46 protein-coding genes and 1 pseudogene are annotated in these 46916 nt (G+C 63.7%); 14 read left to right on the top strand and 33 right to left on the bottom strand.

Annotation, left to right across the window (positions count from 1 at the left end; translation table 11 throughout):
* Positions 1 to 332 precede the first annotated feature (332 nt).
* From ACOXXX_RS19785 to ACOXXX_RS19735, 11 genes are all read right to left on the bottom strand, one after another.
* Positions 333 to 1325: an NADPH:quinone reductase gene (locus tag ACOXXX_RS19785; protein WP_422828352.1), complete on the bottom strand. Its 993-nt coding sequence runs from the start codon at positions 1323 to 1325 to the stop codon at positions 333 to 335.
* Between the two features lie 48 nt (positions 1326 to 1373).
* Complete coding sequence (locus ACOXXX_RS19780; protein WP_422828351.1) at positions 1374 to 2720, bottom strand: aldehyde dehydrogenase family protein; 1347 nt, start codon at positions 2718 to 2720, stop codon at positions 1374 to 1376.
* Positions 2717 to 3802: a hypothetical protein gene (locus ACOXXX_RS19775; RefSeq protein WP_422828350.1), complete on the bottom strand. Its 1086-nt coding sequence runs from the start codon at positions 3800 to 3802 to the stop codon at positions 2717 to 2719. The genes ACOXXX_RS19780 and ACOXXX_RS19775 overlap by 4 nt, the downstream gene beginning before the upstream one ends.
* Positions 3799 to 5034, bottom strand: coding sequence for an SDR family oxidoreductase (locus ACOXXX_RS19770; protein WP_422828349.1), 1236 nt, complete (start codon positions 5032 to 5034; stop codon positions 3799 to 3801). Before ACOXXX_RS19770 ends, ACOXXX_RS19775 begins: the two co-directional genes overlap by 4 nt.
* A 37-nt stretch (positions 5035 to 5071) precedes the next feature.
* Positions 5072 to 6535, bottom strand: a complete 1464-nt coding sequence (locus tag ACOXXX_RS19765) for a class I adenylate-forming enzyme family protein (RefSeq protein ID WP_422828348.1) — start codon at positions 6533 to 6535, stop codon at positions 5072 to 5074.
* 43 nt (positions 6536 to 6578) lie between these two features.
* The gene (locus ACOXXX_RS19760) at positions 6579 to 6833 is read right to left on the bottom strand and encodes an acyl carrier protein (protein WP_422828347.1); all 255 of its coding nucleotides are present in this window, start codon (positions 6831 to 6833) and stop codon (positions 6579 to 6581) included.
* A 291-nt stretch (positions 6834 to 7124) separates the two neighbouring features.
* Positions 7125 to 7775 (bottom strand): anthranilate synthase component II, encoded by a 651-nt coding sequence (locus tag ACOXXX_RS19755; RefSeq protein WP_422828345.1) that lies wholly within the window; start codon positions 7773 to 7775, stop codon positions 7125 to 7127.
* Positions 7776 to 7777: 2 nt separating this feature from the next.
* Positions 7778 to 9202: an anthranilate synthase component I family protein gene (locus tag ACOXXX_RS19750; protein ID WP_422828344.1), complete on the bottom strand. Its 1425-nt coding sequence runs from the start codon at positions 9200 to 9202 to the stop codon at positions 7778 to 7780.
* Positions 9203 to 9356: 154 nt separating this feature from the next.
* Positions 9357 to 9965 carry a LysE family translocator gene (locus ACOXXX_RS19745; protein WP_422828343.1) on the bottom strand — a complete coding sequence of 203 codons (609 nt, stop codon included), beginning with the start codon at positions 9963 to 9965 and terminating at the stop codon, positions 9357 to 9359.
* Between the two features lie 15 nt (positions 9966 to 9980).
* Complete coding sequence (gene trpB, locus ACOXXX_RS19740; RefSeq protein ID WP_422828342.1) at positions 9981 to 11201, bottom strand: tryptophan synthase subunit beta; 1221 nt, start codon at positions 11199 to 11201, stop codon at positions 9981 to 9983.
* Positions 11202 to 11526: 325 nt separating this feature from the next.
* Entirely contained in the window at positions 11527 to 13125 is a 1599-nt protein-coding gene (locus tag ACOXXX_RS19735) for an alpha-amylase family glycosyl hydrolase (protein WP_422828341.1), read from the bottom strand.
* Between the two features lie 115 nt (positions 13126 to 13240).
* Here ACOXXX_RS19735 and ACOXXX_RS19730 point away from each other — a divergent pair, with 115 nt between their 5' ends.
* The gene (locus ACOXXX_RS19730) at positions 13241 to 14200 is read left to right on the top strand and encodes a LacI family DNA-binding transcriptional regulator (RefSeq protein WP_422828340.1); all 960 of its coding nucleotides are present in this window, start codon (positions 13241 to 13243) and stop codon (positions 14198 to 14200) included.
* 93 nt (positions 14201 to 14293) lie between these two features.
* On the top strand, positions 14294 to 15655 hold the full coding sequence (locus tag ACOXXX_RS19725; protein ID WP_422828339.1) for an ABC transporter substrate-binding protein: 1362 nt from the start codon (positions 14294 to 14296) through the stop codon (positions 15653 to 15655).
* 160 nt (positions 15656 to 15815) lie between these two features.
* Here the strand turns inward: ACOXXX_RS19725 and ACOXXX_RS19720 are convergent, their stop codons facing one another.
* The 12 genes from ACOXXX_RS19720 to ACOXXX_RS19665 form a co-directional block, all read right to left on the bottom strand.
* Positions 15816 to 16337: a MarR family winged helix-turn-helix transcriptional regulator gene (locus ACOXXX_RS19720; RefSeq protein ID WP_422828338.1), complete on the bottom strand. Its 522-nt coding sequence runs from the start codon at positions 16335 to 16337 to the stop codon at positions 15816 to 15818.
* Positions 16338 to 16390: 53 nt separating this feature from the next.
* Positions 16391 to 17677: a TRAP transporter large permease gene (locus tag ACOXXX_RS19715; protein ID WP_422828337.1), complete on the bottom strand. Its 1287-nt coding sequence runs from the start codon at positions 17675 to 17677 to the stop codon at positions 16391 to 16393.
* Position 17678: 1 nt separating this feature from the next.
* A complete protein-coding gene (locus ACOXXX_RS19710) occupies positions 17679 to 18125 on the bottom strand; it encodes a TRAP transporter small permease (RefSeq protein WP_422828336.1) in 447 nt (148 codons plus the stop codon).
* 44 nt (positions 18126 to 18169) lie between these two features.
* Positions 18170 to 19189, bottom strand: coding sequence for a TRAP transporter substrate-binding protein (locus tag ACOXXX_RS19705; RefSeq protein WP_422828335.1), 1020 nt, complete (start codon positions 19187 to 19189; stop codon positions 18170 to 18172).
* Between the two features lie 138 nt (positions 19190 to 19327).
* Positions 19328 to 19828: a flavin reductase gene (locus ACOXXX_RS19700; protein ID WP_422828334.1), complete on the bottom strand. Its 501-nt coding sequence runs from the start codon at positions 19826 to 19828 to the stop codon at positions 19328 to 19330.
* Between the two features lie 11 nt (positions 19829 to 19839).
* Positions 19840 to 20796, bottom strand: coding sequence for a PDR/VanB family oxidoreductase (locus tag ACOXXX_RS19695; protein WP_422828333.1), 957 nt, complete (start codon positions 20794 to 20796; stop codon positions 19840 to 19842).
* A 10-nt stretch (positions 20797 to 20806) separates the two neighbouring features.
* Positions 20807 to 21568 carry an SDR family NAD(P)-dependent oxidoreductase gene (locus ACOXXX_RS19690; RefSeq protein ID WP_422828332.1) on the bottom strand — a complete coding sequence of 254 codons (762 nt, stop codon included), beginning with the start codon at positions 21566 to 21568 and terminating at the stop codon, positions 20807 to 20809.
* Positions 21568 to 22062 (bottom strand): aromatic-ring-hydroxylating dioxygenase subunit beta, encoded by a 495-nt coding sequence (locus tag ACOXXX_RS19685; RefSeq protein ID WP_422828331.1) that lies wholly within the window; start codon positions 22060 to 22062, stop codon positions 21568 to 21570. Before ACOXXX_RS19685 ends, ACOXXX_RS19690 begins: the two co-directional genes overlap by 1 nt.
* Positions 22055 to 23332: an aromatic ring-hydroxylating oxygenase subunit alpha gene (locus tag ACOXXX_RS19680; protein WP_422828330.1), complete on the bottom strand. Its 1278-nt coding sequence runs from the start codon at positions 23330 to 23332 to the stop codon at positions 22055 to 22057. The genes ACOXXX_RS19685 and ACOXXX_RS19680 overlap by 8 nt, the downstream gene beginning before the upstream one ends.
* Positions 23333 to 23336: 4 nt before the next feature.
* A complete protein-coding gene (locus ACOXXX_RS19675; RefSeq protein ID WP_422828329.1) occupies positions 23337 to 23708 on the bottom strand; it encodes a hypothetical protein in 372 nt (123 codons plus the stop codon).
* Positions 23709 to 23719: 11 nt separating this feature from the next.
* Positions 23720 to 24859 (bottom strand): acyl-CoA dehydrogenase family protein, encoded by a 1140-nt coding sequence (locus tag ACOXXX_RS19670; RefSeq protein WP_422828328.1) that lies wholly within the window; start codon positions 24857 to 24859, stop codon positions 23720 to 23722.
* Complete coding sequence (locus tag ACOXXX_RS19665; protein ID WP_422828327.1) at positions 24856 to 26010, bottom strand: amidase; 1155 nt, start codon at positions 26008 to 26010, stop codon at positions 24856 to 24858. The genes ACOXXX_RS19670 and ACOXXX_RS19665 overlap by 4 nt, the downstream gene beginning before the upstream one ends.
* 190 nt (positions 26011 to 26200) lie before the next feature.
* Here ACOXXX_RS19665 and ACOXXX_RS19660 point away from each other — a divergent pair, with 190 nt between their 5' ends.
* Positions 26201 to 26764 (top strand): nuclear transport factor 2 family protein, encoded by a 564-nt coding sequence (locus ACOXXX_RS19660; protein WP_422828326.1) that lies wholly within the window; start codon positions 26201 to 26203, stop codon positions 26762 to 26764.
* Positions 26765 to 26800: 36 nt separating this feature from the next.
* Here ACOXXX_RS19660 and ACOXXX_RS19655 read toward each other — a convergent pair whose 3' ends face one another.
* From ACOXXX_RS19655 to ACOXXX_RS19645, 3 genes are read right to left on the bottom strand one after another with little or no spacing between them, the layout of a single operon-like run.
* Entirely contained in the window at positions 26801 to 28129 is a 1329-nt protein-coding gene (locus tag ACOXXX_RS19655; protein ID WP_422828325.1) for a TRAP transporter large permease, read from the bottom strand.
* Between the two features lie 2 nt (positions 28130 to 28131).
* A complete protein-coding gene (locus ACOXXX_RS19650; protein ID WP_422828324.1) occupies positions 28132 to 28650 on the bottom strand; it encodes a TRAP transporter small permease subunit in 519 nt (172 codons plus the stop codon).
* Positions 28651 to 28702: 52 nt separating this feature from the next.
* Positions 28703 to 29725: a TRAP transporter substrate-binding protein gene (locus tag ACOXXX_RS19645; RefSeq protein ID WP_422828323.1), complete on the bottom strand. Its 1023-nt coding sequence runs from the start codon at positions 29723 to 29725 to the stop codon at positions 28703 to 28705.
* Positions 29726 to 29994: 269 nt separating this feature from the next.
* On the opposite strand from ACOXXX_RS19645, the gene ACOXXX_RS19640 reads away from it, so the two are divergent.
* Positions 29995 to 31143: a muconate cycloisomerase family protein gene (locus tag ACOXXX_RS19640; protein ID WP_422828322.1), complete on the top strand. Its 1149-nt coding sequence runs from the start codon at positions 29995 to 29997 to the stop codon at positions 31141 to 31143.
* Between the two features lie 2 nt (positions 31144 to 31145).
* Here ACOXXX_RS19640 and ACOXXX_RS19635 read toward each other — a convergent pair whose 3' ends face one another.
* Both ACOXXX_RS19635 and ACOXXX_RS19630 read right to left on the bottom strand, forming a co-directional pair.
* Positions 31146 to 32039, bottom strand: coding sequence for a LysR substrate-binding domain-containing protein (locus tag ACOXXX_RS19635; RefSeq protein WP_422828321.1), 894 nt, complete (start codon positions 32037 to 32039; stop codon positions 31146 to 31148).
* Positions 32040 to 32131: 92 nt separating this feature from the next.
* A complete protein-coding gene (locus ACOXXX_RS19630; protein ID WP_422828320.1) occupies positions 32132 to 33001 on the bottom strand; it encodes a dioxygenase in 870 nt (289 codons plus the stop codon).
* Positions 33002 to 33263: 262 nt separating this feature from the next.
* Between ACOXXX_RS19630 and ACOXXX_RS19625 the strand changes: the two genes are divergently transcribed.
* The 6 genes from ACOXXX_RS19625 to ACOXXX_RS19600 all read left to right on the top strand — a co-directional run bounded on the left by ACOXXX_RS19625 (position 33264) and on the right by ACOXXX_RS19600 (position 40187).
* Positions 33264 to 33644, top strand: coding sequence for a hypothetical protein (locus ACOXXX_RS19625; RefSeq protein WP_422828319.1), 381 nt, complete (start codon positions 33264 to 33266; stop codon positions 33642 to 33644).
* On the top strand, positions 33641 to 34492 hold the full coding sequence (locus tag ACOXXX_RS19620) for an alpha/beta fold hydrolase (protein WP_422828318.1): 852 nt from the start codon (positions 33641 to 33643) through the stop codon (positions 34490 to 34492). The genes ACOXXX_RS19625 and ACOXXX_RS19620 overlap by 4 nt, the downstream gene beginning before the upstream one ends.
* Positions 34493 to 34495: 3 nt before the next feature.
* Entirely contained in the window at positions 34496 to 35335 is an 840-nt protein-coding gene (locus tag ACOXXX_RS19615; RefSeq protein WP_422828317.1) for a 3-keto-5-aminohexanoate cleavage protein, read from the top strand.
* A gap of 333 nt (positions 35336 to 35668) precedes the next feature.
* Positions 35669 to 36610: a helix-turn-helix domain-containing protein gene (locus ACOXXX_RS19610; protein WP_422828316.1), complete on the top strand. Its 942-nt coding sequence runs from the start codon at positions 35669 to 35671 to the stop codon at positions 36608 to 36610.
* A gap of 103 nt (positions 36611 to 36713) precedes the next feature.
* A complete protein-coding gene (locus tag ACOXXX_RS19605) occupies positions 36714 to 38132 on the top strand; it encodes an aldehyde dehydrogenase family protein (protein ID WP_422828315.1) in 1419 nt (472 codons plus the stop codon).
* Between the two features lie 72 nt (positions 38133 to 38204).
* Positions 38205 to 40187, top strand: a complete 1983-nt coding sequence (locus ACOXXX_RS19600; RefSeq protein WP_422828314.1) for a tyramine oxidase — start codon at positions 38205 to 38207, stop codon at positions 40185 to 40187.
* Here ACOXXX_RS19600 and ACOXXX_RS19595 read toward each other — a convergent pair.
* The 4 genes from ACOXXX_RS19595 to ACOXXX_RS19580 form a co-directional block, all read right to left on the bottom strand.
* A complete protein-coding gene (locus ACOXXX_RS19595) occupies positions 40165 to 41043 on the bottom strand; it encodes a benzoate/H(+) symporter BenE family transporter (RefSeq protein ID WP_422828313.1) in 879 nt (292 codons plus the stop codon). The genes ACOXXX_RS19600 and ACOXXX_RS19595 overlap by 23 nt on opposite strands.
* Positions 41044 to 41151: 108 nt before the next feature.
* Positions 41152 to 41430 (bottom strand): hypothetical protein, encoded by a 279-nt coding sequence (locus ACOXXX_RS19590; protein WP_422828312.1) that lies wholly within the window; start codon positions 41428 to 41430, stop codon positions 41152 to 41154.
* 151 nt (positions 41431 to 41581) lie between these two features.
* Positions 41582 to 41758, bottom strand: a complete 177-nt coding sequence (locus ACOXXX_RS19585) for a hypothetical protein (RefSeq protein WP_422828311.1) — start codon at positions 41756 to 41758, stop codon at positions 41582 to 41584.
* Between the two features lie 24 nt (positions 41759 to 41782).
* Positions 41783 to 42685, bottom strand: coding sequence for an AEC family transporter (locus ACOXXX_RS19580; protein ID WP_422828310.1), 903 nt, complete (start codon positions 42683 to 42685; stop codon positions 41783 to 41785).
* 254 nt (positions 42686 to 42939) lie between these two features.
* On the opposite strand from ACOXXX_RS19580, the gene ACOXXX_RS19575 reads away from it, so the two are divergent.
* Genes ACOXXX_RS19575 through ACOXXX_RS19565 form a run of 3 tightly spaced genes read left to right on the top strand, consistent with a single transcriptional unit; the run spans position 42940 to position 45593 of the window.
* On the top strand, positions 42940 to 43356 hold the full coding sequence (locus ACOXXX_RS19575; protein WP_422828309.1) for a CopG family transcriptional regulator: 417 nt from the start codon (positions 42940 to 42942) through the stop codon (positions 43354 to 43356).
* A 30-nt stretch (positions 43357 to 43386) separates the two neighbouring features.
* Entirely contained in the window at positions 43387 to 44472 is a 1086-nt protein-coding gene (locus ACOXXX_RS19570; protein ID WP_422828308.1) for an alpha/beta hydrolase family esterase, read from the top strand.
* Between the two features lie 5 nt (positions 44473 to 44477).
* Positions 44478 to 45593, top strand: coding sequence for a C45 family autoproteolytic acyltransferase/hydolase (locus ACOXXX_RS19565; protein WP_422828307.1), 1116 nt, complete (start codon positions 44478 to 44480; stop codon positions 45591 to 45593).
* A gap of 219 nt (positions 45594 to 45812) precedes the next feature.
* Here the strand turns inward: ACOXXX_RS19565 and ACOXXX_RS19560 are convergent, their stop codons facing one another.
* The gene (locus tag ACOXXX_RS19560; RefSeq protein WP_422828306.1) at positions 45813 to 46445 is read right to left on the bottom strand and encodes a hypothetical protein; all 633 of its coding nucleotides are present in this window, start codon (positions 46443 to 46445) and stop codon (positions 45813 to 45815) included.
* A 286-nt stretch (positions 46446 to 46731) separates the two neighbouring features.
* On the opposite strand from ACOXXX_RS19560, the pseudogene ACOXXX_RS19555 reads away from it, so the two are divergent.
* Positions 46732 to 46916: pseudogene (locus ACOXXX_RS19555) on the top strand (IS3 family transposase); the annotation flags it as partial.

Raw genomic sequence — 46916 nt, 5'->3', positions numbered from 1 at the left:
GATCATGACCATGCCCGGCCTGCCCCGCACCCCCGCCTCCGAATCCATCCGCCTCAACGACGACGGCCTCATCGAGGGCCTGTTCTAGGGGGCATCGCCCGGCATTTTTGAACTGCAAAAGCGGCGAAAGCCCGTCCCTCAACGGGGCGGGCTTTTCCATGTCCGGGCGTCGCGCGGGGCGGCGCCAGAGCGGGATGCAGAAGGGTTGAAACGCGCGCGACTGTGCTTGAGCGGACCTTGGGCATTCTGGCGCGGCGGCTTGGCCTTGAGTCCGCGCCGGGTGCTTGGCTCGTAGTTCGCTCAGGACTGTTTCAGGCCCTTCGCTACTTGCTTTACACCTCGACGATTATCTTGCCGTAAAGGCCGCCCTTCTCGACCGCCTCGTGCGCGGCGATGATGTTGTCGAGCGTGAAGCGGTCCTGGATATTACCCTTGAGCCAGCCATCCGACAGGCCGTCGGTGATCTCTCCGATCGCCTGTTCGCGGAAATCGCAGGGCTGTTCCGAGCCCGAGATGAAATGCACCGTCAAGCCGTGGACCTGGAACATCAGCACCGGCACGCGGGGGAACATATCCTCGACCGAGCCGACGACGACCACGCGGCCATGCTTGCGGACGTATTTGGTGTAATCGGCGCAGTTGGCCCCGAAGTTGAGGTCAATCGCCGCGTCGAACCCGGCCTTGCCGCCCTCGGCGCGGAAGGCATCGAGATAGTCGGGGTCGGTGTAGCGCAGCGTATGATCGGCCCCGGCGGCAGTCGCGGCGGCGGCCTTGGCGTCGTCACTGACGCTGGCCAGCACGCGCGCGCCGCGGCGTTTGAGGAACTGGATGGCGAATTGGCCCACCATGCCGCCGCCGCCCTGCACCAGCACGGTCTGGTCGTGCACGTCCCCCAGCACCGACACCGACCGGTGACCGGTGAGGGCGGGCACGCCGAGGGCTGCGCAGATGTCCCGCTGGCCCTCGGGCAGGGTGTCGGGCACGGGCACGGTCTGGCTGGCGGGCAGGACCGAATATTCTGCCGCTGTGCCGAAGGGGCGTTTCCACTGGGCGTTCCAAAGCCACACCAGGTCACCGGCCTTCCGGTCTGTCACGCCTTGGCCCACCGCCTCGACATAGCCGTAGCCGTCGGAATGCGGGATGACGATGGGAAACATCTTGTTGCGCCCGGTTTCGCCCGCGCGCCGTTTCACATCGGCCGGGTTGATGCCGGAGTGGACGATCCGTACGCGCACCTCGCCCGGGCCAGGCAGGCGGGCGTCGAATTCATCCACGGCGAGGACGGCATTGGCCTGGCCGGTCTGCATGTAAAAGGCGGCGATCATCTTGAAACTCCAGCGTGTTGGGCACCCGGGGGGAGGACGGGCGGATGGTCAGGCACAGATCTCTTTGAACCGCATCAATTCGCGGAAAAGGTAGAGACCCTGGTGAGAGGTGTGGTGGTCGATATCGATGGTGGGTTTGCTGTGCAGTACCTTGGTGGCGTTGAGGCTGCGGGCCGCGGTTTCGAACAGGGCGGCGTCTTGGGTGATGACGCTGACAGCCAGCGCCGTGTGGCCCTGCCGTTCCTGCGAGGAGCGGTTGAAGAGCGCCACCGGATCCTCGTCGTCGCCGTAGGGCCGTACCGCGCAGACCGGATAGGGCATCTCCTCAAGCAGCAGCGCGTCGTCATCTCCGGCCTCGACCACCAGGATGTCGGTGTCGTAGAGGACCTTGGATCCGCCGATCTTCATGTCGGTCACGCGGCGGCCATCGCTGGCCAGCCGACCGATATCGGTCGCCGGATGTTCCGGCGCGCCACGAGTCAGGGCGTCGGCCTGTCGGGTCAGGTGGCCCAGAAAGGCGGGCATCATCGCCTGCGGCACAAAGACCTTCTTGGTGGAATAGCAGCGGTTGCCGCGATCCTCGGCCACGCCTTTCAGCACGATGCGCGCGGCGGTTTCGGGATCGGCATCGTCCAGCACCACCGCGCCCGACCGGCCAGACAGGAAGGCGATCTTCTTGTGGGTCATCGCCACCTCGGCGGAGCCGTAGATCGTCTGCAGGGTCGCATCGGCGCCATAGATCACCGATTGCGCGGTGTTGCCGATCAGCCGCGCGGTGAGCGTTGTGGCGTCCTCGGCGGCTGTGTCGATATAAAGCAGATCGGGGACTTGCAGGCCGTACTCCATCAGCCTGCGCAGAAAGAGCGTGGGGGCCAGCGGTTCGTATTTGCTGCCCTTGGCGATTGTGCGGGACCCGGACAGCAGCATGTGGCTGAGCGCGAGCGGCCCGAGGGCGCTGGCATCCCCGGCCAGCACCAGCGTCGTACTGAGCCCGCCACGCCAAAGGCCGGTATCGGTGCGGTAGCCGTCGGGTCCGGGCGTGCCGAGCCGGGCGACGAACGCCGGGATTTCGGCCAGCCAGGCGTTGAGGCGCGCCATCGACTCGCCCAGGTAGGACCGGGTGCAGCCGACGCGGGCGGAAATCAGGTCCATGTCGGCGTCGGTGATCCAGTCGGCATCGCGGCCCACCTGGGCCAGCACCTCGACCACGCGGGACAGGTCGTTGGCGGGGCGATTGCGGGCGGATTTCAGCGCCATCGCGATGTCGCGCGACGTGGCGGCGGGGATGGTCCAGCCGTCGAAGTCAAAGCTGTCGCGGACCGGCTGAACCCGGTTACCGATGATCGCGGCGATGTCGTGGCGCCCAGCCGCGACGGGGGGCATCATCTGGTTCATAGCGCCACCTCGGTCGAGGCGCAGCCGCGTTGCAGGCGCGCCATGTCTTCGAACCGTGCGATGTCGGTCAGCCGGGGCGTGGTCAGGCCGCAGGTGCAGGGGCCGGTGTGGACCGTCGCCTCGTCCCCCACGACGTAGCGCAGGTAGCGGCTGCCCGAACGCAGGGCGGTGGCCACGACCAGCCCGCGTGCGCCGTTTGCGACCGGTCGCCAGGTTTCGGGGTCCACGACTTCGGTATGCACGGGCCCGCCGGTCAGGTGCAGCCCGCCGTGCTGGCAGCGGACGGCGGCGATGCCGACCTCGGCCGCGCCGTACCATTCAACGATCTGGATGGGCGGTTTCCCGGCCATGTCGGTCGCCTCGTCCAGCTGTTCGCGCAGGTCGAAATCGCCCGAGGTCGCGGCCCCGGCGGTGATCACCGTGCGGATGGTCCGCCCGATGACGTTGTCGAAATCATGCTCCAGCAGGTCCGCGATCGACGCGCCCTTGGACACGACGCCGGGGCTGAAGGGCGGGGCGGCAAGGCAGGTGAAATCCCCCAGCGTGCTGAAACCGAGGCTGAGCTGGGTGATCACCTCTTCGGGGGTGACGGCGGTGTGGTGCCGGTTCAGCACCAGCGATCCGAGCAGCGGGAAGGCGTCGTTGATGAAACGCCCGGCGGAATGGGTCGAGGCGAAGCAGTTGAAGACCCGCGCAAACCCCGCCGGATCGGTGCCTGCCATCATTCGGGGCAGGGTATCGCGATAGGCGATCCAGTCGGACTGGGTGTACATCGACAGCTTGGGCGCATTGCCGGAACTGGAACTGGTCTGAGAGATGCGCACGATGCGGTCGGGTTCGGCGAAGCGGACGGCGCTGCCGTCGCGGATCGCGTCGGCCAGCGCATCGGCCAGGATCGCCTGCGGCCCGGCAGAGCTGACCTCGGCCGAGGTCAGAAGCGGCACGTCGGCAAAGCTGCCGATGCTGCTGGCCGAAGGCAGGCCCGCGCGGGTCATGCGTTCGCGGTGAAAGCTGCACAGGTCGTGGCAGTCGCGGGCATATTCCAGAAGCGCGTCCGGGTGCGAAGGGGTGCCTTGGGTCATGTCGTCGCTCTTTTCAGGAATGTGGAAAAGTTGAGGTCGCCGCCGGTGCCGGGAACGCCTGTGCCGGGCAGGCCCGCGCGGGTCTGGTGATCGCTGAGGTGCGGGCCGGAGTCCGCCGCCATACCGTCAAGCAGGCTGGGCACGCGCGCGGCGGGGTCGTCGGGAAAGTTCGGCGGCAGCAGAAGGGCCAGCGGGCGCAGCGGGCTTTGCGCATCCGCGTCGATGCGGGCCAGCCAGTCCTCGTAGGGAACACGCGCGACGGGCGGTCCTGCGGCGGTGAGGTGCTGCGCGAGATCCGCCATGCTCAGCGCCGACTCTCCGACCAGATGCAGTGCCGGAATGTCGGCCCCGCCCTGCAGCGCCGTACCGACAATGGCGCCGGCGACGTAGTCCACAGGCGCGATGGACAGACGGATGCCGATGTCGGGCAGCGCGCCGACGCGGATCGACCCGGTGATGAAATGCGTGAGGAAATCCGCGTGATTGCCGTGCCCGGTGCGGCTGTCCCAGCCGATCAGCCCGGGGCGGTAGATCGTGGTCTGCAACCCGTTCTCTGCGGCTTCTTGCAGCATCAGCTCTGCCGCCAGCTTGGTCTGGGCATAGCCCTGCGCCGCGCCGAATGCGGCGATCCGGGGCGGCGTGTCCTCGGTCACCTCGGCCCCGGCAAAGGCAGCGGGCGAGAACACCGCCACGGTCGAGACATGGTGCATTCGCATGCCGAGGCTGGCCAGATGCAGCAGGTGGCGCACCGACAGCACGTTGGCGCCGCGCGCCTGCATGTAGCGGTCGGTGAAATTCACCCGGGCGGCACAGTTGATGATCGTGTCGGCCTGGGCGATGCGCGGCAAGAGGCCGGGCGTGTCCTGCAGCGACCGGCTCAGGTCATGGGCCAGCACGCGCAGCCGCGACAGGTTGGCGATGGGCGCACCCGTGTCCTTCAGCGCCGCCAGAACCCGTGCTTCGGCCTCTGCATCGTCGCGGCCCCGGGTCAGGCAGGTGACGCGCGGGCCGCCGCTTTGCAGGAGTGCGGCCAGCACGTGCACGCCCAGGAACCCGGTGGCTCCGGTCAGCACCACGTGCTGCACGGGGGCGGCGGCGGGGGCGGGGGCATAGACGATGTCGCGCCCCAGGGCCGCATCCGCCGCGATCTTCGCATCGACCTCGGGCGCGCCCTGCTGCAGCATTTGCAGCGTCACGGCGCGTTTCTGTCCTGTTGAGATCAGTGTTTGCATCTGTCCAGTCCGTCCTGATTGCAGCGGTGGCCCGCCCTTAGCGAATGATCTTGCCGGTGGCGGTTTCGGCGATGGCGTCCACGAACTCGATGGCTCGCGGCACCTTGTTTTTCGACAGCTGCCCGCGCAGGTGCGCCAGCAGCCCGATCTGGTCGATCTCGACCCCCTGGGCGGGCACGACCTTGATGCGGATGGCCTCTCCGGTGGCGGGGTGGGGCATGCCGTAGGCCGCGCTTTTCACCACGCCGGGAAAGGCGTTGACCGCAATCTCGACTTCGGTCGGGACGACGTTTTCACCGTTCACGATCACGATGTCCTTGAGCCGCCCTGAGACGTAAAGCTGCCCGTCCTCGAAACTGCCCAGATCGCCGGTCAGGAAATAGTCGCCCGAGAAAGACTTGGCGGTGGTTTCGGGATCGTCGAGATAGCCGCGCATCATCGACGGCGCGCGCACTGCAATCTCGCCCTTGCCGCTGGCATCGGGCTTGACGATCTTGACGTCGACCATCGGCACCTTGGCGCCCGAAGATCCCGGCGGGGTCAGTGCGGTGCCCGGCTGGTCCATCGTGGCCAGAATGTATTCCGAACACCCGTAGCCGTTGCGCACCTCGATCTGCGGATGGCTGTCGACGATCTTGGTGATCGCGGCGACGTTGGCGGGTGCGCCGCCGGTGATGATCCGGCGCAGCGTGCTCAGATCGAAAGACCGGATGTCGCCCGCGGCCAGTGCCGACAGGACCGGCGGCGGCGCGTGCATCAGCATGATGCCGTTCTCTTCGAGCATCTGCAGCGTTTCGGGGTAGGAAAAGCTGGTCAGCACGGAGTGGCAGGCGGTCAGGCTGCCGGTCAGGATCACGGCGACCTGGCTCCAGACGTGGTAGATCTGGTTGACCGACAGCACCTTGTCGCCGGGCATCAGGCCAAAGCTGGCGGCGGTGTTGTCGGCGGCGGTCAGCAGGCTGCGTTGGGTGTGCACGATCCCCTTGGGCAGGCCCGTGGTGCCCGACGAGAACACGATCGAGGCGACGTCGTCGGGCCCCGGGGTGGTCCAGATCGTGTCGTCGCAGGACAGGGTGCGCAGGTTGGTGGCGGCGGTGCCGCAGTCGTCATCCGCAAAAAGCGGCACCAGCGGCAGGTCGCCGTGATAGGCGGCGCTGATCTTGTCCAGCCGGTCGGCGTTGAAGACATGCGCCTTGGCCCCGGCGCGGCCCAGCGTCTGGCGCAGCTGGTCGCCGTCCAGATCGCCGATGGCGACGGGCACGGCGCCCAGTTTCCAGATCGCCCAGAAGCTGGCCCAGGTCCAGCGCGAGGCGGTCATGCTGATCACGACCCGGTCGCCCGACCCCACGCCCGCCCGGCGCAGCCCGGCGGCGATGCCGTCGGAAATTCGCGCAAGCGCGCCGAAGCAGACCGGTCCGTCGGCGTCCTGAAGAATGATCCGGTTGGCGTGTTTCTGGATCGCGTATTTCAAGGCGTGTGGAATTGAGGGAAAGTAGGTCATATTCGGATTTTCCATATATTCGATATTCGGATGACGGCAGTATTTATACAGGCTGAAGCAAAGTCTGTTCGATGGCGTTCATGAGATCGCGGAATGTGTGGATCTGCAATTCATCGTCATATTGCAGCGGCGCGCCGATTTCCTTTTCGATGCCCAGCTGAATAAACATCATGTCGCTGGAATCGAGGCCGACATCATCGCGAAGGCGTGTATCATCGTCAATTTTATCAACAGGATAAGCGACCAGCTCTGCGATGCGGTCCTTGATCCAGTCGTCCGAGATTGTCGTGTTTCCCATATTCCTTGCCTCAATAGGTCCAGCGGATAGGAATTAATTAGGGCTGTTGCAAAGCACGTGTCAACGACAACCAGAGCGGGATTAAGGGGCGCGAAAAAATACCATATTGAGAATTATTCTGTGACAGTACGTCATATTCGGTGGGATATTGATATCGACCCGGCTATTCCTTTCGGGAGCGATTTGGTGCCAGTCTTGCCAGGGTCCGCCGAATTGCCGGATTCGCGGGCAGAATGAAAACTCAGGCCCCGGGCCGGGGTCTCTTCACGAATCGAAGATGCGGCTTGGGGGTCAGTCGCGGACGGCGGCGTGGGTCACGATCTGGCAGAAATTGTCGACCATGCGCCGGCCGAAATGGGTTCCAAAGCTTTCGGGATGAAACTGCACGCCAAAGATGGGCAGGCTGCGATGGCGCAGTGACATAAGCTCTGCCCCGTTGGCGGCGAAATCCGGATCGGGCAGGGTGTAGGATGTCGCGTCGATCACGTCGGGAATGCCCGCGTCGGTATCGGCCAGGATCGAATGATAGCGCATCACCTGCGCGCCTTGGGGGATGCCGTCCAGCACCGGATCGGCGGCGCGCAGGTCAAGGCGGCTGGTCTTGCCATGGACCGGCATGGCGGCCTGTTTCAGCCTGCCGCCGAAGACGTGAAAGATGCCCTGGAAGCCCAGGCAGACGCCCAGGATCGGCAGGCCGCGTCCGCCGTGGGTCAGGATCAGATCTGCGTTGCGCCCGAAATAGCGGGGGTCTTCGGCGCTGCCCGGCCCCGGCCCGATGATCGCGCCGTCGAAATCGCCGCGCGCGACCAGAGGCAGGAAATCGTCGTCGTTGCGCATCACCGTCAAGGTGCAGGCCGGGTTTTCCTCGAGCATGTGCACGAGATTGAAGGTGAAGGAATCGAAGTTGTCGATCAGCAGGATGCGGAACGGTTGATCGGTCATGGTCAGTCTGCCCCGAATGCGGCGAGGGTGGTGCGCATCGCCGCCAGCTTGCGCTGCACCTCCTGGTATTCATGCGCGGGGTCACTGTCGTAGACCACCCCGGCCGAGGTCTGGGCGAAACAGTCGTCGCCGTTGCAGAACAGGCTGCGGATCGGCATGCAGAAATCGCAATCGCCGTTGAACGCAAAGCGCCCGACAGCCCCGCCGTATGGGCCACGCGGCTGTGCCTCGTTTCTTTGGATGATCTTGACCGTCTCGATCTTGGGCGCGCCGGTCACGACGCCGCCGGGCAGGATGCAGCGCAGAACGTCAAAGGCGGTCTTGCCCCGCGCCTGCACCCCCACGACGTTCGACACGATGTGCTGCACATGGCTGAACTTGATCAGGTACATCAGATCCTCGACCACCACGGTGCCAGGCTGGCAGACCATGGAAATGTCGTTGCGGTGCAGGTCGACCAGCATGTTGTGTTCGGCGATTTCCTTGGGATCGGACAGCAGCTTCCGGGCCAGGATCACGTCCTCGGACGCGTCCTTGCCACGGTGGATCGTGCCCGCGGTGGGGGTGGTCAGGACGCGCCCGCTCTTGCTGCTGATCAGGATCTCGGGGCTGGCGCCAAAGAGCTCCTGCTGGCCGAATTGCAGGTAGTACATGTAGGGGCTCGGGTTCACCTCGCGCAGGTGGCGGTAGAGCGTGAACTTGTCGCCCGCCACGTCAAAGCGGGATTTCATCCCCACCTCGGCCTGGAAGGAATAGCCCTGAAAGATCTTCTGCTGGGTGTCGGCCACCTTTTGCAGAAAGCTGTCGCGGGTTTCGGAGTCGCCACGGTAACGGGTCGTGACCGCGCCGCCTGCGGTGCCGTCCATCTGCGCGATCATCGCGCGGACCTCGTCTGACCGGTCGGCACCGAAGGTGTAGTAGCTGAGCGATTGCGTGACGGTGTCGAGGATCAGACCGTCCAGGTACAGCCCCAGCCGGAAGGTTGCGAAATCGGGATGTTCGGCCAGATCGACGGCGGGTTCGAAATAGTTCATCGCCTCGTGGCTGAAAAATCCGATCAGCCCGCCCTGATGCGAGCGGCAGCCGCGATCCATGCGCAACTGCGCGATGTGGGTGTAAGGGTTTATGCCGTCGATCCGCAGTTCCGCCACCCTTTGGCCGGTCATCTGCGCGATCGTGTCGGGGCAGCCCGTAAGGGTCAGCGTATCGTCGCGCGCCAAAAGTTCGACCGCCGGAGCAAAGCCAAGAACGTGAAATCGGTCCTGATGGCGCGGATGCGACACGGATTCAAACAGATAGCACACCGCGTGGCTTTGCTTCACCCGCCAGAACAGCTCGAGCAGGTCGATGTCATGGCCCAGCACCATCTCTTGCGGGCTGTGGGGCATCCAGTCGAGTGTCATCGGCGGCGGGCTGGCTGGCGTCATCGGAAGTGTTCGCTTTTAGGTTGCGTGGCGCGGTGGTCGGGCAAAGCGGCCGGACTGTCAAGATCAGGCCTGTATCGGGCAGGCCCGGGGCGGCAAAAAGGCCCGGAGCAGCGCTGCCGCCGCTCCGGGCCCAGGGGGGCCTTGGGGGAGGAACCTAGGCCGTGGCAAAAAGCAGGCGCGCGCCCAATCCCATGAAACAGGCGGCAAAGCCGTAGCGCATGGCGCTGAGCGTGCCGGGCTGGTTCAGGATGCGCTGCCGCGCGAAGGACGCGCCCAGCCCGTAGACGATGAAAACCGCAAAGGTGATCAGGGTGAAGAAGACCCCCAGCAGCAGCATGTCGAGGGTGGGTGACAGGCTGTCCGGGCCGATAAACTGCGGCAGGAAGGCCAGAAAGAACATCGACAGCTTCGGATTCAGGATGTTGATCAGAACCCCCCGCATCACGATCGCGGTGAAACTGGCAGTGTCTTCGGTGCCGACCTCGAAACGGCTGCGGTCCTTCAACGTCTGCCAGGCCAGATAGACGAGGTAGCAGGCGCCCGCGTATTTCAGCAGGCTGAAAAGCGCGGGGCTGGTCTGAAGGACGGCCACAAGCCCCAGCACCGCCGCCGCAAGGTGCGGCAGGGTGCCCAGCGTTCCCCCCACCGCGGCGGCGAAGGCCGCCCTGCGCCCCCCCGAGATGGCACAGGCGAGGGTATAGACCACGCCCGTCCCGGGAGAGATGCAGACGATCAGCGCGGTAAGGAGGAACTCGGGGCTCATGACCGTTCCTTTCGCTCAGAGTTTCAGGGTGTCGATGACGAAATCAATGTCCTTGTCGCCGCGCCCGCTGAGGTTCAGCAGGATCGACTGGTCAGGGGACATCTTGGGCGCCTGACGGATGGCATAGGCCACCGCATGCGCGCTTTCGAGCGCCGGAATGATGCCTTCGCTGCGCGAGAGCGCCATGAAGGCGTCAAAGGTTTCCTGGTCGGTTGCGCTTTCGTAGCGGGCAAGGCCCATGTCCTTGAGGTGGCAGTGCTGCGGCCCGACGCCGGGGTAATCGAGGCCCGAGGCAATGGAATGGACCGGCGACGGCTCGCCGTCTTCTTCCTGAAGGTAGTAGCAGCGGAACCCGTGCATGACGCCGGGCTTGCCCAGGGTGAGCGTGGCGGCGTGTTCCTTGGTATCCAGACCCTTGCCCGCGGGTTCGATGCCCACAAGCTGCACCTCGGGCGCGTCCAGAAAGCCCGAGAAAAGGCCGATGGCATTCGACCCGCCGCCGACGCAGGCCGCCACTTCGGTCGGCAGGCCGCCGGTCATTTCGGTGAACTGCTGGCGTGCTTCCTTGCCGATGATCGACTGGAACGACTGCACCATACGGGGGTAGGGCGCGGGGCCGGTGACCGACCCGATGGCGAAGAAGGTGTTTTCGGGGTCCTTCATGTACGAGATGAAGGCGCTGTCGACCGCGTCCTTGAGCGTGGCCGTGCCCATCGACACCGGCACCAGATCGCAGCCCAGGATCTTCATCCGCGACACGTTGGGGTGTTCCTTGGCGATGTCCACGGTGCCCATGTGGATTTCGCATTCCATGTCCAAGAGCGCGCAGGCGGTGGCCAGGGCGACGCCGTGCTGTCCGGCACCGGTTTCCGCCAGCACGCGCTTCTTGCCCATGCGCTTGGCCAGCAGTACCTCACCGATGCAGTGGTTGATCTTGTGCGCGCCGGTGTGGTTCAGATCCTCACGCTTGAGGTAAATCTGCGCGCCGCCTTCGGGCGACAGGTTGCGGGCGTGGTAGACGGGGCTGGGGCGGCCGACGTAGTGCTTGCGCAGCATCATCAGCTCGGCCTGGAATTGCGGGTCGTCGACGCATTTGTCGAAAGCGTCCGAGATTTCGGCCAGCAGGGCGGCGATGCGCGGGTCTTCGATGGGCCCGCCCCATTCGCCGAAAAAGCCCTTTGCGTCGGGCGCGAGGACGGCAAGTTGACCGTCGGTGGTTTCAGCTCTGATGTTCATTTGGTGTCTCCCTTGAGTGCTTCAGGTGGTTTCAGAGTTTGGGTTTCGTGCGTCAGTTGTGCTGATCTGACCCGACCCTAGCGACTGGCGGGGTGACTTAGTGTTGAATTATTTGCTAATCGGTGATGTCGGAAAAATTCCGTCACCCAATGCCATCTTGGGGAAATCTTGCAGGAATATTGCCGGTGAAACGATGAATGCGGTGCCGAATTGTGGGTCCGCTAAGGCCTTAATTAGAATGTGAAAAAAGGAGTCTTTGGGTGTGGAAAATGGCTGACCGCCGCAGACACGCGCCTGCGGCCTGCGACGATCAAGATGCGCTGAATTATTCGCTTAGGCGGCGCGCGATCAGGAATCCGTTCCCGCCAAGCGTGATCTGTTCGTCCTGCACATCGGCGAAACGTGACAGGAGGGTGTCGCCGACATTCGCGGTGTCGATCACGGCCTCGGTCAGCCCCAGGTTGAAAAGGCAGAGGATCTCACCGCCGCGCACAAATCCCAAGACAGGCTCTGACATATCCAAAAACACCAGATCACCGGCGCGCAGCGCAGGCTGGTCCTGCCGCAGCCCGATCATCTGCTTGTAGAAGGTCAGCACGCTCTCCGCATCGCCCTGCGTGTCGACCGCGCGCGCGGCTTCGGGTGGCAGGACGGGCAGCCAGGTGTCGGCGGCCGAGGAGAAGCCGGCATTGGGGGCCTGCGCCTCCCACGGCATGGGGGTGCGGCAGCCGTCGCGGCCCGGGTTGTCCGGCCAGAAGGTCTTGCCCTCGGGGTCGACCAGCTGATCGTAGCTGAGTGCGCTTTGACCCAGGCCAAGCTCTTCGCCCTGGTAAAGGCAGATCGACCCGCGCAGCGACAGCAGCAGGGCGGCGGTCATCTTGGCGAAATCGTCCTGCGTCACCGCGTGATCGGACCAGCGGCTAACGTGGCGGGGCACGTCATGGCTGGAAAACGCCCAGTTCGGACAGCCCGCGTAGGCGTCGCGAAACATCGCCTCGATCTGCTTGCAAAAGAACGCGGCGCCATAGGGTTTGTGCATCAGTGCGGTGTGATAGGCCTGATGCAGCCGCCCGGGTGCCGTGTATTCCTGCAGCCGTTCAACCGGGTAGTGGCTTTCGCCGATCTCGCCAATCAGGGTGCGGGCCGGGTACGAATCCGTCAGTGCGCGCACACGCTCCATGAACGCCAGGTTTTCCGGCTGGTTCTTGGAATGCACCGGGTATTGCATTTCATAGGTCTTGTAATCCGGCTCGGTCTTGTCGCGGAAATCCGGCGGGTTGTCCCGCAGTCCGGCGTCATGGACATAATGATTGACCGCGTCCAGCCGGAACCCGTCGACCCCCTTGTCGAGCCAGAAGCGCAGCGTGTCGAGCGCCCAGTCCTGAACCTCGGGGTTGTGAAAGTTGAGATCCGGCTGCTCTTTGAGAAACTGGTGATAGTAATACTGGCGGCGGCGGACATCCCAGGTCCAGGCCGGGCCGCCAAAGATGGATTGCCAGTTGTTGGGTGGCGATCCTTCGGGCTTGGCATCGGCCCAAACGTACCAGTCCGCCTTGGAGTTCTGCCGCGACGACCGGCTTTCAAGGAAAAACGGATGCGTGTCCGACGAATGCGACAGCACCTGGTCGATGATCACCTTGAGGCCGAGCGCATGGGCGCGTGTCACCAGCGCCTCGAAATCCGCCATCGTGCCGAAACTCGGATCGACGCCGCGGTGGTCGGCCACGTCATACCCCATGTCCGCCATCGGCGAGGTGAAGAACGGCGAGACCCAGATCGCATCCACGCCCAGGCCCGCGACATGGTCGAGCCTGCGGATGATTCCCTTCAGGTCGCCATATCCGTTGCCAGTATCGTCCTGAAAACTGCGCGGGTAGATCTGGTAAGTGACTGAACCGTTCCACCAATTTTCATCTGCTGTCATGTCAGAACCTCCGTCTGGGGTATCGAAATTTCATTACCGAAACGTTTCGGATCACTAATTTCTTGACCTATCTTCCGCCGCAACGCAAGCCCCTCATCGAATTGGAGGTCTCGTCATGGCAACGCTCAAAGACATCTCGCGCGCCGTTGGCCTGTCGGTGACGCAGGTCAGCCGGGCCCTGAACGACCACAGCGATGTGAGCGAGACGACGAAGGAACGTGTGCGCGCCGCGGCGAAATCCCTGGGCTACAGCCCGAACCTGTCGGCGCGCAGGCTCAAGTCCGGGCAATCCGGGCTGGTGTCGATGATCGTGCCGCCGCGCTCGGAAACCGTGGAGCTTGAGCTCTTGATGGAAACCGTCATGGGGCTGTCGTCGGAATTTTCCAAGCGCGGATTGCAGTTCGTGCTGAATGTGCTTGCCGATGGCGAAGACCCGGCCGAGGCGCATGCGCGGATGATGGGGGGCCGGTCCGTCGATGGCATCGTGATCACCGACCCGCAGATCGACGACCCGCGCATCGCCCGGCTGCAAGCGATGGACGCGCCCTTCATCGTGCATGGTCGGGATCGTCTGGAGGCGGAGTATCCGTTTGTCGATATCGATCATCGCGGATTGGGCTTTGCCCTGGCCGAGGCACTGTTGGGCCGGGGCTGCCGATCGCTTGCCCTCGTCGACGGGCCGCAGGATCGGCCTTATGTCCGCTTGCGCCGCGAAGGTGTCGAGGCGGCGCTGGCGGAGCAGGGGCTGGTACTTAATCCGGCGCTCGTGCTGCCGGGGGTTATGACCGAACAGCGGGGCAGGGCCGCCGCGGAACGCCTGCAACACGCCGACGGGATCATCGCCGGGAACATGATGCTGGCCGCCGGGTTGCGGGCTGTTCTTGGCCCGGTTCCGATCGGCGCGCATGACGACGATATCCTGCGCTATGACGCCGAAACCGTCGGCGGGCCGTTGATCCGAACCCGCGCGCCGCTGTCCGACGCATGGTCGCCGCTGTGCGCCGGTTTGGCCGCGGCGATTCGCGCAGAACCGGTCACGCAAACCATTCTGAACGTAGACCTAATTTCCGACTGAGCGCAGCGTCATTGACAGATTTGCGCCTTTGAGGCAGGTTACACGGCAACCGAAACGTTTCGGATAGCTCTTTTTGTTCCTTGGGAGGATCGCATGACACGTCGCGCACAACTTCTTTCGGCCAGCACCGCACTGGCCCTGACACTTGCCCCTGCCGCATTTGCGCAGGACCTGATCCAGCCCATCGGCGAGGGGCCGTTCAACTGGGCCGCCTACGAGGCGTTCGCGGCCGACAACGACTTCTCCGGCGAGGTGCTCGAGGTGCGCGGCGCCTCCACCGGCGAGGACAAGACCAAGCTGGACAACCTGTTCGCCTATTTCGAGGCCGCCACCGGCGCCGAGGTGCGGCTGTCCGGATCGGACAATTTCGAGCAGGACATCATCATCGCCGCGCAATCGGGCACCCTGCCGGACATCGCCATGTTCGCGCAGCCGGGGCTTGCTGCCGAAATGGCGGGCGACGGGTTTCTCACGCCGCTGCCCGACAGCGACCGCGCCTGGTTCGAAGAGAATTTTGCCGCCGGATCGTCCTGGGCGGATCTTGTCACCTATGCCGGCGAAGACGGAGAGCAGCGTATCTACGGCACGATCTTCGGTGCCGATGTGAAATCGCTGGTCTGGTATTCGCCGATCGCATTCGATGAGATGGGGTATGACATCCCCGAAACGATGGAAGAGCTGAAAGAGCTGACCCAGCAGATCGTCGACGACGGCGGCACGCCCTGGTGCATCGGCCTGGGGGCCGGCGCGGCGACCGGCTGGCCCGCGACCGACTGGGTCGAGGAATTCGTCCTGCGCACGCAACCGGTCGAGGTCTACGACCAATGGGTCCGCCACGAGATCCCGTTCGACGATCCGCGCATCGTCGCGGCGTTCGAGGAATACGGCTGGTTCGCCCGCAACGACGATTTCGTCCGGGGCGATCCCTCGACCGTGGCCACGACGGATTTCCGCGACAGCCCGGCGGGTCTGTTCTCGATCCCGCCCGAATGCTACCTGCACCGGCAGGCATCCTTTGTGCCGAATTTCTTTCCCGAGGGCGTCGAGGTCGGCGCGGATGCCGATTTCTTCTACTTTCCCGCCTATGAGAGCGAGGATCTGGGCCAGCCCGTTCTGGGGTCGGGGGGTGTCATCTCCGCGCTCAATGACCGTCCCGTGGCGCGCGCCTTCATCGAGTTTCTGAAAACCCCGGTGGCCCACGAAATTCAGATCAGCCAGGGTCAGTTCCTGACGCCGCACCTTGGCGCGTCGGTCGACGCCTATGCCAACGAGACGCAGCGCCAGCAGGCGGACATCCTGACCTCGGCCACGACCTTCCGGTTCGACGGCTCTGACCTCATGCCGGGTGAAATCGGCACCTCGGCCTTCTGGGAGGCGATGGTGGACTACCAGACTGGCCTGTCCGCCCAGGACGCCGCCGCCGAGGTCGAGCGGCGCTGGTCCCAAATGCGGTAGCCAGGCAAGGGGCCGCGATCGGCACGGCGTGCGAATCCCGCATGCGCTGAGACGAGGGCCCACCTTGTGCCAAACGCTTCATGTCCCCGGCCTTGATTGGCCGGGGCATCGGTGTTTCGACTTTTCCACTCGTGGCGTTGCGGGCTGGGCGCGTGGCAGGCTAGAGCCGCTTCAAACGTGAATGCAGCTGCGACAGTTCTGTGTTCAGGGCATCGATGTCCTCCTGGGACTGCCCGGTCAGCGCAAAGTCGTAAATAATCTGCACTTCTTCGAAGGCTTTTCTGCGCAAGGCTTCTCCTTTTTCGGACAGGCTCACTTCGGTCACGCGGCGATCCGTGGGGCGGACGCGGGTGGTGGCGAGGCCATCCTTGACCATGCGCTGAACGACCTTGGTCGTGGTGTTGAGCTTTTGCGCAGAGTGCTGCGCGATCTCGGACACCGACAGATAGCCATCGTCATAAAGGCTCATCAGGGCGCGCCAGCTGGCGATGTCGATGCCAAGATGCTTGAGCCTGCGCTCCAGCGCGTTCTCATAGGCCGCGTTGATCTGGCTGACCCAATAGAAGGGCCAGTTTTCCTTGAAATCTCCCGCGTCGATGTTGGGCCGCACGTCTGTCCTCCTTCGTGATGTGCGGCGCATAGCTCTCATTTTTCCACCACTTTGTAACGTGAAAACAGACATGAAAATTGAAGTTTCCGAGGGAACTGGCAAGGTTTGGCGGGACGGCTCGGGGCTCACATCAGGTTGGGGATGAAGAGGACCAGCCCGGGAAAGGCCAGCACAAGGATCACCCGCAGGATGTCCACGAAGAGGAACGGAAACAGGCCCTTGAAGATCGTGTTCAGGCTGACATCCTTGACCACCGATTTCAGGACGAACGCGTTCAACCCGACCGGCGGCGTGATGTAGCTGAGTTCGGTCACGATCACGACATAGATCCCGAACCAGATCAGATCGTAGCCCAGTCCGGCGACGATGGGATAGAAAATCGGCACCGTCAGGGTGATCATGGACAGCCCTTCGAGCACGCAGCCCAAGGCGATGTAGATCAGCGTGATGACCATCAGCGCGGTCAGCGGATTGCCAAGGCCCGACACAAGCGTCTGGATCTCGCGGCTCATGCCCGAAAGGTTGACGTAATTGGCGAAAACCAGCGCGCCGAACAGGATCAGGAACATGCTCGCGGTGGTTTTCGCGGTGTCGTAAAGCGTGACCCAGAGATCGCGCAGGCTCAGCCGTCCTTGCAACAGGACAAGCAGAAAGGCACCGCCGGCCCCCATGCCCGCGCTTTCGGTCGGGGTGAATACACCGAGGTAGATGCCGCCCATCACGAAGACGAAGAGCCCCAGCGCTCCCAGCACGCCCTTCAGCGCGGCGAACCGCTGGGCGAGCGGTAGCCTGGTCTCGGTTTCGAGATCCAGATTGCCAAGGCTGACCGACAGCCGCACCGCGCCCACGTAAAAGAGAACGCCGATGATCCCGGGAACAAGACCGGCGAGGAAGAGCTTGCCGATGTCCTGCTGGGTCATGATCCCGTAGAACACCAGGATGACCGAGGGCGGGATCAGAATGCCCAGGGTTCCCCCCGCCGCGATGGCGCCGGTGGACAGGCCGTCAGGGTAGTTGTAGCGCCGCATCGACGGCATCGCGATCTTGGTCATCGTCGATGCGGTCGCGAGCGAGGAGCCGCAGACCGACGAGAAGCCGCCGCAGGCCACCACGGTCGCCATGGCCAGCCCGCCCTTGCGGTGACGCAACCATGCATTTGCGGCGGTGTAGAGGTCGTTGGCGATGCCCGACTGGACCACGAAATTGCCCATCATCAGGAAAAGCGGGAGGATCGAGAGGTTGTAGTGCCGGGCGTTGTCGAAAAATGTCTGCCCCAGCAAGGAGAGCGACGGTTCGATGCCGATGATCGCGGCCGTGCCCACGGTCCCGATCAGGGTCAGGGTCAGGCCGATCGGGACGCCCAAAAGCAGCATCGCGAACAAGACCGCCAGACCGATGTGCCATTCAGCCATGTCATGCCCTCCTGTGACGTGCCGCGACCGCCAGCGTGACGACCGCGGCGATGATGCAAAGCGCCGCAGAGGCATAGGCGACGGGGGCAAGCGGCAGTTTCAGGGTCGGCGTGGTGCCCGCATATCCTGCGATCTGGTCCCCGACGATCCATATCCGCCATCCGACAAGCGCCAGGACCGCAGCCGAGACAACGGCGATCAGCAGATCGAGAATTTTCGCACGCAGGCCTGAAAGGCGCGAGGTCACGATATCGACGGCGATATGGTCGGCGTCGATGCTTGCGGCGGGAAGGCCCATGAAGACGACCGCCGCCAGCAGCAGTTCGGTCAGCTCCGTCGCACCCGGCACCGGGGCGTTCATGATGTAGCGCCCCAGCACATCCGCGACGGTCAGACCCATCATGGCGATCAGACAGATCGCGCAGAGAACGCCGATGACGAGACGCAACGGGGAGGCACGTCCCCCCGTTGCGCCAATCTGAGCGATGCCCTTCATTGCGCGCTCAGCTTCTCGATCTCGGCAAGCAGCATGTCGTAGGCGGCCTGACCGTCGACACCCGCCTCGCTGGCCAGCGCCACGTTCGCTTCCACGACCGGCTGGACACGCTCTTTCAGGGCGGCGATCTCCTCGGCGGAAGCCTGGTAGGTCGTCAGGGTCGCGCTCAGGGCCTCATTCCCAGCGGCGTCGGCCTCGTTCCACATCTCGCCCGCGCGCCGCGCCAGGGCCTCGCCAAGAAGCGGCTCGATCAGCGCCTGATCCGCTTCGGGGATCTGGTTCCACTTGTTTTCATTCATCACCACCATGAAGGCGGTGTTATAGATGCCGCCTTCGGCCACGAAGGCCGTGGACAGAAGATCTCCGAGGCGGAAGAACTGGACCGATTCCGCGGGGAACATGATCCCGTCGACCACCTTCTGGCTGAGCAGCTCGTAGGATTTCGACGACGGCCCTTCGACCGGCACGGCGCCGAGGGATTGGGCCAGGTCATGGGCCACGACCGACCCGGTGCGCAGCTTCTGGCCGCTCAGATCGTCCAGGCTCGCGATCTGCTCGGTCGAGTAGATGCGGCCCGGACCGTGGGTGTGCACCGCCAGCACCTTCACCCCTTGATATTCGCCGGCGTCGGCCAGCATCGCGTCGTGGACGCGTTGGTAGGCAACGGATGTCGAAATCGCATCCTCGCCCAAAAACGGCATCTCGGCGAGCGCCGATGTCTTGAACCGGCCCGGGCTGTAGCCCTGGACGCTGTAGCCGATGTCGACAACGCCGTTCTTGACCAGATCGAAGGTCGCGGGCGGCGGCCCGAGCGGGGCAGGCAGGATATTGACCGTGATGCGGCCCTCCGTCGCGGTTTCGATATCGGCGACCAGCGGCTCGATGACGCCCGTCATGTAGGGGTGGGAGGGCGGCAGCCAGCTGTTGAGCGTCAGCGTGGTGTCCGAGATTGCGGCACCGGCCGACATAAGGGTCGCGGCGGCAGCGCCAAATACGGTGTAGGAGAAGAGTTTCATTGGTTTTCCCGGTTGGTTGGCACCCGTGGTCCGAGCCCATTGCAAGGCTGTTGCGCGAATGCGGTTGACGTTTGGTTCGATGCCGGATGTCCGGCGTCCCCTGCGCGGTTGACTGTCGTTTCCGCGTTCTGTGGGGGTTTATGCGGCACCGGCCTCCAGCTTGTGGAAGTCGCGGCTGAAGTAGACGAGGCCCCGGTCGAGGTTCTGCGCCAGATGCACGTCCTTGATTTCGCAGAACATCACGGAGTGGGAGCCTTGCTCCAGAACGGTACCTATCCGGCAGTCGAAGGCGACGTTGGCATCCCTCAGGACGGGCGACCCGGTGGCGCGGGTCAGCCAGTCGCCATGGGCAAAGCGGTCCACGCCTTCCACGTAGCGGGAAAAGACGTTGCAAAGCTCCTGGTGATAGGCCGTCAGCACGTTGACGCAAAGCACGCCGTTGCGCAGCAACTTGTCATGCACGAAGGACGTGCGGTTGACGCAGACCAGCAGGGTCGGCGGCGCATCGGTGACCGAACAGACCGCCGAGGCGACCAGCCCGTGCCTGCCCATGGCGCCATCTGTCGTGATCAGGTTCACGGCGGCGCCCATGCGGCTCATGCCTTCGCGAAACTCCATCTGGATTTTTGACGGTTCCATGTCTGATCTCCCTAGATATCCAGAACCAGCTTGCCCTTGCCGCGCGAACAGCAGGCGCAGAGCTGGTCCATGTCCTCGCGTTCCTCTTCGGTCAGGAACTGGTCGCGGTGGTCGATCTCGCCCTCCAGCACATCGGTGATGCAGGTGCCGCAGACGCCTTCCTCGCATTTGACCTCGATCTCGATGCCATGCTTGGCGAGGACCCGGACGATGGTGTCCTCGGGGCCGATCTCGACGGTGAGCCCGCTTTGCGCGCACTCGACCTCGAAACTGTCGCCCGAAGCATCCACATCCGCCGAGAAATATTCGCGGTGGACGTTCGGCGTGGCGTGACCCGCGGCCTCTGCATTGGTGATCACCCAGTCCATGAAGCCCTGCGGGCCGCAGACATAAAGATGGGTGTCCGCATCGGGCGCGGGCAGGTCACGCGCCAGATCCAGCCGTTGGTCTTCGTCCTGATCGTCGTGATGAAACACGACGCGATCGGCATAGGGGGCGGCGCGAAGCTGGTCCTTGAAGGCGGTCACGTCCTCGGACCGGGTGCAGTAGTGCAGCACGAAATCCTTGCCGAGGGCGTGCAGCCGTTCCGCCATGGCGATCATCGGCGTCACGCCGATGCCGCCGCCCAGCAGCACCGTCTTGGTGGCCGTTTCGTCCAGCGGAAAGTGGTTGCGCGGGCCTTCGATCTTGAACGTCGCGCCCTTCACAGCAGCCCGGTGGACCGCGTCCGACCCGCCGCGCGAATTGGGGTCCTTCAGCACGCCGATCTCCAGAAACCCGGTCTCGGCGGGGTTCGAGCAGAGCGAATATTGCCGCCACAGGTCCACATCCGGCAGGTAGACGTCCAGATGCGCGCCGGCCTCGAACCGGGCGGGAGCCTCCCCGCTTTCTGGCACCAGCCGGATGCGGGCGATATTGCCACGATCGTCGGTGCGGTCGATCACCTTGTAGATTTGAGATGCGGTCATGATTTCCCCCTCATCGCATGAACAGGCCGCCGTTGACGTCCCAGCACGCGCCGGTGACGAAGGCGGCGCGCGGGGCGCACAGCATGGCGACCATCTCGGCCACGAAAGCCGGATCGCCGAGGCGGCCCGCCGGGATGTTGGCCAGCGCCGCGTCGAGTTTGTCGCCCAGGACGGCGTGCACCATCGGCGTGTCCATCGGACCGGGCGCGATGGCGTTGCAGGTGACGCCGAACGGGGCGAGGTCGCGGGCGAAGATCTTGGTCAGGGTCAGGACCGCGCCCTTCGAGGCCGCGTAGTGCGCCCCCGTCGCCGTGCCGCCGTTCTGACCGGCGAGCGAGGCGAGGTTCACGATACGCCCGTAACCACGGTCCTTCATGTGCCGCCCGAAGATCTGGCACCCGGCAAAGGTTCCGCCCGCATTCACGGCCATGATCTCGTTGAAGCGCGCAGGGTCGATCTCCAGCACCGGCTGCGCCTCGGTCCGCGCGGCGTTGTTGACCAGCACCTCGACCGACCCGTAGCGCGCGATGCATTCGTCCAGCACGCCCTGCCAGTTCTGGGGATCAGCAACGTCGAGCGTCGCGGTCATGCTGGTCTCGCCCGCGAGGTCGAGTTCGGAGGCCAGCGCGGCGGCCTCCTTGCCCGGATCGACATCGGTGACGATGACCCGGAACCCCTCGGCGTGCAGCGCCCGGCAGACGGCGGCGCCGAAGCCGCGCGCCCCGCCGGTCACGACCGCCGTCTGAACCTGTTCGGGCAACGGCACGGCCATCAGAACAGGTAGCTGAACGAATTCAGCATCCCGTCTGAGTTCAGCAGCCTGACGACCTTTTGTTGCAGCCTGAAGCCGTCATCGGTTCGGGTCAGCGTGTAAAACGCATTGCCCGCCCAGACGCGCTGACGCCCGAACTTGTCCTCGACGAGATGCTCCGCCGCGCGGACCTTGATCGTATCGCCTTCGGCGCTGTCGATGACGATCCGGCTTATGGTGCGGACCGTGACCGCGGGCGGAGCCGAAGAGATCGAGAAACCGCGCTCGAACCGGTCGATGCGCATCCGGCGCATCTTGTCGTTGTCATGGCACAGATTCAGCTGGTTGGCGTAGTCGTCGCCTTCCTCGATGGGCATGATGTAAAGCCCTTCGGGATTCCACAGATCAAGCCACGCCTGATACTCGGTGCGATCCAGCAGGTCGGCCTCGTGCCAGAGGAACTCCGTCACGTCGGCCAGCAGGGTCTTGGTGTCGATATCGGTCATCTTATTCATCGCTCATCATCCGCTTCCACATGGCGTAGGCCGCCCGCATGCCGGTTTCCGCGCTGACATGACCCCGGGGACCGGCGGTGCCGGGTTCCTCATCGACAAGGCCACGGTTCACGAGGATCTTCAGGTCTTCGCCGCCACGGGTGCCGCGCTGCACGCGCTCCCACACCTCGGCATCGTCCGGAGAGCCAAAGCCCATCGGACCCTGGAAGTGTTCGTGCAGGCGCAGGCGGGCCTGATTGGCGACCTGCGGCCCCCCGTCCATACCAAGCGCGATGTGGCGGATGTTGGTCTGGTCCACCGCCACCGGCGTCAGCACGCGGAAGAACGACAGCGACAGCGAGACGTTGGGAAAGAGGTTCATGTTGAAGCCCGGACCGCCGACGGCCAGAACGATCTTCTTCACCTGCTCCTCGTCAAAGCCTTCCTTGCGGATCTCTTCGGCCAACTCCTCGAACCGCGGCTCGATGGGGTCGCCCAGGCGTTCGTCCAGATCGGCGCGGTCGGGCATCATCATCATGATCGAATGCCCGTTGCCCAGATCCTCGACCCAGCCTTCGTTCTTGTCCATGAAGGCAAAGAGGTCTTCGGTCTTTTCGTCCAGCGTCTGCATGAACGACTTGTGGACCACCGGGAAATGATAGGCGTCGGTGGTATTCTCGAGCTGCACCTTCCAGTTCATCGGCACCGTGAACTGATGCTCGCCCAGAACCTTGACCGGGAAACCGCCGCCCTGCTTGTTGAAGAGGTGGATGTATTTGCAGACCTGCGGGCCGAGGAAGTCCTCGAGCGGCTCGATGTCGTCGTTGAAGGTCGCAAAGACCATGCCGCCATAGGCTTCGGTGCGCAGTTTCAGCAGGCCGTGCTGCGATTTGTCGAAATCGTCGCCGTATTGTTCGGGGTAGGGAACCGCCCGGAGCGAGCCGTCAAGGCCATAACCCCAGCCGTGATAGGGGCATTGAAAGGACGAGGTCTTGCCCTTCTTCACCTCGCAGACCGTCGCGGCCCGGTGGCGGCAGCGGTTGACCATGCAGTGGATCTTGCCCTTGCGGTCGCGCACGACGATGACCGGGTCAAGGCCGACGGTCGAGAGCTTGAACGATCCCTTGTCGGGGAATTCGCTTTCATGGGCGACAAAGACCCAGGTTCGCTTGAAGACCTTTTCCATCTCTTCCTTGAAGAGATCCGGGTCTTCGTACATCGCGGTCGCAACTTCGGCGTCATCGCTGTAGAGCGCGTCGAGATCGCTGAATTTCGGCGTATCGAGGGACATGGTTTCAGCTCCGGTGTTGTTGCGGGATTTCAAGGGCGCGGCCCATCCGGGCCTCGACCGTCATGTATTTCCAAAGCCGGTCGTTCCCGTCGCCGACGACGATGGTGCGCAGCAGGTTGCAGGCCGCCTGAACGGCCTCGCGGTCCGGGAAATCGGCCAGAAAGTACCAGGTGAATGGAAAGCCCTGGGACGCGCCGACCATGGTCTGGTCGTCGTCGAAGGTGCCGACGATCTCGACGCCCTCCATCTGGTCGATGCCCATCATCAGTTCCTGGGTCGCGGTCCAGACCGGACCGATCTGGTCGAAGGGCAGGTCGAAAAAGGTCTGGTGATTGTTGAAGCACAGCAATGTGCGCAGCGGCATTTTGTCAGCCATCGTCCAACTCCTTATGGGTATCCGGGCATGGTGGGTTCGTCGAAGAAGGCGGCCCCCGCGCCGGTCCAGGTGCCTTCGGACAGGAAGGCGTGCTGCGCGACACCGGCCGCATCGAGCATGTGACGCAGCAGCGGATGCCCTTCCTCGATCACGGTCGAGCCGCCAAGGGCGAAGGCCATGCGCGCGGCCTCGGCGCCATCCTTGGCCGCTTTGGACGCCACCAGCCGCAGGCGGACATGCATATCGCGCGAGACGCTCTCGTTATGTTCGAGCTCGGCGTAGCCTTCCTCGAGCGTGTCGTAGAAAAGCGCCTGCGCGCCGAGGTAAAGACCCTTGGCCTTTGCGAATTCGGTTTGCAGGTAGGGGCGGGCGCCCGGCTTGGGCGCGCCGGTCACGGACTTGCGCGACCCGGAGGCATGCAGGTGATCCAGCGCGGCGCCGGCGGCGCCCAGGGCGACCACCGCCAGGACCTGCGAGGCCAGCGCCATCGACGGATAGCGGAAGACCCGGTCGTCCATCGTGGGTTTCGAGCCACGCACGAAGGTCCAGTCCCGTGGAACGACGACCTTGTCGGCCCGGATGTCGTGCGATCCGGTGGCGCGCAGCCCCGTGGTATTCCAGGTATCGACGATCTCGACCTTGCTCTTGGGCATGACCGCGATCAGCGGCAGCGTGGTGCTTTGGTCCTCGACCTTGATGCCCGCGCCCGCCAGATCGGCGCCAACGATGCCCGAGCACCAGGGCCACTGGCCCGTGACCTCGTAGCCGCCATCCACCGTTTTCGCCGCCTGCGGCGGAAACATGCCCCCGGCAAAGACCGTGTCGGGGTTGTTGCCGTAGATTGCGGCATAGGTGTCGGGCGGCAGCGTGCTGAGATAGGTGGCCGAGACGCCAAAGCTCGCGACCCAGCCCGCAGAGGCGTCGGCGGCAGCGATATCCTCGATGAGGCGGCAGAACGCGGCCGGGCTTTTGGCGTCGCCGCCAAAGCGTTCGGGAACAAAGGCGCGGTATACGCCCAGCGTCTTGAACTGATCCACGACATCCTGCGGGATGTGGCGGCGTTTCTGAAACTCCGGTGCGCGGTCCCTGATCTCGGCGAGTATCTGGGCCTTGGTGTCCGGGGCCTCGGCCGGCGCGGCTTGGGCGGTCATGCCGTTTCCTCCTTCTTGAATGCGGTGAGTGTCGAGGTCAGCCATTCGGCCACCTCGCAAAGTTCGGCGTCTTCATTCTTGCGCCCGATGATCTGGATACCGGCGGGCAGGTTCTGCGGTCCGACCGGGATCGGCAGAACGATCGCGGGGTGGCCGCTCAGGTTGAACGGGCGCAGGAACCGTGTGAGCGGCAGGACGGTGGCGGGATCCTGCGCCTCGGCCAGGGTCGGCGGCACGACCGGCAAGGCCGGGGTCATCAGAACGTCGAACCGCTCCAGCGCGGCGTCGACCTGCGCCGTGAAGTCCCGGCGCACGCGTTCTGCGTCCGCGAGCTGATCGGGGGTGATGGTCCGGGCGTTTTCCAGCCGCGTCCGGACATCGGCGCCCAGTTTTTCGGGTGTTTCCATGTAAGGCGCGTAGGCTTTCGCCGCCTCGTGGCCAATCACCGTCATGCCTGCCTCGAAAGCGGCCTGCATCAGTGGCAATTCGATGTAAGAGGCCGCGCCCAGCCCCTCCATGACGGCGTAGATCAGCGGATCGCCGACCGCCTTGTCCAGCGCGCACTTGATACGGGCGACGCGCGGGGCGCGGGTCATAGGAGTGCGCGCAAAGCTGGGGTCCAGCGCCTGCATCCCCAGGGTCAGATTCCCAGCCGTGCGGGCGATCACGCCAACGCAATCGAGCGAGGATTCGGCCGGGTGGCAGCCTTTGCGGCTGATGCGTCCAAAGGTCGGTTTGATCCCGAACACCCCGCAGCAGATCGCGGGCTGGCGAACCGATCCGCCGGTGTCGGTGCCGATGGCGAAATCACAAAGGCCTGCGGCGACGGCAACGGCGGAACCCGAAGACGAGCCGCCGGGGATGCGGTCGGGCCAGCGCGGATTGACCGGCGTGCCGAAGCTTTCGTTAAGGCCCGTCATGCCATAGGCCAGTTCGTGCATGTTGGCCTTGCCGATCACATGGCAGCCGGCCGACAGAAGGTTTTCCACCACGTCCGCATGGCGCGGCGCCGGGGCGGCCTCCCGCAGGGCGGCAGAACCGCAGGCGGTCACCTCACCGGCGACGTCGATGCAATCCTTGACAACAACCGTCGGGCCGTCGCCGCCCAAGTCCAGCGTCTTGATGATTGCGGTGTGATCCGTCTGCGTCACGATCTGGCCCTCTTCAGCTTGATCTGGTCGCGGTGATACGTGAATATTACTGTAATATCCCGTTTACACAATCCTAATCACGCGAATATTCACGTAAAGGTATCATGCGATACGGTGAGAAGCGTCCGCGGAGCCGGGTAGGATGCGGGGCGGCGCACCGCGCCACATGCATCACAAGGAAAGGAAGAACATGACAAAGGCGCTTGTAGCTGCGCTCGAAAAACGGGTGGCGATCCTGGAGGCAGAGGCCGATGTGCGCCGCCTTCAGGCGCGGTATATGTTCCTGTGCGATACGCCGAACCCGGAATACGGATGTGCGTCCGACGCAGAGCGAATCGACCGGATCATGGAGCTGTTCGCGCCCGAGGCCGTCTGGGAAGGTGTGGGCGAATACTATGACGGCCAGTTCGGCAAGGCCGAGGGCTGGGACGCCGTGAAGGCGCATTTCCAGAACTTCTGGGGCGGAAAGACCGACCCCGCGCTGATCCTGAACTGTCACTACCTCACCTCCGAGCAGATCCGGGTCGCCGATGACGCGATGACCGCAGAGGGCAATTGGGTGCATATGCAGCCTTGGCTCTTTTCGGACGGGAAGGCGCTGCTGCGGTCGTCGCGCCTGTTCAACAGGTTCCGCAAATGCGAGGACGGTGTCTGGCGATTCACCCAGAACCGGACCGAAAACGTCTTTGTCGCGCCTCTGCCCGCGACATGGGCGTCTGATTACCCCGCAACGTCCGTGCTGATGAAAGACTGAGCGGGCGCAGGGGGCGGCGTGTGACGCCGCCCCGCCTTACCAAAGCACCATCCGGGGCAGCAGGAATGCCAAGACCAGGATGCCTGCCTGGATCGCGATGAACGGCAGCACGGCACGGTAGATCGTACCGATTTCGACATTCTCCACCGAGTTGCTGAGATAGAAGAGCGCCATGCCCACCGGCGGCGTCAGGAACGACGTCTGCAGGCAGATCGCCATCAGGATCGCGGCCCAGGCCGGTTCGTGCCCCAGCGACAGCAGAACCGGAAAGACCAGGGGGGCGACGATCAGGATGATCTCCATCCAGTCGAGGAAGAAGCCCATCAGGAAGACCACGAAGAGGATGAAGATGAGTGTTCCGTCCGCCGAAAGGGGCAGGGCAAAGAGCGCGCCTTCGATCAGCTCGTCCCCGCCATAGCCGCGCAGCACCACCGAAAAGCACGAGGCGCCGAAGATCAGGCCGAAGAGGAACGCGGTGGTCAGCGCCGTCTCGTCGCAGACCTCCCGAAACGTGGCCCAGCTCAGCCGGCCCGAGGACAGCGCGAGCAGGGTTGCCCCCGCCGCGCCGATGCCGGACGCCTCGGTCGGGGTGGCGATGCCGAAGACGATGGAGCCCAGAACCGCGACGATCAGCAGAAGCGGCCCGATCAGCGTGCTGGTCAGTTCCCTGACCAGGGCGACCAGGGGCTGTTTCTTGGGCCGCGCCAGCGCCGGGGCCGCTTCGGAATTGAAGACGGCATAGACGATCACGTAAATCACGTAGGCCGTGGCCAGCAGGAAACCGGGCAGCACCGCACCGCGAAAGAGATCCCCCACAGGGATCTGCAACTGGTCGCCCATGACGATCAGCATGATCGACGGCGGAATGAGAATGCCCAGGCAGCCGGTCGCGCCGACCACGCCCAGACCGATGGTATCCCGGTATCCCGCCGCGCGCATCGCGGGCATCGCGATGGTGGCGAGCAGGACCACCGACGCGCCGATGATGCCGGTCGAGGCGGCAAGGATCACGCCAATCGCGACGACGGCCACGGCCATCCCGCCGGGCACCGGCCGCAAGAGCCGGTGCATCTGCGTCAAAAGCCGCTCCGCCGCGCCGGATTTGTCGAGCATCAGCCCCATGAAGATGAACATCGACATCGGGATCAGCGAATAGGAGGACAGCGCATCGAAGATCCGGTTGGCGACGAAATTCACCATCCGGAGCGAGGCCATATCGGCATCGACCACGGCGAAGCTGTCAAGCAGTGTGCCAAGGGCGGCAAAGGCCACCGCGACGCCGCCAAGAACGAAGGCAACGGGATATCCCGTGAACATCACCGCGATGAAGCAACTCGCCAGAAGGAAGATAAAAACCGCGTCCATGATCAGGGTGTCCTCGCGCTTGGCGCGGGCCGGATCACGATGCGGATCGACGCGAGCAGGATCGAGAGCGCCTGAAGCCCGAGCAGGGTCAGGCCGGCGGCCATGACGAATTTGATGATGTAACGCGCGGGCAGGCCAGAGGGCATCGGAGAGCCTTCCTTCAGCGCCCAGCTATAGCCGAAGATCGTCCAGGCGCTGCGCCCGACGAACCACAGGAACGGCAGGAGCAGGAAAATCACGCCGAGCATTTCCACCACGGCGCGCGCCCGGGGCGACATGCGGTTGTGAAGGACATCGACGCGGACGTGCCGGTCCTTCTGATAGGCCCAGGCAAGGCACGACATGACGACAATTGCGTTGAGGTGCCACTGCAGCTCTTCAAGCTCGATCGAGCCGATGGCGAAGGCATAGCGCAGCGTCACGTTGAGAAGGATCGTGAGCATCAGCAGCGGCAGGAACAGTGCGCCCAATGTGCCCACGGTTTGAACGACGCGGTTTATGATCGTTTCGATGGCTTGCATGATAAAACGCGGTGCCCGCGCACAGGGAGGGATTGCGCGGGCACCTGCTCACTCAGTCTGCGGAGCCGACGGAGCGAAAGGCTTCGAGCGAATCCCACACCCGTTTGAAATCGGCATCCTCAGCGGCCTGCTCGGCGATGACCTCGTCAAAGTTCGCCTCAAGCGCGGTCAGCACCTCGGGCGAGAAACTGAGGAATTCGACGCCCGCCTCCTCGAAGCTTTTCAGGGCTTCGGCGTTCATCGACACGGTGGACATGATTGACGTCAGGTTGACAGAGCGGCAGGTGGATTCGATCAGCGCCTTGCTTTCGTCGCTCAGACTGTCCCACTTCGCCATATTGACGATCAACTCGTTCATCGCGGCAGGCTGATGCCAGCCTTCGGGGTAGTAGTACTTGCCGACCTTCTCCAGCCCCAGCAACGTGTCGATGGCGGGCATCGACAGTTCGGTGCCGTCGATGATCCCCTTTTCGAGCGAGGGATAGATGTCGCCAGTCGGCAGCAGGACGACCGACGCGCCAGCCCGGGCGATGGCCTCTCCGGCGAGGCCGGCGAAGCGCAGTTTCTTGCCCTGCAAATCCTCGACCGAGTTGATCTCGAAATTGTACCAGCCGCCGGATTCCGAGGTCATCAATCCGCAGGGGATCGTCTTGACACCCTGCGCGGCGTAGATCTCTTCCCAGATTTCGCGACCGCCGCCATCGTAGATCCAGGCCGCGTGTTCGACAGGGTCGGGCCCGAACGGAATGCCGCCGAAAAGCTGCACCGCGGGAAAACGTCCGGCCACGTAAAGCGGCGATGTGATCCCGGCATCCAGGGATCCCTGCTGCACCGCGTCGAAGATCTGCAACGACGGCACGAGCTTTCCGGCGCTGTAGACGGTGACGTCCATGTTGCCACCGGAGGCGGCGTTGAGGCTCTCGCCGAGATAGGCGGCATTGGCGCCGCTTGCGGGCATGTTCAGGGGCCAGGCGCTTTGAATGTCCAGCGTGTCCTTCGCCTGCGCCGCGTCGCCGATGACAGACGTCATCAAGAGCGTGACAGCGGTACAGGTGGCTTTGAGATCATAGGGCATGTTCGGTCCTCGTTTGGGGCTGGCTACAGGGCCAGTTGCATTGGCAGGGGCGGACCGCTGCCATCGGATTGGCACATGCAACGCGATTGACCGGCTCTGCCTCAATGCGCAGCGCGGTATTGTCCGATACTTTTGGAAGTGCGGATCCTCCGAGGCCGAGAACGGCGAAGGGAAACAGGGTATCAGCCAAGACCCCGATCATCATCGACAGGGTTTGCCGGTGACTGCATGGTCCGGGCCAACAAGGCGTGAAGGTGAGGAGCGGCAGCGTGTCGAAAATTGAAACCATCGAGGCCGTGATCCTGGATATCCCGACAATTCGCGGGCATGTGCTGTCGATGGCGACCATGCGTACGCAGTCGGCTGTCGTGGTGCGCCTGCGCTTTTCGGACGGGTCCGAAGGGCTGGGGGAAGGGACGACAATAGGCGGTATCTCCTATTGCCCCGAAAGCCCCGAAAGCATCGTTTCGGTGATCGAAAGCTATATTGCGCCCGCGCTGATCGGGCGGGACGGGGACCGTTTGAACGAAGCGGTCCAACTCATGGCCAAGTCGGTCAAGGGCAATTTCATCGCCAAATCGGCTGTCGAAATCGCGCTTTGGGACGGTTTGGGAAAACGGCTGGGCGTGCCGGTCTCAAAGCTGTTCGGCGGTGCGGTGCGAAGTCGCCTGCCGGCGGCCTGGACATTGGCGTCGGGCAATTCCGACACGGACATCGCCGAAGCCCAGGAGATGATCGCGGCGGGCCGTCACAACATCTTCAAGCTGAAGATCGGCAAGCGCGCCGTGCGGGATGACGTGGCCCATGTCGCGCGGATCAAGGCGGCTCTCGGCGATACGGCAAGCGTGCGGGTCGACGTCAATCAGGCCTGGAGCTTGCAAGAGGCCCGTTGGGGTCTGAAAGGTCTTCAGGAGGTGGGCTGCGAACTTGTCGAGCAGCCCGTGGCGGCCCGCGATGTTCAGGGCATGACCGAACTGACCGCCGGGTACGAGATCGCCGTGATGGCCGACGAGGTGCTGAACGGCCCGGAAGAGGCTTTGCAGGTTGCTGCGACGCGATCGGCGGATGTTCTGTCCGTGAAGGTGGCCCAATCGGGCGGCCTCAAGAGGGCATCGGAGGTTATCTCGATTGGTGAGGCCGCTGGCCTGGGCCTTTACGGGGGCACGATGCTGGAAACCGGTCTTGGCACGGCCGCGGCGTTGCAGCTTTTTTCCACGGTTCAGGACCTGACCTGGGGCACCGAGCTGTTCGGGCCGCTATTGCTGGTGGAAGACATTCTGGCCGAGCCGCTTGTCTACAAGGATTTTCACGTCGAGATTCCGCAGGCCGCCGGCATTGGCGTGTCCCTGGATCCGGACAAGATCGAAAAGTTTCGCCGCAACGGGTCCAAGGTCATCCGTGCGACCGGTGCGGGCTGACGCTAGCGTATCTTGCGCGACACGGACTGGGCTATGCGAATGAAGTTCTGGATATGCAGTCCCTGTTCATCCAGCCGGTAGTTGACCGACAGGGCGGTGTGGCCAAGTGCAGGCTCGATCTGGTGAAAGCGCAATCCGTTGCGCTGTGATGTTCCGACCGATTTCGGCACGATACAAATCCCCTCGCCAATGGCCACCAGGCTGAGCGCCGTCTGCAAGTCCATCGTCCAGATCCGGCGCGCGGTATCTATGCCCTGCTGTGCGCAGAAATCGAGCACGACATCCGCGTAACTCGGCCGCGGAAACTCCGGGTAAAGGATCAGATTGGTGTCGCCCAGTGTCGACAGATCCAGCGTGTTCCCGGCGCCGGGGGACACATGATCCGGTACCGCCGCGATCAGCGGTTCCTCGATCAGCGGCCGTGTCACGAATTCGCTGTCTTTCAGGGCCGGACGGGCAAAGGCGATATCGAGCTCGCGCGAAACGAGGGCCCGGTGCAGTCCCGCGTTGTTCATGGGGATCAGGCTCAGATTGACATCCGGGTAGTTCGCGCGGAACGACTTGATGATATTCGGCAGGATACCGTAGGTCGCAGAGCCGACAAAGCCGATCCGCAACCGCCCTTCGGCCCCCTGGCCGAGGCGCCGCACCTCAAGCTGCGTGTCGGCGAGTTGGGCCAGGATGGACTTGCTGCGCAGCATCAGCCGTTCCCCCGCCTGCGTCAGCGTGATGGCACTGCGACCGCGGTTGAACAGGATCACGCTCAGTTCGGTTTCCAGCTGTTTTATCTGGCGGCTGAGCGGCGGCTGCGCGATGTCCAGCCGTTCCGCCGCCCGGCCGAAATGCAGCTCTTCGGCGACGGCAAGGAAATAGGTCAGTTGTTTGATGCTCAGCATATTCAGCCCCCCAGATACTGATAGGCGAGGTCGCCCAACAACAAAAGCCTCCGGCACGGGGCCGGAGGCTTTCAGCGGGCGGTAAGCGCGGGCTATTCGGCAGCCAGCGCGCCTGCTTCGGCCTGCAGCACGAAATCGAACTCGAAATGCAGGTCGGTTCCCAGGTCTGCGCTGGCCGGTTTGAACGTGCCGATCAGGCTGTCCTTAACGGCAAAGACGCTGTCATTTTCCAGCCATTCGCTCTCTGCGTCGAAGATCTGGCTGATCAGCGGGCGGTAGGCGTCTTTCGAGATGATGAAATGCATATGACCCGGGCGATTGGGGTGATGCCCCATGTAGCGCAGCAATTCCCCCGCGGTTTCATCCTCGGGGATCGGGTAGGGCACGGGGCGGACGGCCACGAAGGCGTAGTGGCCGTTCTCGTCGGTCTCGAACCGGCCACGCAGGTTGTATTCGGGCTGATCGGGGTCGAGATTCTCGTACACGCCGTTGGGCGCATCCTCCCAGACGTCCATGGTCACACCGGCGATGCCCTTGCCGTTCTCGTCGCGGATGTAGCCCTCGTAATAGGCGGTTTCCTCGTTGTCGAAATGCTTTTGAATGGTCGAGGCGCCCTTGGGCAGCACCGGCGGGTTTTCCCTGTAGAAGGGGCCCAGCACCGTGGATTCGCTGGTTTTGCCATCGACCGGGTTGGTCATCATGTCGACCAGCACCTCGACACCCAGAATGTCGCCCAGCAAGATGAATTCCTGCCGGTTTTCGTTGCAGAGCTTGCCTGCGCGTTCCAGATAGCTGCAGGCTTCCAGGAACTCGGAATGCTGCAGCTTCACGTCCTTGACGAAGCCGTGCATGTGCTTGATGAGCGATGTCATGATTTCGCGTTGACGGTCGCTGATGTCGCCGTACTTGCCAAGGCTCTCGATCACGACATCGGTGATATTGCCTTCGTTTACGATGCCCATGGGCCTCTCCTCCTAAGGTAGGGTCGTGGAAGTGTTCTGTGCGACCGTCATCATCATCAAAGCTCGCGCTTTCCCAATGCCCGCCTTGATATGACGTGATACCCCGGGTGCCCAGTCGGGCAGCGGCGCGCGGCAGGATGGGGCCTGTCGGCGCTGTCCGGAACAAGCCGCTGAACAGAGTATTGGGCAATACCATCCAGAGTATCGCGCCGTTGCACGGAAAAATGACATCCTCGCACAAATTCCAGCCACGGGGTTCGCGATGATCCAGATTTTCCGTCAGCTTCAGCAGGCGCTTGATGCGCAGCCACACATCCAACGCCTCGGCCGGCTGTTCTCAGAAACGGTGCTGATCGAGGTGGGTGGCGACGAATATTATCTCACGTTCGAAAAGGGCCACCTTGTGTCCGTCACCGAGGGGCCCAGCCGCAAGACGCCGTGGCGCTTTGCGCTTCGAACCGACGCGGACGCTTTGGAAAAATTCTGGAAAGCCCGGCCGGAACCCGGTTTTCATGACATCTTCGCCCTGGTCAAGATCGGCCGCGGCCGGATCGACGGGGACATCCTGAGCCTCGTCAAGAACCTGCGGTTCATGAAGGAAGTGCTGGCCCTGCCGCGCGCAACGCAAGGGGCAAGCGCATGAGCGTCGAGGCGATCACCGGCCGCTATGTGACCGTCCAGATAAACGGGACATCGCAGCGCATCTATTTCGAGGAAGCCGGGCAGGGGCGCCCCGTCCTGTGTCTGCACACGGCCGGGGCCGATACCCGCCAGTGGCGTCATCTTCTCAACGATGCCGACATCACCGGCAGCAACCGCCTGATTGCCTTCGACATGCCCTGGCATGGCAAATCGCTGCCGCCCGAAGGATTTGAGACTCAGGAATACCTGCTGACGACCGAGGATTACATCGAAACGGTCCTGGCCATGATCACCGCGCTGGGACTGGATCGGCCGATCCTGGCGGGGTGCTCCATGGGTGGGCGCATCGCGTTGCAACTGGCCGCCCTGCACCCTGACCGCTTTGCCGGGTTCATCGCCATCGAGGCCTCTGATTTCCAGCCCGCCTGGTACGATATCGACTGGTTTCACCGCCCCGACGCCCATGGCGGAGAGATGGGGGCGGCGCTGGTGTCTGCCAATATCTCGCCCTACGCCCCGAATGCGGAACGCTGGAACACGCTGTGGATGTTCATGCAAAGCGGGCCGGGGGTGTTTCGCGGCGATCTGAGCTTTTACACCAGGGATGACAGCCTGATCGCGCGTCTGCCGCGGATCGACACGTCGCGGACGCCTGTGCATCTCATCGTGGGCGCCTATGATCTGACCTGCACGCCCGAAGATGCCAGACGCACCGCCGATGCGATCGAGGGCGCGACCCTCGCTGTCATGGACGAACTCGGGCATTTCCCGATGAGCGAACATCCCGAAGGCTTCCGACCCTTCTTCGTGGAAGGACTGGACAGGATGCCGAAGGATGTGGAGGCCTGAGCCATGGCGGATCCCTGCATCATCTGTGTCGCGATCACCGGGTCGCTGCCGCGAAAATCCGACAATCCGGCGGTGCCGATCTCGGTTTCCGAGCAGATCGAAAGCACCCATGAAGCCTTTGAAGCCGGGGCCAGCATCGTCCATGCCCATGTCCGCAACGCGGACGAAACGCCCAGCTCCGATCCCGAGAAATTCGCCCTGCTCCTCGAAGGGGTCCGGCAGCACTGTCCCGGCATGATCGTGCAATTCTCGACCGGGGGACGGTCGGGCGCTGGCCAGACCCGGGGCGCGATGCTGCCGCGCCGCCCCGACATGGCCTCGCTCTCCGTCGGGTCGAACAACTTCCCGACGCGGGTGTACGAGAATCCGCCCGATCTGGTCCACTGGCTCGCGTCGGAAATGCGGACCCATGACGTCAAGCCCGAGATCGAGGCCTTCGATCTGAGCCATATCTTCCAGGCCAAGGCCATGGCGGATCGCGGCGAGCTGGCCGCCACTCCCTACGTCCAGTTCGTCATGGGTGTGAGGAACGCCATGCCGGTCGACCGCGCGGTTTTCGATTTCTACATCCGTACCGTCAGGCGTCTTTTCGGCGAGGACGCGCCTTGGTGCGCAGCGGGGATCGGACGACACCAGCTCACGTTGAACGACTGGGCCGTCTCAAGCGGGGGCCATGCCCGCACGGGGCTCGAGGACAATGTGCGGCTTGACCGCACGACGCTCGCGCCGTCCAACGCGGCGCTGGTCAGGCGGGTGGTCGACATTTGCGAAAAGTATGACCGCCCTGTCGCCACGCCGCATCAGGCGCGTGCGATGCTGGGATTGAAAGCGGCAGCCGCCTGACGAGGGAAGGGGCCTGTCGCCGACGGCCATGTTTTTGTCAGGCGGCTGCCCGTAACTATGATTGCCAGGCGGCGCTGCGGGCCGTCCTGCATCCGGCATCCGAATGGGCTTGACCAAGCGGTCATCGAGGCGCTCAAACTTCGGATCATGCCCAAGAGCCTGGGCTTTAAGGCAGGCCGGAGGAGGCTCGGTGCGGTTCTTTCGCGATGTCACTGGCGGTCTGCTTTGGAAAGTGCAAGGTTTTCGGGAGCCGCAACTCCCGATGCTGCGATTGTGTCTGTCGCGCCGTTGCAATGCGTAGGGCGGCCACACCGTTTCGAGGAGACCCGGATCATGCAGGCTTTGAGCCGTATCACCACAGACGCCATTCCCATCGAAGTGCTGCGCGATGATATCGCGCATATCTGTGGCGCCTTCGAGGTCGAACCGGCGCGGCGGCAGGGCCCGTCCCATGGGCGGGCGCAATCGCGGAGGATGGGCGGGTTTGACGCCGCTCTGGTGTCGCTGGACGCGCAGGAGGCCACCCGCACGCGGACCTGCATCCGGCGCGATCCGGGAGAATATTTCTTCATGCTGGTGCAGGATGTCGGCGAAAGCGTCGTGCACCAGAACGGCGCGGCCACTCGGCTGGGGCCAGGCGACATGTTCATCGTCGATGCCGCGCAGCCGTCACGCTTCGTGTACGAAGGGCGGTTGTCGCACCAGGTGTCGCTGCACCTTCCCCGGGACGAGATGATCGGGCGGTTCGGCAATATCTGCGAGGGCGGCGTGGCGGTGGACCGCAATGATCCGCTTTGGTTGGCCTTGCGGGCGGTGGTCTACAAGATGCTGAATTGTCCGCCATCGGCAGGCCTGCATCTGGGTGAGGCTTTCTATGGCCTGATGGGGGCGTATTTTCACGAGCGTCGCAGTCAGCAACCTGACCCGCGCGGACAGATCATGGAGCGGGCGCTGCAACTGATGGCGCGTCACTGGCGGGACCCGGACCTGGGCCCCGGCAAACTGGCCGAGCAGCTGGGCGTTTCGCTGCGCAGCCTTCAGCGCTATTTCGAACCGTTGGGCGAAACGCCGGGCCAGCGGCTTTTGCATCTGCGGCTTGCTCAGGCACATGCCGAACTGTCCAGCGGCCGCTTGGCGGAAGGGTCGGTCGCCGACTGCGCCTATGGCTGTGGCTTCAACGATCTGTCGCATTTCTACAGGGCGTTCCGCCAGCGCTATGGCACGACGCCCGGCGCGGTTGTCGCCCAATCCCGCGGTGCTGGCGCGATCAGCTAAAAGCGCTGTCGCGTTCTCCCAAGATAAGCGCTCTTCCAGTTCGTAGCCTTTCCGGATCGACGGCGCAGGGACAAGCCGCCGGATGGGGAGAATGGAGGATATCATGAAGGACATCATCGACACGATCGGGCTGATCGCGGACGGCATGCGGATCGAGACGACGACCCGTTTTAGAGTGACCAATCCCGGCACGGGCGGCGTCGCGGGCCACGCGCCCGACGGAGGGCAGGAGGAGCTTGACCGCGCCGTCGCCGCAGCCCGGGGGGCATTCCCGGCCTGGGCGGCCACATCTGACGAAGAGCGCGCAAGGCTCTGCATGGCCGTGGCCGACCAGATCGAGTCGCATGCCGAGGAACTTGCCCGGTTGATCACCGCCGAGCAGGGCAAACCCCTGGGCGGCATCGGATCGCGCTGGGAGGTCGGCGGCGCGGTGGCCTGGGCGCGCTACACCGCCGGACTGTCGCTGCCGATGCAGGTGTTGCAGGACACGCCCGAAGGCCGGGTTGAGATGTATCGTAAGCCGCTTGGCGTTGTCGGCTCGATCACGCCCTGGAACTTTCCCGTCCTGATCGCCGTCTGGCACATCCTGCCCGCGCTGCGCAGTGGCAATACCGTGGTCAGCAAGCCGTCCCCGCTGACGCCGCTTGCCTCGCTGCGCCTGATCGAGTTGATGAACGAGGTTCTGCCCGCGGGTGTGGTGAACTCGGTCAGTGCGGCCGACGGGTCCTTCAACATGGGGGCTGCGATGTCCGCGCATGAGGGGATCGCCAAGATCGTCTTTACCGGATCATGCGGCACCGGCCAGAAGGTGATGCGGTCCAGCGCCGAGACGATGAAACGCCTGACGCTCGAAATGGGCGGCAACGATGCGGGTATCGTGCTGCCGGATGCCGACCCAAAGGCGATTGCGGAGGGGCTTTTCTGGGGCGCCTTCATCAACAACGGCCAGACCTGCGCCGCGATGAAGCGGCTTTATGTGCATGACGACATTCACGACGCGGTCTGCGAAGCCCTGGTCGCCTACGCCCGCACCATCAAGGTCGGTGAGGGTACGCAGGACGACAGCGTGCTTGGCCCTGTCCAGAACCGCGCGCAGTTCGAAAAGCTGTCGCGGCTGGTCGCGCAGGCGAAAGAGACCGGTCAGGTGCTCTTGGGCGGCGAACCGGGCGAGGGGCTGTTCTATCCACCCACGATCATTGCGGGTCTCACGGCCGACGATCCGCTGGTCTACGAAGAGCAGTTCGGCCCCGCATTGCCGATCATCCGCTATCGGGATGTCGATGACGCATTGCGGCAGGCCAACGCGCTGGACGTGGGTCTGGGCGGGTCGATATGGTCATCCGACAAGGAGGCTGCCAAGGCCCTGGCCGGGCGGATGGAGTGCGGCAGTGTCTGGATCAATTCTCATGGTATGATTCAGCCAAACGCCCCCTTCGGCGGCGTGAAGAAATCGGGCTTCGGCGTGGAATTCGGCGAGGAAGGCCTGAAGGAATATACGGATATTCAGGTCATCTTCGCCTGAAATCCGAAAGCAGAAGAAACCGTTGGTATCCGCCTCGGCGGGCACCCTCAAACAGAGAGGAAAAAGTCAAATATGTTACGCAACATGCTACTCGGTGGGGCTGCGGCCCTGGCTCTCACAAGCGGTGCCGCGCTCGCGCATCCGCTTGACGGATTTTCCGGTGAGGAATTCCAGAAGATCAACGAAATCCTGCGTGCCGGTGATCTGGCGACGGATCAGACGCTCTTTCCGCTGATCGAGCTGATCGAGCCGCCCAAGGCCGATGTGCTGGCCTGGCAGGAAGGCGACACGCTCGACCGCCGCGCGATGGTGCACATGACCAATGCCGAGGGGACCGGCTTTCTGGAAACCATCGTCAACCTGACCACGGGCGAGGTTGAAAGCTCGGTCCCCGCCGAAGGCCAGCCGATGGTTCTTTTCAACGAATTCATCGCGGCCATGACGGCGGCGCTGGAGCATCCCGAGATGATCGCGGGCCTTGAGGCGCGCGGCCTGACCCCGGATCAGGTCTTCTGCCTGCCGCTGACGGCGGGCAACTTCTTTACCGCGGAAGACGACGGCGCGCGCCTGATGAAAGTGCCTTGCTACGTCGCGCCGGACGGGTCGAACTTCTATGCCAAGCCGATCGAGAACCTTTATGCGGTGGTCGATCTTCAGTCCGGCAAGGCATTGCGCGTCATCGACGAAGGCAACGTCACGATCCCGGAAGACGGCTGGGGCTATACCGGCGAAGAGATCGAGGCCCGCACCCCGCAACGCCCCGAAATGAACCCGGCCAAGCTGACCCAGGAGGGCGAGCCGAACTACACCTATGCCGACGGCGCGCTTGAATGGGATATGTGGCGCATGCGTCTGCGCGTGGACAAGCGCCCCGGCGCGGTGCTGTCGAACATCGACGTCAAGGACGGCGACGAATGGCGCTCGCTGCTCTATCAGGCACACCTCTCCGAGGTGTTCGTGCCCTACATGGACCCCAGCGCGGGCCTGTACTGGCGGACCTACATGGACAGCGGCGAATACGGCTTCGGTCTTTTCATGACGCCGCTGGTGGCCGGGATCGACTGCCCCGCCTACGCGACCTTCCTGCCCGCGGTGATCTCGGGTGACGACGGTCAGCCGCTGGAAATTTCCGACGCGATCTGCATCTTCGAACGCAACATCGGCGATCCGGCCTGGCGGCACTTCGAGGTCTTTTCGCAGGGCCCAGACACCTACGTGCCCGCCGAGGGCCGCCCGGCGACCGAACTGGTGGTGCGCACCGCTTCCGAGGTGGGCAACTACGATTACCTGATCGATTACCGCTTCATGCAGAACGGCCAGATGGAGATCAAGATCGGCGCCACCGGCCTTGATGGCGTGAAGGGCGTGGACGCCACTTCGATGGATAGCCCAACGGCGGAGGCCGATACCGAGTACGGCACGCTGATCGCGCCGAACCTGGTGGCCACGAACCACGACCACTACTTCAACTTCCGGCTCGATTTCGACATCGACCAGCCCAAGAACCACTTCATGACCATGGACATCGTCCCCGCCGAGGTGGCGGAGGACAGCCCGCGCCGGTCGATGTGGAAGGTCGAGCACACGATGCCTGAAACCGAATCCGAGGCGACCTACCAGGTGTCGTCGTTCAAGCCGCGCTACTTCATGCTGCAGAACCCGGATCGAAAGGGGTCGCTGGGCCACAATCCGGGCTACATGATCCACCACGGCAGCGTCGCCTACGGCCCGTTCGACTTTGCGAACGACCCGCCGATGATCCGCAACGCCTATATCGAGAATTCGGTGTGGAACACGGTCCACGACCCCGAAGAGCGCTATGCCGGCGGCAAGTTCGCGATGATGAGCGACGGCTCCGACACCCTGGCGCAATGGGTCAAGGAGGACGCGCCGCTGCAGAACCAGGACATCGTGACGTGGTTCACCGCGGGCTTCCACCACGTGCCCCGCACAGAGGACTGGCCGGTCATGTCGACGGAATGGAAGACCGTGCACATCATGCCGCACAACTTCTACCCGATGAACCCCGCGATCACGATCCGCGATCCCGAGTAAGGCCAAGGCAACAGGGAGCATGGCGAGCGGTCGAACCCGCTCGCCATTTCCCCGTCGCAGATGACCGCGTCGCCTTTTCATTCAACACAGAAACGGCTGCACCGGCGACCAGAGCCCAGAACGGGGTCCTGATGTTCAGGAAGGACACGTTGAATATTGCCACGATCAGGGTGACGAAGGCGCCAATCTGGTGTCCTGCGTTGCGGTCAAAGGCCGATTGAAAGGCGCTCAGCAGAACGGTGATCATCGCCAGCCCAGCGACCGCGCCGATCAGCGGTCCGGGCAGGGCCATGATCAGCGGCACGGCGATGCCAAGGATGAAGACCATCGCTCCGGCCTTGAGGAAAGCGCCGACCACCTGCTCGAATGGAAAGGGGCCAAGCGCCCCGGCAACCAGCGCGGCCCCCGGGATCGAATAGGCCCCGGTGACAGGCAGCTTGTAGTAAAGCGCCATGACCAGGCTGATGACGTAGTTCGTCAGAAGCCAGGCCGCGGTCTGGCCTTTGGTCAGACCGCCGTTGTTGGCCGCGCCGATGACGATCAACACCGGGCCCGAGCAGCCGGAGATTGCCGCGCGGACAAGCGGCAGGCGGTCGGCGAGATCGGGCCAGGATTCGAGCGCGGCCTGACGCACGGCGGCGCCGATGGTGATCTGATCGCCCTTGGCTTCGATGCTCGACAGCTCCGGTATCCGGGTGATGTCGACCAGCGTGGCAGGGCGCGCCAGGCGCATGTTCAGCATCGGCACCAGCGACTGGCCGCCTGCGATGAACTGCCCGCGTCCTGACAGCAGCGCGGTATCCTCGACGCGTTCGACGGGCCGACCCAAAAGCGGTTCTGTAGCGGTATCTTTCATGTCTCCTCCCGGCCTGGCATAGGCAGGCTCTTGGCAGAGGAGGTTACAGGGTGGTCTGGCGGTGCCGCGATCCCGTGGCGTCTCGGAACTTTTCGAGGCGTTTCAAAATCAACTGTCGTGGAGTGCCGAGACCGCGAGGACGGTGCGCGGCGAAGAGCCTGCGTGGTCATGAAAGAAGTGCGACGATCCGGCGTCGCGGGACAGCCGCTCCTTCGACGGGACGTTGGCCGGATCGGCACGCATGAGTTCGAGCGCGCGGGCGATCCGCCGTTCAGGCGCGCGCAGCGCGTTGGACCAGCAGCGCAAGGAGGGCCGCACCGTGCGCCAATGCACCGAGCGTTCGATGATCGACACCAGCAGCCGTCCGATCAAGCGCTCATGTGTCAACGCCCTCGACCTTCAGAAGCACATGGCATTGCGCAGGCGCATGCTAGAGAAGGGGGCGGTCCATATCCAGGAGTGCGACCCGGCCGAACGACGCTATTGCGATCCTGAGCGCAGATAACATTTGAGATTCGCAGCAGGTCCATGCCATCGGTCAATGCTCGCTCACACGCCCGGCAGAGATCCGATCGACTTCGTCGCAGAGTCGAAGAAGTGCCGCGGCTTTGATTGATGCCCTGCGCGATGAAGAGGGACGCTCGGCGTGGCGCAGAGCATGAATGGTAAACTTCGGCTTGCCGACTGCATCGACGATCCCGTTCTCGATCAGCATTGGCCACGACTGTCCCGACGCGGGTCAGATCACGAGGAACGTCAACATCATCGGGATCGACACGGCGGCGGCCATGGTCTGGAACGTGACGAGTCCGGCCATCAGTTGCCCGTCGCCCTTCATCTGCTGGGTCAGTACATAGGCGGTCGGGGCGGTTGGCACGGCGCAGAAGACGACCATGATGATCGCCTCTGGGCCCTCAAGGCCGAAGAGGTGCGCTATGGCCACGCCGAGCAGGGGCATCAGCAGAAGCCTGGCGGCGCTTGTGCCCATCAGGGCGAGGGCATCGCCACGAAGGGATCCGGGCCGGAGTGCCGCACCGACGCACAGCAGGCCCAGGGGCAGGCTCCCCTGGCCCAGCAGCGCGACCAGCCGGTCCGCACCGAAAGGCAGGCCGATCCGGGTGATGGCGAGCGCCAAACCCGCAAGGCAGGCCAGGATCAATGGGTTGGTCAGGATCGAGCGCATCAGCGCTGAGGGCGCCTTTGCCGCGCCCGCGTCGCTGAGGGCGAGGATGGAGAGCAGGTTCACGAGCGGCACGGCCAGCGCGAGGTAGAATGCCGCCTTCTCCAGACCGTCCGATCCTGAAAGCGTCGCAATGAGAGATAAGGCGAGGTAGGTGTTGAAACGGATCACCCCCTGCACGACCGGCCCGTAGCGGTGTGACGACATTGGCCGAATCCGCCGAAACAGACCGAGCGCGATCGCGGCGATCATGATCGCCGACACCGCCGCGCCGCCCAGCCGAAGCACCTCCGGGTCGCGCACGGGTGCGTCTGCGAGGCTGGAGACAAGCAACGCGGGGAACAGGACGAAGTAGTTCAGTCGCTCTGCCGCGGGCCAGAACTCTGCAGACGGAATACGCCAACGCGCAAGACCGAAGCCCAGCCAGATCAAGGCAAATATCGGCCAGATCGATGTCAGCATGTCCGCGTTGGCCGTATCCTGGCTACCCTGTCTGGACCCTACTTCTCTTCTGATCGGGCGGTGCTGTCCAGCAGGGCTGGCCGCCGTTTCGGGATAGCGGGACCCCCCGACGCTGCGGACGGACATTCGGATCAGGTTCTTTGGTGTGGTGCTGACGTCCGCGCCAGGCGGCAGAAATGGACGCGCCAAACATTTTCAGACTTGTATCACGCTGAATATCAGCCATATACCATCCACATGGATGGAGAAACGCTATGAGCAACGTCAGACAGCTTCGTGACAAGACGCCCGAGAGCGAAAAGATCACCATAAACCTCGGCTATGTCGACCTGGGGCGGATCGATCTGCTGGTACAGGAAGGGTTCTATTCCAACCGCAGCGATTTCATCCGAACCGCGATCCGCAACCAGCTGGACAGTCATGCGGATGTGGTCAGCAAGTCGGTCGAGCGTCACACGATGGAACTGGGCCTGCGCGACTACAGCCGCGCCGATCTGGAAGCGCTGCGGGACGCGGGCGAAGTCCTGCATGTGAAGGTCGTGGGGCTGGCGCGCATCGATCCTGATGTGACGCCGGACCTTGCCCTCCAGACCATCGGCTCGATCACCGTTCTGGGCGCGCTGCAAGCCTCGAACGAGGTGAAAAAGGCGCTGGCCGACCGCATTCGATAACGCAACACACCTTATCCAAGGACCAACATCATGTTCGATTTCAACATCGGCGCGCGGCGCCCGGTGACAGGAGAGGCGCGCGCCAAAAGGCTGGCGGACGCGCGGGAGTTGGTGCAACGCACCCTTGCGCGGCATGGGCTCGACGGCGGCACCTCGCCGTCTCAGCAGTTCGACCCCGACGGTTTGACAAACCTTTTGCAGCGGGTGATGCCGAAAGGCGACGGCCCGACGAGGGCTAGACCGGCCCCGAGGCGGCTTGACCTCCCGGCCGGGGCGGAGTTTCTCTCCGGCACCCATCAAGGGAAGAGCGGGAGCCGCGCTTATCGTACCTATGTACCCGCCTCGGCCGAGTCGGGTGCGACGGCGATCGTCATGATGCTGCACGGCTGCACGCAGACACCCGAAGATTTCGCCACCGGCACCGGAATGAACGCGCTAGCCGAACGGCACGGTTTCATCGTGCTTTATCCCGAGCAATCCCGCGGCGCGAATGCGCAGACCTGCTGGAACTGGTTCAGCCCGAACGACCAGCGCCGCGATCGGGGCGAACCCGAAATCCTTGCCGGTATCGCGCGTGCGGCGATGACGCAATATGATGTCCCGCCCGAACGGACCTTCGTGGCGGGCCTCTCCGCCGGAGCGGCGATGGCGGTCATCCTCGGGACGATCTACCCGGACGTGTTTGCAGCGGCAGGCGCCCATTCCGGCTTGCCCTATGGATCAGCCCGCGACGTCAGCTCTGCCTTTGCCGCCATGGCCGGTCAGAGCCCGGCGCAATCGGTAGAGCCAGTGCACCCGGGGACCCGCATGATCGTGTTTCACGGCTCTGATGACAGAACGGTGCATCCTTCCAACGGCGACGGCATCGCCCGGGATGCCGAACGGCACGCGCCGTCACCCAGCCTGCAGACCACCCGCACGACCAGGGTGAACGGGCGCAGGTGCGCCATCACAACATCGAGCGGCCCCGACGGGCGCGCTCATCTGGAACAGTGGGTGATCGACGGGCTGGGCCACGCTTGGTCGGGCGGGAGGCCCGGAGGCTCCTACACCGATCCGCAGGGCCCGGACGCAAGCGCGGAAATGATCCGCTTCTTCTTCGAATTCAAGGACTGACCGACATGACCATGACACTTACCTTCGATGCCATCAGCGAAAAGACGCCCGGGGCGAAATGGCACAAACGCTGGCTGCGGTCGTGGCCTGCCTACGAGGCCTGGTTCATCGCCCGCAGTGGTGATGCAGGGCCCGACCGGAGCGCCTGCCGCACCGCCTTGGATCGGTACATGCCGGAACTGCTGCCGATCTATGATCAGCTTGTCGCGATCGCCGGCGGCGGAGACCGCGCGGCGCGGTTCCTGTCCACCTGGTGCCCGCCGCGGTATCTTGGCGGCTGTTCACTGGCCGCGATGGCGGACGGGACCGATGTGCGTCTGCTGCGCAATTATGACCTGGCGCCGGATCTGAACGAAGGCCTGCTCTTGCGCAGCGAATGGACCGGCAGGCCGGTCATGGGCATGGTCGAATTTCTCTGGGGTCTTTCCGACGGCATCAACGATGCCGGTCTCAGCGTCGCGCTCGCCTATGGCGGGCGGTCGGACACCGGCGCAGGTTTCGGTGTCACGACCATCCTGCGCTATGTGCTGGAGGTGTGCGATACCGTGGAAGAGGCGCTCCATGTTCTCGATCGGGTGCCATCGCACATGGCCTACAACATCGTGCTGGCCGACGCGTCGGGCGCAACCGCGAGCGTGGAGCTTGCCCCCGGCGGCGGTGCGAAACGCATGCGCCGCGCCATCGCCACGAACCATCAAAGCGGTGCCACCGTGCCGGATCGCGCGCTCTTTACCCGTACCCACGAACGCCACCGGTTCCTCAGCGCGCTGCAAGTTGGTGTTCGGGATCTGCATGGTTCGTTCACGCGTGCGCCGCTTCGGCAGGACCGCTTTGCCGAGGGCTTCGGCACGTTGTTCACCGCCGAATACGATCCGGGCGCGCGGTCCCTGCGTCTGATCTGGCCGGACGAAAGCTGGCTCCAGACCCTTGCGCAGTTCAAAGAGGGTCAGCGCGTCATCGACTACGCGCCGCCGGATCGACAGGCCGCGGGCTTGGGCTGCACGGCTGAAATCGACTGGTCCTTGTCGGCAAGCATAGATTGGGCCCGCGTGGGACAGGACTATGCCCGCGGTGCCGGTCGTCCGATCGCAAGCTACCTGGCCGAAGCGCGGTGCGCGTGATCGCAGGGACGGCGGGCGCTTGCCAGAACCAGTTCTGCCACAGCCTCTGACGCCCCGACCTCCTCGGTCAGGTTCAGGAGAAGCGGCTCGTTCCTTGTGCATAGGCCGACAAGCCAAAGACCAAAAAAATAGCGCTACCGGACTTCACGCAAGACCTGCTCACGTCCGGTTCCGGTAGCGCTATCGTCGATGCGCATTGGCAATTGTCGGCCTACCAGGTCAGCTTTTGCGCTTGCGCCGACGCAGGCCAGCCCCGGCAAAGGCCAGACCGCCCAAAAGCAACAGGCCCGAGGCCGGCAACGGTACGGGCGTCATATTGCCGACCGTGTAATTGATCGAACCGTTCCAGACGCGCGGAGCGAAGTTCAATCCGAACGGATAGGATTTTCCGTAACCCTCGAGAATCGAAAGATCGGAATTCGAGGAATAGACGGACCCGAAGGAAGAGCCATCGGTATACGCCAGGTTCGTGCCGTCCGTCGTCGTCAGGTAGACACCGTAAGTTGTCCCTGCGCTTAGCGTCGTGTCGGTCACATCAAAGGGCGTCGCATTGTTTACGCCATTTGCGGCTACGCTGCCGGTGGAAATCCGTGTCCAGTCGGCGGCCGTATTCTGAGAACTCCCGATACCGCCGGCGCGCAAGTAGAACTCCACGTTGGTCGTACCGTTTGATTGGATATTGAGATCGAAGCTGTTGATCGTGATGTCAGACCCGCCAATGACAATGTCGAACATGTTGCCGTCTTGGACATTGTTCGAGGCGAAGGTTGTGGTCAACGAGGCGGCTGCCGCGGATATTGGCAGCAAGGTCACAGCAACCAAGGCGGCCCAGCGAAAAAGTTTTGTATTCATGGTGCTAACTCTCTGTTACCATAGAAAAACGCCAGCATTTACCAAAAGGCTAGTTGCGGCTCTTCCAATTTGCAAAAAATCGTTTTTCCGACAAGTGGAAATTTCCCGTAAGCCTGCTCGGTAAGCGGGATCCTCATTCACGACGCCATACGGGTTTGTGGTCTTGACCCCTGAAACTGGTCCGAACGGAGTGCGAAATTTTGGGTACATTTCTGGCAACAGAGGCGTGTACCGATGCCGAAGAAACGATTGAGAGGCGAACAGATCGCCTTTGCGTTGAGGCAACCTGAAGCGTCTGGTTGCCGATCTGACGCTGGACAAGACCATGCTTCAGGACGCTCTGCGAAAAAAGTGTTGAAGCCTGTCCGCCGCCGCGAGGTTGTCCGGCACTATCAAGACGTGGTTGAGGTGTCGGAGCGTCGGGCTTGCAGGGCCATGGGCTTCGGACGGGCGTCTGACAGATATCAATCC

This window comes from Thalassococcus sp. BH17M4-6 (assembly GCF_049323015.1).
Taxonomy (GTDB): domain Bacteria; phylum Pseudomonadota; class Alphaproteobacteria; order Rhodobacterales; family Rhodobacteraceae; genus Puniceibacterium.
Note: the sequence above shows the minus strand (reverse complement) of the source record. Positions and strands in the feature narration are given on the sequence as shown.

What these genes read in the sequence shown, in the direction of transcription:
- ACOXXX_RS19785 (WP_422828352.1), bottom strand. Translation starts at nt 1,325, where the DNA reads ATGATCGCCGCCTTTTACATGCAGACCGGCCAGGCCAATGCCGTCCTC.
- ACOXXX_RS19780 (WP_422828351.1), bottom strand. Translation starts at nt 2,720, where the DNA reads ATGAACCAGATGATGCCCCCCGTCGCGGCTGGGCGCCACGACATCGCC.
- ACOXXX_RS19775 (WP_422828350.1), bottom strand. Translation starts at nt 3,802, where the DNA reads ATGACCCAAGGCACCCCTTCGCACCCGGACGCGCTTCTGGAATATGCC.
- ACOXXX_RS19770 (WP_422828349.1), bottom strand. Translation starts at nt 5,034, where the DNA reads ATGCAAACACTGATCTCAACAGGACAGAAACGCGCCGTGACGCTGCAA.
- ACOXXX_RS19765 (WP_422828348.1), bottom strand. Translation starts at nt 6,535, where the DNA reads ATGACCTACTTTCCCTCAATTCCACACGCCTTGAAATACGCGATCCAG.
- ACOXXX_RS19760 (WP_422828347.1), bottom strand. Translation starts at nt 6,833, where the DNA reads ATGGGAAACACGACAATCTCGGACGACTGGATCAAGGACCGCATCGCA.
- ACOXXX_RS19755 (WP_422828345.1), bottom strand. Translation starts at nt 7,775, where the DNA reads ATGACCGATCAACCGTTCCGCATCCTGCTGATCGACAACTTCGATTCC.
- ACOXXX_RS19750 (WP_422828344.1), bottom strand. Translation starts at nt 9,202, where the DNA reads ATGACGCCAGCCAGCCCGCCGCCGATGACACTCGACTGGATGCCCCAC.
- ACOXXX_RS19745 (WP_422828343.1), bottom strand. Translation starts at nt 9,965, where the DNA reads ATGAGCCCCGAGTTCCTCCTTACCGCGCTGATCGTCTGCATCTCTCCC.
- trpB (WP_422828342.1), bottom strand. Translation starts at nt 11,201, where the DNA reads ATGAACATCAGAGCTGAAACCACCGACGGTCAACTTGCCGTCCTCGCG.
- ACOXXX_RS19735 (WP_422828341.1), bottom strand. Translation starts at nt 13,125, where the DNA reads ATGACAGCAGATGAAAATTGGTGGAACGGTTCAGTCACTTACCAGATC.
- ACOXXX_RS19730 (WP_422828340.1), top strand. Translation starts at nt 13,241, where the DNA reads ATGGCAACGCTCAAAGACATCTCGCGCGCCGTTGGCCTGTCGGTGACG.
- ACOXXX_RS19725 (WP_422828339.1), top strand. Translation starts at nt 14,294, where the DNA reads ATGACACGTCGCGCACAACTTCTTTCGGCCAGCACCGCACTGGCCCTG.
- ACOXXX_RS19720 (WP_422828338.1), bottom strand. Translation starts at nt 16,337, where the DNA reads ATGTCTGTTTTCACGTTACAAAGTGGTGGAAAAATGAGAGCTATGCGC.
- ACOXXX_RS19715 (WP_422828337.1), bottom strand. Translation starts at nt 17,677, where the DNA reads ATGGCTGAATGGCACATCGGTCTGGCGGTCTTGTTCGCGATGCTGCTT.
- ACOXXX_RS19705 (WP_422828335.1), bottom strand. Translation starts at nt 19,189, where the DNA reads ATGAAACTCTTCTCCTACACCGTATTTGGCGCTGCCGCCGCGACCCTT.
- ACOXXX_RS19700 (WP_422828334.1), bottom strand. Translation starts at nt 19,828, where the DNA reads ATGGAACCGTCAAAAATCCAGATGGAGTTTCGCGAAGGCATGAGCCGC.
- ACOXXX_RS19695 (WP_422828333.1), bottom strand. Translation starts at nt 20,796, where the DNA reads ATGACCGCATCTCAAATCTACAAGGTGATCGACCGCACCGACGATCGT.
- ACOXXX_RS19690 (WP_422828332.1), bottom strand. Translation starts at nt 21,568, where the DNA reads ATGGCCGTGCCGTTGCCCGAACAGGTTCAGACGGCGGTCGTGACCGGC.
- ACOXXX_RS19685 (WP_422828331.1), bottom strand. Translation starts at nt 22,062, where the DNA reads ATGAATAAGATGACCGATATCGACACCAAGACCCTGCTGGCCGACGTG.
- ACOXXX_RS19680 (WP_422828330.1), bottom strand. Translation starts at nt 23,332, where the DNA reads ATGTCCCTCGATACGCCGAAATTCAGCGATCTCGACGCGCTCTACAGC.
- ACOXXX_RS19675 (WP_422828329.1), bottom strand. Translation starts at nt 23,708, where the DNA reads ATGGCTGACAAAATGCCGCTGCGCACATTGCTGTGCTTCAACAATCAC.
- ACOXXX_RS19670 (WP_422828328.1), bottom strand. Translation starts at nt 24,859, where the DNA reads ATGACCGCCCAAGCCGCGCCGGCCGAGGCCCCGGACACCAAGGCCCAG.
- ACOXXX_RS19660 (WP_422828326.1), top strand. Translation starts at nt 26,201, where the DNA reads ATGACAAAGGCGCTTGTAGCTGCGCTCGAAAAACGGGTGGCGATCCTG.
- ACOXXX_RS19655 (WP_422828325.1), bottom strand. Translation starts at nt 28,129, where the DNA reads ATGGACGCGGTTTTTATCTTCCTTCTGGCGAGTTGCTTCATCGCGGTG.
- ACOXXX_RS19650 (WP_422828324.1), bottom strand. Translation starts at nt 28,650, where the DNA reads ATGCAAGCCATCGAAACGATCATAAACCGCGTCGTTCAAACCGTGGGC.
- ACOXXX_RS19645 (WP_422828323.1), bottom strand. Translation starts at nt 29,725, where the DNA reads ATGCCCTATGATCTCAAAGCCACCTGTACCGCTGTCACGCTCTTGATG.
- ACOXXX_RS19635 (WP_422828321.1), bottom strand. Translation starts at nt 32,039, where the DNA reads ATGCTGAGCATCAAACAACTGACCTATTTCCTTGCCGTCGCCGAAGAG.
- ACOXXX_RS19630 (WP_422828320.1), bottom strand. Translation starts at nt 33,001, where the DNA reads ATGGGCATCGTAAACGAAGGCAATATCACCGATGTCGTGATCGAGAGC.
- ACOXXX_RS19625 (WP_422828319.1), top strand. Translation starts at nt 33,264, where the DNA reads ATGATCCAGATTTTCCGTCAGCTTCAGCAGGCGCTTGATGCGCAGCCA.
- ACOXXX_RS19620 (WP_422828318.1), top strand. Translation starts at nt 33,641, where the DNA reads ATGAGCGTCGAGGCGATCACCGGCCGCTATGTGACCGTCCAGATAAAC.
- ACOXXX_RS19615 (WP_422828317.1), top strand. Translation starts at nt 34,496, where the DNA reads ATGGCGGATCCCTGCATCATCTGTGTCGCGATCACCGGGTCGCTGCCG.
- ACOXXX_RS19610 (WP_422828316.1), top strand. Translation starts at nt 35,669, where the DNA reads ATGCAGGCTTTGAGCCGTATCACCACAGACGCCATTCCCATCGAAGTG.
- ACOXXX_RS19605 (WP_422828315.1), top strand. Translation starts at nt 36,714, where the DNA reads ATGAAGGACATCATCGACACGATCGGGCTGATCGCGGACGGCATGCGG.
- ACOXXX_RS19600 (WP_422828314.1), top strand. Translation starts at nt 38,205, where the DNA reads ATGTTACGCAACATGCTACTCGGTGGGGCTGCGGCCCTGGCTCTCACA.
- ACOXXX_RS19595 (WP_422828313.1), bottom strand. Translation starts at nt 41,043, where the DNA reads ATGAAAGATACCGCTACAGAACCGCTTTTGGGTCGGCCCGTCGAACGC.
- ACOXXX_RS19585 (WP_422828311.1), bottom strand. Translation starts at nt 41,758, where the DNA reads ATGCTGATCGAGAACGGGATCGTCGATGCAGTCGGCAAGCCGAAGTTT.
- ACOXXX_RS19580 (WP_422828310.1), bottom strand. Translation starts at nt 42,685, where the DNA reads ATGCTGACATCGATCTGGCCGATATTTGCCTTGATCTGGCTGGGCTTC.
- ACOXXX_RS19575 (WP_422828309.1), top strand. Translation starts at nt 42,940, where the DNA reads ATGAGCAACGTCAGACAGCTTCGTGACAAGACGCCCGAGAGCGAAAAG.
- ACOXXX_RS19570 (WP_422828308.1), top strand. Translation starts at nt 43,387, where the DNA reads ATGTTCGATTTCAACATCGGCGCGCGGCGCCCGGTGACAGGAGAGGCG.
- ACOXXX_RS19565 (WP_422828307.1), top strand. Translation starts at nt 44,478, where the DNA reads ATGACCATGACACTTACCTTCGATGCCATCAGCGAAAAGACGCCCGGG.
- ACOXXX_RS19560 (WP_422828306.1), bottom strand. Translation starts at nt 46,445, where the DNA reads ATGAATACAAAACTTTTTCGCTGGGCCGCCTTGGTTGCTGTGACCTTG.